This is a genomic window from Glutamicibacter sp. V16R2B1, from assembly GCF_005774635.1.
In the GTDB taxonomy this organism is placed as follows: Bacteria; Actinomycetota; Actinomycetes; order Actinomycetales; family Micrococcaceae; genus Glutamicibacter; species Glutamicibacter creatinolyticus.
Genome location: NZ_VATX01000001.1, coordinates 1 through 57,671, shown reverse-complemented (window position 1 = coordinate 57,671; position 57,671 = coordinate 1). Strand labels below are relative to the sequence as shown.

The window sequence follows — 57,671 nt, the reverse complement described above, 5'->3', positions numbered from 1 at the left end:
CACGTGCCAGTAGCCCACCGGGATCCCCTCGCGGGTGATCATCATGCGCGAAAACCCTGTCTTGGCGACCTTGGACTCGAACTCCCGCGCGGTGGTCTGCCCCCATTCCAGGGTGAACAGGTCCTCCAGCGGCACCATGCACTGGCTGGCGGTCACCGAGGTGAACTCCAACGCCTTGCTCAGCCGGAGCGCGTCCTCGTTCTCCAAGGTGCCCTCCTCGGAGGAGGACTGGATGATCGAGCGCACCTCCGCGGCCGTGTAGGCGCTGCTGACCTCGTTTTGCGGTTCGACGCCAAACATCTTCAGCACCAGGTTCGCCGAACCGTTCAGCAGCGAGATCACCGGGTGCAGCGGCTTGGAGAGCCACACCAGCGGCGGGGCCAACAGCAGCACCGCCTTGTCGGCGACGGACACCGAGATGTTCTTGGGCACCATCTCACCGAAGGTCACGTGCAGGAAGGTCACCGCCACCAGGGCGATCAGGAACGCGCTGGTGTCCGCCACGGCCACCGGCACGCCCATGGCCTGCAGCGGCACCACCAGCAGGTGGTGGATCGCCGGTTCGGAGATGTTCAGGATCAGCAGCGAGCACACGGTGATGCCCAGCTGGCAGACCGCCAGCATCACCGAGACGTGCTCCATCGCCCACAGCGCCACCTTGGCGCGCTTGTGCCCGTCGTCGGCCAGCGGTTCGATCTGCGAGCGGCGCGCGCTCATCACCGCGAACTCGCCGCCCACGAAGAACGCGTTGGCCAGCAGCAGCACCACCAGCCAGATCAGGCCCATGAAGTCACTCATTCTCGGCCTCCTGGATCGGTGCGGCCGGCACGAAGCGCACCTGGGCGATGCGCTTGCCGTCCAGTTCGGTCACGGTGAAGCTGCCGGCCTCGGTGGTGACCACGTCGGCCAGCTGGGCCAGGCGGCCAAGCTCGGAGAGCATGAAGCCGCCGATGGTTTCGTAGGAGGCGTCATCCGGGATGATGTCCGCGTCGAAGTGGTCGTTGATCTGGTCGGGGCGGAACATGCCCGGGAACAGCCAGGCGCCGTCCGGTTGGGCGATCACTTCCTCCTCGTCCTCGTCGTGCTCGTCGGAGACTTCCCCGACGATTTCCTCGATCAGGTCCTCCAGGGTCACGAACCCGGCGGTGCCGCCGTATTCGTCCATCACGATCGCCACCTGGTACTCGGCGGCACGCAGCTGCTCGAGCAGGATGTCCAGGTGGATGGTTTCGGGCACGTACAGCGCGTCCATCGCGAACTCCCCAACCTGCAGGGCGCCGCGGCGTTCGCGCGGCACCGAGACCACGCGCTTGATGTGGCACACGCCCTGGATCCGGTCGCTGGAGCCCTCGATCACCGGGAACCGGGAGAACCCGGTCTCGGCGCTGAGGCTGATCAGCTCCGATAGCGGGGCTTCGGAGTCGATCGTCGCCATGGTGGTGCGCGGGGTCATCACGTCGGCCGCGGTGCGTTCGGAGAATTCAATGGTGGATTCAACGAACTTGGCGGTCTGGTTGTCCAAGGTGCCCAGCTCGGCCGAACGGCGCACCAGCGAGGCCAGCTCCTGGGCGCTGCGGGCCGCGGAGATCTCCTCCTTGGCCTCGATGCCGAAGAACCGCTTGAGCACTTGGTTGGAGAACCCGTTCAGCGCCAGGATGGCGGGCTTGAAGATTGCGGTGAACACCAGTTGCGGGCGGGCCAGCGCCTTGCCCACGGTCATGGCCCGGGCGATCGACAGGTTCTTGGGGATCAGCTCGCCGATCAGCATCGAGAGCAGGGTGGCCAGGGTCATCGAGATCACCACGGAGATTGCGGTGGCGCTGGCGCCGGTGACCCCCAGCTGGACCAGCAGCGGGCTGAGCAGCTGGCTCATCGCCGGCTCCAGCACATAACCGGTCAGCAGCGTGGTCAGCGTGATGCCCAGCTGGCAGGAGGAAAGTTGGGTGGAAAGCGAGGTCAGGCACTGGTAGAGCGGCTTGGCACCGCGTTCGCCGGCCTCAACGGCCTGGGCGACGGTGGACTTGTCCAGCGCCACCAGCGCGAACTCGACGGCCACGAAGAACCCTGTTCCCAGGATCAGCAGCAGGCCGAGCAGGATGTATAACCATTCCATTGGGGGCTAGCTTCCCCCTAGGGCCGGTGTGGTGAAAGTAATTCCAATTGCCGCCCAGCGGCAACTAGAAGGCTCCAATCGGGAGGCGGAGCCCACCTGTTCATGTCTGGGGCTGCCGGCGCTGCGCCCTTGGGCGACCGGCCGGCACGGAGAATGACTGTCCATAGTGCGCATCAGTCTAACGAACGAAGCTTAACTTCGCATCACCGGCAGATGAAAAAGATGAACGGCACAAATCCCCCGGTGAGCGGGAGATATGTGAGCATCCGATCCTGTGATCCGTGCCGCGTCTTAGCCAACTGGCGCAAAATGTCACTAGACTGTTGGGAGGTCTAGAAATCTTGTGTGCACGGTGGCCACTCATAGCGTCCTCGGGCCACCGCCCGCCCAAGCTAGAACAGCGTAGAAAATCAGGGAGAGGCGTTGCACGTGCCAGAGCAAGCACACCATCGGCTAACGGAAGAGTTCGGTGGAAACGAGTGGCTAGTAGACGAGCTGTACCAGCAGTACCTCGTCGACAAGAACTCGGTCGATAAGAAATGGTGGGACATCTTCGAGTCCCTCACCGCAGACGAGGAAGAACCGGCGAAGAAGCCGGCTGCGGAAGCCAAGCCGGCCCAGCCCGCCGCGAAGCCGCAGAGCGCCCCGGCCAAGACCCAGGGTGCCCCGCGCGCGGCCGCTGCCGCCCGCTCCAGCGAGCCGGCGGCGGAGAAGCCGCAGGCCGCCAAGCCGGAGCCGAGCAAGCAGAACGCCGCGCCGAAAACCGCCCCGATCCCGGCGCAGGCCCCCAAACCCCAGACTTCGAACCAGTCCTATGGCGAGGAGAAGCGCACCGTGCTGCGCGGGCCGATGAAGGCCATCGCCAACAACATGGACGCCAGCCTCACCGTGCCGACCGCCACCACCGTGCGCGCCGTGCCGGCGAAGCTGATGATCGACAACCGCGTGGTCATCAACAACCACCTCAAGCGCACCCGCGGCGGGAAGATCTCCTTCACCCACCTGATCGGCTTCGCCGTGGTGCGGGCGCTGAAGCAGTTCCCGTCGATGAACGTGACCTACGACGTGGTGGACAAGAAGCCCACCGCCGTGCAGCCGGCCCACGTGAACTTCGGCATCGCCATCGACATGCCCAAGCCCGACGGCACCCGCATGCTGGCCGTGCCGAACATCAAGGCCGCCGAGACCCTGAGCTTCAACGAGTTCTGGGCCACCTATGAGGACCTGATCAAGCGCGCGCGGGGCAACAAGCTCACCGCGGACGACTACGCCGGCACCACCGTGTCGCTGACCAACCCCGGCGGCATCGGCACCGTGCACTCGGTGCCGCGCCTGTCCAAGGGCCAGGCCGCGATCATCGGCGTCGGCGCCCTGGAGTACCCGGCCGAGTACCGCGGCGCGGCGGAGAAGACCGTCGCCGCCCTGGGCATCGGCAAGCACATCACCCTGACCTCGACCTACGACCACCGCGTCATCCAGGGCGCCGGTTCTGGCGAATTCCTGAAGCTGGTCGAGTCGCTGCTGCTGGGTGAGCAGGACTTCTACGACGAGATCTTCGAGCAGCTGCGCATCCCGTACGAGCCGGTGCGCTGGGCCGTGGACAACCAGGTCGACATCGACCTGCAGGTCAACAAGGTCGCCCGGATCCAGCAGCTGATCCACTCCTACCGCGTGCGCGGGCACCTGATGGCGGACATCAACCCGCTGGAGTACGTGCAGCGCAAGCACCCGGACCTGGACATCAAGACCTACGGGCTGACCCTGTGGGACCTGGACCGCGAATGGGTCACCGGCGGGCTGGGCGGCAAGGACCGGATGCTGCTGCGCGACATCCTCGGGGTGCTGCGCGACGCCTACTGCCGCACCACCGGCATCGAGTACATGCACCTGCAGGAGCCGGTGGAGCGCGACTGGTTCCAGTCCAAGCTGGAGCGCCCGTACCGCAAGCCCAGCGCCGAGGAGCAGAAGCGGATCCTGTCCAAGCTCAACGCCGCCGAGGCGTTTGAGACCTTCCTGCAGACCAAGTTCGTCGGGCAGAAGCGCTTCAGCCTGGAAGGCGGCGAGTCGCTGATTCCGCTGCTGGATGCGATCATCTCCGACGCCGCCGACGAGCACCTGAGCGAGGTGGGCATCGGCATGGCCCACCGCGGCCGGCTGAACGTGCTGACCAACATCGCCGGCAAGACCTACGCACAGGTCTTCCGCGAGTTCGAGGGCACCGCCACCCCGGGGTCCGTGCAGGGTTCGGGCGACGTGAAGTACCACCTGGGCACCGAGGGCTCCTACACCTCGGATGCCGGCAACGAGACCAAGGTCTACCTGGCGGCGAACCCCTCGCACCTGGAGGCCGTGGACCCGGTGCTGGAGGGCATCGTGCGCGCCAAGCTGGACCGCCTGGGCTCGCGCAGCGAAGTGCTGCCGATCCTGGTGCACGGCGACGCCGCGTTCGCCGGGCAGGGTGTGGTCTCCGAGGTCCTGGCCATGAGCCAGCTGCCGGGCTACCGCACCGGCGGCACGATCCACGTGATCGTGAACAACCAGATCGGCTTCACCACCGCCCCGAGCTCCTCGCGCTCCTCGGAGTACTCCACCGACGTGGCCCGCGCCGTGCAGGCCCCGGTCTTCCACGTCAACGGGGATGACCCGGAGGACGTGGTGCGCGTGGGCCAGCTGGCCTTCGAGTACCGCCAGAAGTTCAACAAGGACGTCGTGATCGACCTGGTGTGCTACCGCCGCCGCGGGCACAACGAGGGCGATGACCCGTCGATGACCCAGCCGATGATGTACAACCTGATCGAGGCCAAGCGCTCGACCCGCAAGCTGTACACCGAGGCGCTGGTCGGCCGCGGCGACATCACCCAGGAGGAGGCCGACAACGCGTTGGCCGAGTACCGCGAGTCGCTGGAGCGGATCTTCTCCGAGACCCACGCCGCGCAGACCTCCCCGATCCCGATCGTCACCCCGGGTTCGACCATCAACGACCTGGAGAAGCCGTTCGCCCAGGCCGAGGATGAGCTGACCCGCGACGGGGCCCGCCCCAGCGCGATCTCCGCGCAGACCGTGGCCGCCATCGGCAAGGCGCACCTGGCGATCCCCGAGGGCTTCAACGTGCACAACAAGCTGCGTTCCCTGCTGGAGCGCCGCGAGAAGATGAGCCGCGAGGGCGGCATCGACTGGGGCTTCGCCGAGCTGCTGGCCCTGGGCTCGCTCTCCATGGAGGGTGTGCCGGTGCGCCTGGCCGGCCAGGACTCGCGCCGCGGCACCTTCGTGCAGCGCCACTCGATGTTCCACGACCGGATCAACGACGAGGAATGGTACCCGCTGAACCACCTCAGCGAGGACCAGGCCCCGATCTGGATCTACGATTCGCTGCTCAGCGAATACGCGGCCCTGGGCTTCGAGTACGGCTACTCGGTGGAGCGCCCGGACGCGCTGGTGATGTGGGAGGCGCAGTTCGGCGACTTCGTCAACGGCGCCCAGACGGTGATCGACGAGTTCATCTCCTCGGCCGAGCAGAAGTGGTCGCAGTCCTCCTCCCTGGTGATGCTGCTGCCGCACGGCTACGAAGGCCAGGGCCCGGACCACTCCTCCGCCCGCATCGAGCGCTTCCTGCAGCTGTGCGCGGAGAACAACATGGTCGTGGCCCAGCCCTCCACCGGCGCCAACCACTTCCACCTGCTGCGCCGCCAGGCCTACGCCCGTCCGCGCAAGCCGCTGATCGTGTTCACCCCGAAGCAGCTGCTGCGCCTGAAGGCGGCGGCCACCTCGGTGGAGGACTTCACCACCGGCGGCTTCCGCGAGGTCATCGGGGACAGCTCGATCTCCGATAACAACGCGGTGGACAAGGTGCTGCTGGTCTCCGGCCGGCTGTACTACGACCTGCTGGCCACCCGCACCAAGGCCAAGGACGAGAAGACCGCGATCATCCGCGTGGAGCAGCTCTACCCGGCCCCGACCGAGCAGATCGCCGCGGAACTGGCCAAGTACCCGAACGCGAAGGTCAGCTGGGTGCAGGACGAGCCGGCCAACCAGGGCCCGTGGCCGTTCTTCGGCCTGTACGTGGCCCCGAGCCTGGAGCAGAAGGTCACCCTGGTCTCCCGCCCGGCGTCGGCCGCCACCAGCGCCGGCACCTCCAAGCGGCACGAGGCCGAGCAGGCCGTGCTGCTGCAGCAGGCGTTCGCCCGCTAAACCGGCCCTGACCGGCGCATAGTGCCGGCACCTTCGGGCACCGCTCCCCCGCAATGGGTCGCGGTGCCCGGCAGGTGCCGGCACCATCACGTTAAACACCTCCCCAATTGCCCGGGTTCACGCCGCGTTCACTGCTAAGGTGGGGAACTAGGTATCGGCACACGAAAGGTCCCCCGTTGGAGTTACGCACCATCCGCATCACCGCAATCGGAGACGAACTGCTGGCCGGACATGGTGACCCCCGGGCCCTGGGGTGGTTTGGCCGGGTCCTGGCGCGCACCCAGGATCCCGCGCTGCGCCTGCAGTCCTTTGTGCTGGCTGCCCCGGCCGAAGGGTCCGAGGCGCTGGCCGAACGCTGGCTGGGCGAGGCGACCCGGCGCTTTGGCGACCGGGTCGAGAACCGGCTGGTGATCGCCCTGTCCGACCGGGACGTTGACCTTGAGGTCTCCACCGCCCGCAGCCGGCTGAACCTGGCCAACATCCTGGACTCCGCCAGCCAGATGTCGATCAAGGCGCTGCTGGTGGGTCCCGCCCCCGGGCTGGACGACGCCCGCAACGAACGGGTCGCCGAACTGAACCGCGTCTACTCGGATGTGGCCCTGCGGCGCAACCACCACTACATCGACACGTTCACCCCGCTGCGCGCCCACACCCAGTGGCGCGCGGACCTCACCGCCAACGGCGGGGTGCCCGGACAGGCCGGCTACGGGCTGATGGCGTGGCTGGTGCTGCACCGCGGCTGGTACAACTGGATGGAGCTTCCCGAGCCAAGCGAAGGCTAAGCCGCCCGCCCGGGATCCGGCCGTGCATCTCTTGGCGCGCTTGGTCACACCCCATGCTTGGCCACATCCCCGCGCCGCGCAGCACGGCGCTGTGCCCCGCTGCCACGACGCGCGTGTGGCACGCCACAAACGACAAAGCCCTCCCGCATGTGAAACAATGGTGGCCGGACCACCGCCTACTGGCGGCGGTATCGCAATCCCTATCTAAGGAGGCACTATGTCGAAGCGCGCACGTAAGCGTAAGGACCGCCGTAAGCGTTCAGCAAACCACGGCAAGCGCCCCAACGCATAAGCTGATATGGATGATCCCCGCAGCGCACCAGATTCTTCCGGTGCCCTGCGGGGATTTCTTTATCCTCGACCTGCCCCTGCATCCGCCGTCCCGCCCGCTCTTCGCCCGACGGCGTTCTCCGCCTGGCCCGAGGCGGCAAACCCCGGCAGGTCAAACTCCGCCCGGGTGATGCGCGTTATCTCCGCCCCGCATAGCACCAGCCGCCGACACCGGTGTGCCGGCCGATCGGCCGGAGTGCTGATGTCGACGGCTGGGTGCGTCGTGGTGGTAGGCACCGGGCAAACCGGTGGGTACCGAACCGTATGCAGTTGTGGTGTTCCCGTGGGGGCGCAAGGCCGCGGCTAGTGCCCGGATTCGACCCGGATCTGCGAGATGCGCACCATGATCTTTTCCTTCAGCTGGCTCGGGGCGTGCTCCTGGCAGCTGCGGCGCACCACCGATCGGATGATGCACTCCAGGTCGTACTGCTCGGTGCATTCCGGGCAGTGCTCCAGGTGCCGCTTGACCTCTTTGATGTCCTCCAGGGTCAGCGCGCCATCGAGATAGTTGTAGATGCGCACCAGCCGGGAATCGGCACAGTCGCCCAGTGAATAGCAATCCATTTCTACTTCTCCGCTCCCTTGGCCTTGGAGTGGGATACCGCCGCGGGCATTCCCCGATCCTTGGCGTAGTCAGCCAACAACTCGCGCAAGTTCTTCCGTCCCCGATGCAATCTTGACATCACCGTGCCGATGGGCACCCCGAGGATCTCGGCGGCTTCCTTGTAGCTGAAGCCCTCCACGTCCACGAAGTAGACGGCCAGGCGGAAATCCTCGCCGATCGCCTGCAGCGCGGCCTTCACATCGGAATCCGGCAGCCGGTCCAGCGCCTCGACCTCCGCCGAACGCAGCCCCGTGGGCGTGTGGTCCGCGGCCTGGGCCATCTGCCAGTCCTCGACGGTGTCCGTGCTGGTGCGCTGGGGTTCGCGCTGGCGCTTGCGGTACAGGTTGATGTACGTGTTGGTCAGAATCCGGTAGAGCCACGCCTTGAGGTTGGTTCCCGGTTTGTACTGGTGGAACGCGGAGAACGCCTTCGTGTAGGCCTCCTGCACCAGGTCCTCGGCGTCCGCCGGGTTGCGCGCCATGCGCAGGGCCGCCGAATACAACTGGTCGACGTATTGCATCGCGTCGCGCTCAAAACGCTCGCGGCGCTGCTCGTCGGTTTCCTGAGCGGGATCGGGCACGCCGGAACCCAAAGTATTTTCCGTCATCATCGCCCAGTCTACGCGCTCACCGGCCGGTCGGGGCAGGACCGCGACGGCCGAGGGGGCACTTGCAGTTGTTCCCATGGTTCCTTCCAGTCTCGTCACACTCATTCCAACACCCGCCCAGACCGGATAATTCCCGGTGCCCACGGTAGGATTCTGCTAGGGCCTGTCACCTGGGGACCGGGCCTGGAAACCAAGCGAAGGAAGTGCGAAGAACACGTGCCGGCTCATGTCAGCGACCACCCGATGTGGGACGCCCCGTCCGTAACCGAACCGATCAACGCGACCGTGCTGGTGCCCGCCTCCAAGTCCCTGACCAACCGCTATCTGGTGCTCGCCGCCCTGGCCGACGGGCCGTGCACGATCCACAACACGCTGATCAGCCGCGACAGCGAGCTGATGCTGGACGCGCTGGCCGCCCTGGGGGTGGGTGTTGAGCGCACGGTGCAGGATGACCGGTCCACCACGGTGCGCCTGACCCCGCCCGCCGCCGCCGGCCCGCGCCAGGGGATCGTGCACATTGACTGCGGGCTGGCCGGCACCGTGATGCGCTTCGTGCCGGCGTTGGCCGCCGCGCTGGGTGTCAGTGCCCACTTCGACGGGGATGCCGGGGCCCGGGTGCGTCCCATGCGACCGGTGCTCGATGCCCTGGCCGAGCTCGGCGCGCGCATCGAGTACGCGGGACAGCCCGGCTTCCTGCCGTTCACCGTGCACCCGCAGCAGCTGGGGCAACGCCCCGAGGTGCGCATCGACGCGTCGGGGTCCAGCCAGTTCATCTCCGCGATGCTGCTGGCCGGCCCGGCACTGCCCGGCGGGCTGCGTCTGCGGGCCGCCGACGGGGCCGTCGCCAGCCCCGAGCACATCCAGATGACCGTGCAGAGCATGAACGAGCTGGGCGCAACGGTCAGCACCGACCCCGACGCTCGCGGCTGGCAGGTGGCCGAAGGCAGGCTGCCGGCCTTCAGCGTCAGCGTCGAACCGGACCTGTCCAACGCCGGCCCGTTCCTGGCCGCCGCACTGGCCACCGCCGGCACCGTGCGCATCCCGCACTGGCCGCGGCACACCACCCAGATCGGCGGACGCTGGCGGCAGATCCTGCCGGCCATGGGCGCCCGGGTGGAGTTGGGCGCGGATGCGGTGCTCACGGTGCGCGGCACCGGCACCATCGGTGGGATCGACTACGCCGACGCCGCCGAGCTGACCCCCACGCTGGCCGCGCTGTGCACGCTGGCCGACTCCCCCAGCCGGCTGACCGGGATCGGGCACCTGCGGGGGCATGAAACCGACCGGCTCGCCGCCCTGGAACGAGAACTCACCCGGGTGGGCGCCACCGTGCAGGCCACCGAGGACACGTTGCGCATCATCCCGCCCGCCACGCGCCGCGCCGCCGACATGCTCAGCTACGAGGATCACCGGATGGCGACCGCCGCCGCCCTGATCGGGCTGGTGACCCCCGGCACGAGGGTGGAGAACATCGCGACCACCGCCAAGACCATGCCGGACTTCGCACGGATGTGGGAGGCGATGGCCGCGACCGCCGGTACCGCTGACACACCGGCCGCTGGGGCGCCGTCCAGTCACACCGCTGCGGGCGGGTCGGCGGACGCCGCGGCAGGAGGCCGCGCATGAGCCGCTATCAGGACTGGGACGAATCCGATGTGCGGGTGCGCCCGAACAAGCGCGGCTCCCGGCCACGGACCAAGGACCGTCCGGCGCACGAACGGGCGAAGATCGGGCGGGTCATCACCGTGGACCGCGGGCGCTACACCGTCATCCTGGAGGAGGACACCGCCGGGGAACGGGTCGTGGTCGCCGCCCGCGCCCGCGAGCTGCGCCGCCAGGCGATCGTGCCCGGGGACATGGTGGCGCTGGTCGGGGACACCAGCGGCAAGCCGGACACCCTGGCCCGGCTGGTGCGCATCGAGGAGCGCAGCACCCTGCTGCGCCGCAGCGCGGATGACACCGACGCCACCGAGCGGGTGGTGGTCGCCAACGTCGACCAGCTGGTGATCGTGGTGGCCGCGGCGAACCCCGAACCGCGCACCGGGTTCGTGGACCGGGCCCTGGTGGCCGCCTATGATGCGGGCATCACCCCGATCCTGTGCGTGACCAAGGCCGATGTGGCCGACCCGGCCGGGTTCCTGGCCTACTACGACGGACTGGATTTGCCGGTGGTGATTTCCCGGACCACCGCCGAGGCCGACGGGATCGATTCGCAGGCCGCCGACGGCTCCAGCGCCCGGCTGGACCCCGAGGCGCTGGCCACGCTGCGCACCATGCTCGCCGGGAAGGTCTCGGTTGTGCTGGGGCACTCCGGGGTCGGCAAGTCCACCCTGGTCAACGCGCTGACCGGCGCCCAGCGCGCCACCGGGCACGTGAACGCGGTGACAGGGCGGGGCCGGCACACCTCCTCCAACGCGCTGGCGCTGCGCCTGCCTGACGCGCCGGGCAGCTGGCTGATCGACACCCCCGGCATCCGCTCGTTCGGCCTGGGCCTGGTCGACCCGGAGCACGTGCTGGCCGCCTTCGAGGAGCTGAGCCAGATCGCCACCCGGTGCCCGCGCGGCTGCGACCACATGGCCCAGACCCCCGGCTGCGCCCTGCAGGCCTGGGCGTACTCCCCCGACGCCCCGGCCTCGGCCGCCGCCCGGCTCGAATCCTACCGCCGGCTGGTCACCACCGGGGAAACCACCCACGAAAAGGAGCTCGGTGCCCAGTAGCACCACCACGCCATGAACTACACCCTGGATGAGGACCTGTCCTTCGCCCTCGCGCTGGCCGACAAGGTCGACGCGCTGACCCTGGCGCGCTACCACTCCAACGACCTGAAGGTGGAAACGAAGCCGGACATGACCCCGGTCTCCGACGCCGACCGCGGCGCCGAACGGCTGATCCTGGCCGAGCTGGCCGCCCAGCGTCCCGGGGATGCGGTGCACGGGGAGGAATTTGGCGTGCACGGCTCCTCGGCCCGGCGTTGGGTGATCGACCCGATCGACGGGACGAAGAACTTTGTGCGCAAGGTCCCGGTGTGGGCCACGCTGATCGCCCTGCTGATCGACGATGAGCCGGTGCTGGGAGTGGTTTCGGCCCCGGCGCTGGGCCGGCGCTGGCACGCCGCGCATGGGCTGGGCGCCTGGGTGAGCGAGCCGGGCCTGCCCGAGCCGCGCCGCCTGGCCGTCTCCCGGGTCTCCAGCCTCGCCGACGCCTCGGTGTCCTACGCCTCGCTGGATGGCTGGCGTGAACTGGGCCGCCGCGAAAAGCTGATGGAACTATTCGACGCCGCCTGGCGCACCCGCGCCTACGGGGACTTCTACAGCTACATGCTGCTGGCCGAGGGCGGGGTGGACGCCGCGTTCGAGCCGGAACTGGAGCTGTACGACATGGCCGCCCTGGTCCCGGTGGTGCGTGAAGCCGGCGGACGCTTCACCTCGATCACCGGGGTGGAGGGCTGCGGCGGCGGCAACGCGCTGGCCACCAACGGCCTGCTGCACGATCAGATCCTGCCCTACCTGCGCGGCTGACGTGCCCCATTCTTCCAATCCGGGCCGGCTGACCACCAGCGAGGAGGACTACCTCAAGGCGCTCTACGCGCTGTCCGAATGGGATTCGCACCCGATCGGCACCGGTGAGCTGGCCGACCAGCTGGGCCTGTCCCCCGCCTCGGTGACCGCCATGGTGCGCAAGCTCGCGGCGAAGCACCTGGTGGATTTTGTCCCGCGCGGGGCGATCAGTCTCAGCCAGTCCGGGCGGGCGGCCGCGCTGAACGTGGTGCGCCGCCACCGGCTGCTGGAGACCTTCCTGAGCCGCGAACTGGGCTACGGATGGGATGAGGTGCACGATGAGGCCGAACGCCTGGAGCACACGGTCTCCGAACGCTTCATCAACGCCCTGGACGAGCGGCTGGGCTTTCCGCGCAGCGATCCCCACGGGGACGCGATCCCCGACGCCCACGGCGAGCACAGGCCCAGCCAGGCGACGCGCCTGGACCACTTCAGCGGCACCGAAGCGCTGATCGTGCGCATCAGCGACGAGGACCCGCACTTCCTGCGCCGCTGCCAGCAGCAGGGCCTGGTGCCCGGGGCGCGCATCGGCCTGCCGCATCGGCTGGATCCGATCGAAGCCTCCATGGTGTGGGTGCGCGCGCCCCGATCCGAGCAGGCGTGAGCCGCCGCGTCAGGCAAACACCGGCCCCCGGCGGTCGCGCACCTGCCGGCGGCAAACCCCCGGCACGGGCGATGGCCAAAAAATTTATGGTGTAGCGTCAGCGGCGCCAGTGCGACAGCACGGGCGGGGCGTTTACCGGGCGGCGCGTCGCCCGCGCGGCCGCTCGCGCAGTTCCTCGGCCTGCACCGGGGCGGGACCCCCGGGCAACGGCCGCGGGTGCGGCACGACGCGCCCGCGCGTGCTCAGCACCAGTACGATGCTCACCGCGCTCAACCCGAGCATGATCGCCGGCCAGAACAGGTACTGGGTGGCGCCGGTATGGGCGATGCTCAGCCACAGGGCGTAGCTGCCGATGAGGTAGGCCAGGTGGATGAGCATGACCCGGGTGCGCAGCCGCCAGCGGACCTTGGCCTTCGGCGAGAGCGCCAGCGCCCAGACGGCCAGCAGCGGAATCACCACCACGAGGATGGCAAGCACCGGCGGCCAGGGCAGGAAAGTCATGGCGGTAAAGCCGGCGGCAACCAGCAGTCCGACTTCGAGGATAAAGGACACCGTCGCATACGCCGCTGAAATACCAGGTGACACCCGCGAGGTCTTGCCAATACCCATCGCTCTTAATCCCACTCCACTTCGGCACTTATTACGTTTCTTCGCTCGTCCAACAGTCTATGTCCTTCGCGCCGGGTGCCGCGACTTGGACGCCTCGCCTCATGCCCGCCAGAGCCGGCGGAACGCCGTGCCTCCGCTAGCGCTCGGCCGTGTAGCTTTGGCTCCCGTCACTGGTGGAAACCGTGACCTGGTGCAGGCTTGCGTCGACCTGACGGACGCTTTGCAGAACCTCGGTGGCGATTTTCTTCAGCTGCTCGCGGTCCTCGGCCTCCTGGCTGCTGACCAGCAACTCCAGGTGGCCTTCCTCGGGGGCGAACCAGGCCTGCACCTGACGGTAGGGTGCGTTGAGCTGGGAGACTTCGGTGACACCATAATTGCCCAGCCACTGCCGGATCTTCTCCTCAGCCCAGCGTCCGCGCTGCGCGCTGGTCATGGCCGGCGCGGTGCTCTCCACGAGGGCACCTTCAGCCGGGCCGGTGGCCGGCACCGGATCGGAGGGGGCCTCGGTGCTGTGGGCACCGGCCGCACGCTGGATCACTTCCACCCCGCCGATGGCCAGCGCACCGGCGCCAATGATCGCAATCCCCAAGAACAGCAGCATCAGCAGTACCGAACCGCCAGCCTTTTTCATGTGCCCCTCCTTATGAACCCCCCAATCATCATAGACCGTCCCCGGCTTTTCGGCTGGAGGGCATGACAAAGCCCCGGATCCTGGTGGATCCGGGGCTTGCATGTGGAGATGGGGAGAATTGAACTCCCGTCCGCTGTGGTGTTGCCAGGTCTTCTCCGGGCGCAGTTTGCTGTGGATTTTCTCTGCCCCAGCCATCACGCAAACAAGTGGCTGGTCCGGGCACAGTTGCCTAAATTATGCGATCAACGCCGGCAACGTTCATTGATCGCAGTGGCTATCTAAATGACGTTAGTAACAGGGGCGATAGCATCCCCTGGCTAACGGACTGTCTGGCTGCTTAGGCAGCGAGAGCGAAGTCAGTGCGCTTAGATTCGGCACTTATTTGGTTGCAAAGAGCGTTAACGAGATAACTTTGCGTCCTCGGCCCGCTTCATCTGTCGCGACTCACACCGTCGAAACCGATCATCCCCGTATTTTGTTGTCAACCTTTGATCTCTCAAAGCCAACGACATCTTCCGATGCCCACCTTTTCGGTGCTAATCCATACTAGCGCAGCCCCGGCCAAAGCCCAAGGGGCTGAGAGCCGAATCACGCCGAGCGCCGGTTGCGCTCACGCATCGCCCGCAACGCGTCGCGGTTATCCTGCTTTTCGCGCAACGTCTGGCGCTTGTCGTACTCGCGCTTACCGCGGGCCACACCGATTTCGAGCTTTGCCCGGCCCTCCTTGAAGTACAGGCTCAGCGGGACCACGGTCAGCCCCGTTTCGGCGATCCTGCGTTCGATCTTGCTCAGCTCCTGCCGGTGCAGCAGCAGCTTGCGCCGGCGACGGGCCGCATGGTTCGTCCACGACCCGTTGAGGTACTCGGGGATGTAGATGTTCTCAATGAACAGCTCCCCCCGGTAGAACTGGCCAAACCCGTCAACCAGCGAGGCCTTGCCTTCCCGCAGGGATTTGACCTCGGTTCCGGTCAGCACCATGCCGGCCTCATAGGTATCGAGGATTTCATAGTCATGCCGCGCCTTGCGGTTGCTGGCGATGACCTTGCTTTCCTGGTTCTTCTTAGCCATGGCACTCCTTGTCTTGCACGTACGAAGAATCGCACACAGGGACCAAGTCTAGCGTTAGAGAAGTCCCAATGGGTTCACGGCCTGCCCGTTGATCACGGTTTCGAAGTGCATGTGGCACCCGGTGGAGTTGCCGGTGGTCCCCACGTAGCCGATCAGCTGGCCCTGCTTGACGTGTTGCCCGGCACGGGCCACCACCTGCGACATGTGGTGATAGTTCGTGGCCAACGCCTTGCCCTTGACCACGCCGTGGGAAATGGTCACCTTGTTGCCGGAGCTGCCGCCCCAGCCGGCCATCCACACTTCGCCGTCGGCTGCGGCATGCACCGGTGCTCCGCACTGTCCGCCGAAGCCCCAGTCCACGCCCGCGTGTACGTAGCCGCCGCGTCCGCCGTAGTCGATGGTGCCCGCGGGGGTAGGCCGCCAGCCGAAGCTGGAGGTGATCCGGCCACTGGAGACCGGCTTTACCAGACCCCAGCTGCTGGGCTCCGACACGGTCTTGGGGGCCGGAGCCACGTACTTGGGCTTCTTGTAGCTGGCCTTGCGGCCCTCGGCCTTGGCCTGGCGCTTGGCCGCCTCTTCCTTGGCGCGCTGCTCGGCCTCCCACTTCGCCTTGGCTTCGGCCTGGCGCTTGCGCTCGGCTTCTTCCTGACGCTTCTTGCGTTCGGCCGCTTCACGGATCAGACGCTCCTGGCGTTCCTTGATCTGCGCGTTCACGGCCGCGTATTCCTGCTCCTGCTTCTGCAGTTTGGCCTGAATCCGCGGCTTTTCGGCCTCCAGCTTGCTGCTTAGCGCCTCGGTGCTGGCGATCAGCTGGTCCAGTTCGCTCTTGCGCTGTTCGGCCTCATCGCGCGCGGATTCCTCCTGGGCCAGGGCACTTTCGGCCTCAGCCTTCAGGCCCTGGATCTGCTGTTCGACCGCAGCCAGGCGCACCTTGTTGTTCTCGTCGGTGGCCTGCTGCTGCGCCAGGTCGTTGTAGACGCTGTTCTGCGACTCCAGCGCCTTGCTGGCCAGGGTGATGCCGTCGGCGATCTCGGTCGCGGACTCGATGTTCAGGATCATGTCCAGGCCATCGGACATGCCGCCACGCTTGTAGGCCTCCGAGGCGATCTGCGAGATCGTGGACTCGGTTTCCTTCAGCTTGGCCGAATTCTTCTCGATCTCCGCGGCCAGTTCATCGCGGGTCTGCTGTGCGGCAATCAACCGGTCATTCAGGTCCGCCACCGCGGCCTGGGCGTTGGCGACGCGGCTGCGGGCGTCGGCCAGGGCCTGCTCGGCGCCGGGCAACTGACCCTGCTGTTCACGCAGTTTGCGATCGGTCTCCACAATGTCGGCATCCAGAACTTCCATGTCCTCCTGAATGGAGTCAATGTTCTGCTCGACCTGCTTCTTGCGGTCATCCAGTTCGTCTGCCCCTGCCAATGTGGCCGGAACCAGCATCGTCAGCGCCAGAGCGCCACCGACAGTCGCGCGGAGAAACTTACTTCGCACCGCGTGAGACAGCATAGTGCTCCTTAATGAGATTTCTAGTTCCGGTGAAGATCGGCAAAGAATTGGCTAAACCTTCAGGTAGCGCTTCAACGTTACCACTGAAGAAATTGTTGCCAAAATGATACCGATTAGCAAGAGTCCGGGCGCAATCAGCAGAACTTCGTTCGTCGAGATGAACGCGACCCCGAGGTTATCATTGGCCAGTTTCTCCTCCACGAGGAACTTCACCAGCAGCCAGAGCGTGCCCGATGCCAGCAGGCTGCCAATGACCGCCGCGATCACCCCCTCGATGATGAACGGAAGCTGAATCGAGGTCTTGGAGGCGCCAACCAGACGCATGATCGTGGTTTCCAGCCGCCGGTGCATGGCCGAGAGCTGGATCGTGGTGCCGGTCAGCAGCACCGCACAGACGATCATCACCCCGGCCACCACGGCGGCGGACGCCGAGGCCACGCGCACCAACTGGAAGACCTTCTCCAGCAGCTCTCGTTGGTCGATCACCGATTCAACGCCGGGGATGGTGGAGAACGTCTCATTGATGACCGGGTACTTCTCCGGGTCATTCAGTGCGATGCGGAAGGACTCGGGCAGCTGGCCTTCCTGGACCTGGTTCAGCAGCGGCGAATTCTCGAACTGCTCCTGGAAGTGCTTGTAGGCCTCGGACTTCGACTCGTAGGCGAACTCCTTGATGTACGGGGACAGCTCGTCGCTCTTGAGCAGCTCTTCGATATGCGAGCGCTGCTCGTCGGTGACCTGCTCACCGGCGCAGTTCAGCTCCTGGGAGTTGTCGTCGCACAGGAAGACCGCAACCTCCATGCGGTCATACCAGTAGCCCTTCATCTGGTTGATCTGCAGCTGCAGCAGCACCGAGGCGCCCACGAAGGTCAGCGACACGAAGGTCACCAGCACCACCGAGACGACCATGACGATGTTCTGCTTGAGGCTCTTTCCCGCCTCGCGGAGGATGAATCCTGGCCTCACTGCTCTCCATCTTTCGTTTCGCTCGAATCCTGTGCCGGCGCATCCTGGCCCGTTTCCTTCGCGGCAACGTCCTCGGAGGTGCCAAAGTGCAGCTCGCGCGAGCCGTCCTGCTTGATCACGGTGGTCATCGGCATGTAGCTGCCGCTGGTTTCATCGCGGATGATCTTGCCCTTGCTCAGCTCGATCACGCGGCGCTTGTAGTCGCTGACCAGCTCGTGGGCGTGGGTGGCCATCAGCACCGTGGTGCCGTTCTGGTTGATCCGGTCCAGCACGTTCATCACATCGAGGCTGTTCTTCCGGTCCAGGTTGCCGGTCGGTTCGTCGGCCAGCAGGATCGAGGGCTTGTTCACGATGGCGCGGGCGATACCCACGCGCTGCTGCTCGCCGCCGGACAGCTCGGTGGGCTTGCGACGGGCCTTGTCCTCCAGGCCCACCAGCTTCAGCGCCTCGGGCACCCGTTCACGGATCTGGGCGCGCGGCGCGCCAATGACCTCCAGCGCGAAGGCCACATTGTCAAAAACACTGCGTTCGCGCAGCAGCCGGAAGTCCTGGAACACGAATCCGATATCGCGCCGGAGCTTGGGCACACGCCAGCTGGGGATCCGGTTCAGGTTCTGTCCGGCGACGTAGACCGCGCCCTCGGTTGAACGCTTTTCGCGCAGGATCAGGCTCAGAAATGTGGACTTGCCGGAACCGGACTCACCGACAAGGAACGCGAACTCGCCTCGGTTAATCTCGATGTTCACATCGCGCAAAGCCGCATTTTGCTGCTTCGGTTCATAGATCATCGAGACATTTTCGAATTTAATCATGTCTTCAATCGCTTGCTAACGTCGGGCGCGACGCAGGCCCCGGGTCCCCACCCACCGACGGCACAGAATGCGTCATTTAATTGAAACCCTATCGGCGTACGCGGCCCTCTCCCCGAATTTGGGCGCGTGTTGCCGGTTTCTTGGCCGTTACACAGCCTACGACATGAGCGGCGTTAATGCGGTTCCCCGCGCCGTGAACCGGCGCGGTGCGGGGCCGGGCCGACCCGGTGTGGCTAAGCCGTCGCCAGGGTCCGAACCCCGGGCTGGGCGCTAGGCGACCAGCGGCGCCTCGGTGCGTTCGCGCACTTCGTCGCGGCTGACGCCCTCGGCCAGTTCGAGCACCGCAAGACCGTTTGGGGTGATGTCGAAAACCCCCAGATCGGTGATGACCCGCTGCACCACCCCGAGCCCGGTGATCGGCAGGCTGCACTGGTTGACCAGCTTGGCGCTGCCGTCGCGGGCGTTGTGCTCCATCAGCACGATGACGCGTTGGGCGCCGTGCACCAGGTCCATCGCCCCGCCCATGCCCTTGACCATCTTGCCCGGAATCATCCAGTTCGCCAGGTCCCCGGCCCCCGAAACCTGCATGGCCCCGAGGATCGCCACGTCGATCTTCCCGCCGCGGATCATTGCGAAGCTCATCGCCGAATGGAAGAAGCTGGCCCCGGGCAGCACGGTGACGGTCTCCTTGCCGGCGTTGATCAGGTCCGGGTCCACTTCCTCCTCGGTGGGATACGGCCCCACCCCCAGGATTCCGTTCTCCGACTGCAGCACCACGTCCACGTCGTCGGGCAGGTAGTTGGGCACCAGCGTTGGCATCCCGATGCCCAGGTTCACGTACGCCCCGTCGGGCAACTCCCGGGCGGCGCGGGCCGCCATCTGCTCACGAGTCCATGCCATGTTCACCACGACCTTTCACTTGGCGCGGGTGGTGCGCCGCTCGATGGGCTTCAGGTGCTGCTCGCCGACCTTCACGATCCGGTGGACGAACACGCCGGGCAGGTGCACCTGGGCCGGGTCCAGTTCACCGGGCTGCACGAGCCGTTCGACCTGGGCCACGCAGATCCGCCCGGCCATCGCCGCCGGCACGGAGAACTGCTGGGCGGCCTTGTTGAAGATCAGGTTGCCGTGGGTGTCCCCCAGCGCGGCGTGCACCAGGGCAAAGTCGGTGACGATGGAGGGTTCCAGCACGTATTGCTCCTCGCGTCCGGCAAAGTCGATGGTGCGCACTTCCTTCGGCTGGCTGGCCTTGAGCACCGCGCCGTGCGCGTCGTAGCGCTGGGGCAGCCCGCCGTCGGCCACCAGGGTTCCGACCCCGGTGCGGGTGAAGAACGCCGGGATGCCCGCGCCTCCGGCCCGCAGCTTCTCGGCCAGTGTGCCCTGCGGGGTGAGTTCCACCTCCAGCTCCCCGCTGAGGAACTGGCGTTCAAACTCCTTGTTCTCCCCCACATAGCTGGCGGTGATCTTGCGGATGCGGTGGGCCGCGAGCAGCACGCCCAGCCCCTGCCCGTCCACGCCGCAGTTGTTGGAGACCACGTGCAGGTCCTCGACCCCCGAATCCAGCACCGCGTTGATCAGTTCGGTGGGGTTGCCGGACAGCCCGAAGCCGCCCACGGCAATGGAGGCGCCGTTGCGCACATCGGCCACGGCGACTTCCGGATTGGCAAGGCTCTTGTCGAGCATGGTCTCAGAGCTCCTCGGCTGGCGGCCCGGACACGCTATGGCCCGGATCACTTGGGCTAACTGCTTAGGCTCATCGTATGACTGCCCCGGGCAGAAAGAAACCCCCGGCCTCGCCCTAGAGGCGAAACCGGGGGTCGGCTGTGCTGCGCCGGGCCGCGGCGGACGGTTAAATCAGGTCTTCGCCGTTGCGGCGCGCCTCCAGCCATTCGGCGATAAACCCGCGGGCGATGAAGAACATCACCGCGCCCACGATCACCGGCCAGACCAGCACGTACAGGGATAGTGCGAGGGTACCCATCTAGTTCTCCTTCGTGTTCGTGGTTGCGGTCTCACCCGCGGCGGATGGGGAGGCCGCCGGGGCGGCCCCCTTGGCGCTGTGCGCCAGGCGCGCCTTCTTGGCCTCGGCCGCCATCTCCGCCTCCGCATCGAAGTCGCCGGTGCGTTCGGCGATGAGCGAGAAGTCGAAGTCCATCTTGGAGCGGAAGGACATCAGGTAGCACACGATGGTGCTCACCGAGTAGGCCACCAGCGAGGCGCTGAGGGTGGTGTAGTCGCGCAGGAAGCCGAAGCAGAACGGCGCGGCCACCACCGCGGAGGCGATGCCGACGATCTTTGCGGCCCGGATCCCGAAGAAGCCGAAGCACATCAGCCCCAGCACCACCCCGATGCCCAGCACCGCAAGCAGTTCCACCAGCAGCCCGGTGAACCCGTTGATCGGGATGAGTTCGAAGCGCACCGGGATGAACACGGCCAGGGCGACCAGCACCGCGGTGGTGAACGCCTTGTTGGTGACCTTGCCCCAGTAGAAGCTGGCCAGCACCGGGAACACCAGGGCGCCCCACAGCGCGCCAACGAAGACCAGCAGGTCCAGGATGTTCAGCTGCAGGCTGGCGAAGATGACCGCCAGCGCGGTGGCGGCAACCATCGTGATCCGCCCCACCAGCAGCATGGTCTTCGGGTTGGCCTTCGCCTTGCCGGCCACGTTCTGGCCGTACACGTCGGCCATCATGATCGAGGACAGTGCGGCCAGATCCGAGTCGGCGGTTGAGGAGAGCGCGCCGATGATCATGATGAAGAACACCGCCAGCAGCACGCCGGGCAGGTAGCTCGCCGCCATTTCCGGGATCAGGTTGTTCATGTCCCCGCCGGTGGGTTCGAAGCCCAGGTACAGGGCCAGCACACCGAGCATGCCCACGCCGATGACCATCGCACCGTAGCCGACGGTGGCGGTGATGAAAGTGGGCTTGATCAGGTCCTCACGCACCGCGAAGAGTCGCTGGGCGATGGTCTGGTTGCCGATCGCGTAGGCCAGCACCGCGGCAATGTACGGCGCGCCCTGGTTCAGGAACGCCTCGGAGGAGAAGAAGTTGGACTGCTCGGCGCTCAGGTTCGCCGCACCGGTTTCAAAGGCCGCCGGGAAGTCCGCGGCGAAGAAGATGAACGGCACCAGCACCGCCACCGCCCCGAGCATCGCCATGACCTGCACGAAGTCGGTGAGCACCGAGGCCCGGAAACCGGACCACAGCGTGTACAGCAACACCCCGGCGGCCACGCACAGCACGCCCTGGATGAAGTTGAACGGTGAGAGCATCGAAATCAGCACGCCGCCGGCGATGAAGTTCGACATCAGGCTGATCAGCGAGCCGATGACGTTGGAACCGGCCAGCATCAGCTGGCTGGATCGGCCGTGGCGGGCATACATGACCTCGGCCAGGGTGTGGGCCCGCGGCGCGACCTTGCGAATCCGCTTGCCGAAGGGGTAGATGAACAGAATCATCAACGCACCCCACAAGCCGTAGTGGATGGGGCCGGAGATTCCGTAGGTGTAGCCCGAGGTCGCCGAGGCATACATCGACGACGCCCAAATCCAGGTCGCGGTCATGCTGGCCGCGGAAATTCCGAATCCGATCTTGTTGCCGGCGGTCATGTAGCCGTCGGCGTTTTCTTCTTTTTTCCCGATTCGGGTGGAAATCAAGAACGTCCCGCCGTAGAAGAACAGCAGGAGCAATACAACAACAACGGCGCTGAACTGCACCATTTCGGGATGATCCATGCGCCACCTCCTCAATAGACGATGATGAGAAACGGTGCCGGCCGTAAGACCTCACAATGCCGGCACATGGTCCTGCACGTCTGGTCCCGCGGGGCGTTTGCCGCGGGAAATAGTCCTAGCTGACGCGCACAAGCCCTGGGCCCATCAACCACTTCCCCTCTGCCAGTTTTCGTTCGGTGCTCATTCGTTGCGTTCATCCCGGGTATGGGAAGGCCAGGGGTACCCGTGACAGGGGTGCCCCTCGGCTGGTTCAGTCGCGCTTAGGTGGCGATACGACTCGCGCCGCCGGGCTTCTGCCGGCTCGCGGTCCCGGTGTGCTCCGGGCCCTGGTCGTCTTCCGGTGCCGTTTGCCATGCGGCAAGACCTTGTCGATGTGCAAGGCGGCAGCGGTGTGCAGTGCTGTGCCGGGTGCGGACCTGGTGGCCAGGGCACTGCGGCATGGGGAACGATCCTGATTCCCGATCGTTGTTACTTCCCCGTAATCCGATGGTGACGTCCATCTCTGCTGATAGATCTTAGCATGATCGCGAATATATGCGACTTGGGATCGTGGTGTGCGTCTCCTGGGCCTACCCCGCGCACGTGCCGGCCAGGGCGTCGACGGGCCGCAGACCGCACGATCACCGACGGGGTGACCGGCGGGGTCTGGAACCGGTGGGCAGGAGTTCGCCGCCTGCCGCAGCCACGGGCGATGGGTGGGGCGGCAGCCGTGGAGCGAGTGACAAACGCCCGAATTTTCGGGAAAAAATCGAGGTCCGGCCCTTCCCCGGCGCGCCATCCAACACTGGGTTCCTGGCCATCCCACCAACCCGGGCCGCCGTGGTTCGCGTCTTTCCATCCGTGGCGCGGATCGGGTCCAGGCGTTGTTCTGGCACAGTGGATCGGACCCCGAATCTCAACGTGCCGCCGTCCACGGGGAACGGGCGAACGCATAAATATACCCCCGCAGGCGCTGCCTGCGGGGGTCGGGCCCGCCGCTGCCGCATGCGGCGGGAACGTGCCGGGTTGGTGTGGCGGGTACCCGCCGCTAGTTCGCCGAGTGGCGCTGACCGGCGCGCCAGCGGATACCTGCGTCGATGAAGTCGTCGATTTCGCCGTCGAGCACGGCCTGGGTGTTGCCCACCTCGTGCTCGGTGCGCAGGTCCTTGACCATCTGATAGGGGTTGAGCACGTAGGAGCGCATCTGATCGCCCCAGGACGCCTTCACATCGCCCGCCAGTTCCTTCTTCTTCGCGTCCTCCTGCTCCTTCTTCAGCAGCAGCAGCCGGGACTGCAGCACGCGCAATGCGGCGGCACGGTTTTGGATCTGCGACTTCTCGTTCTGCATCGACACGACGATGCCGGTGGGCAGGTGGGTCATGCGCACCGCGGAGTCGGTGGTGTTCACGCTCTGCCCGCCCGGACCCGAGGAACGGAAGACATCGACCTTGATCTCGGATTCGGGGATCTCGATGCTGTCGGTGGACTCGATCAGCGGCACCACTTCCACCGCGGCGAAGGAGGTCTGGCGCCGGCCCTGGTTGTCGAACGGGGAAATGCGCACCAGGCGGTGGGTGCCGGCCTCGACCGAGAGGGTGCCAAAGGCGTAGGGCTCGTCGATTTCAAAGGTCGCGGACTTCAGCCCGGCCTCTTCGGCGTAGGAGGTGTCCATGATGCGCGCACTGTAGCCGCGCTTCTCCGCCCAGCGGGTGTACATGCGCAGCAGCATCTCGGCGAAATCCGCCGCGTCCACGCCGCCGGCACCGGCGCGGATGGTGATGACCGCGCCGCGGGAGTCGAATTCGCCGTTGAGCAGCGTGACCACTTCCAGTTCGGCCAGGGAGGCGCGGATCGCCTCCAGCTCCCGGTCCGCCTCCTGCAGGGTGTCCGCGTCGTCCTCCATTTCGGCCAACTCCACCAGCACCTCCAGGTCATCGATCCGGGTGTGCAGTTTCTGCAGCCGCTCCAGCTCGGACTGGCGGTGCGAGAGCCGGGAGGTGACCTTCTGCGCCACGGCCGGGTCGTCCCACAGGTCCGGGGCGCCGGCTTCCTCAGACAGCTGGGCGATGTCCGCCTTGATTTGCTCGACGTCGCTGACCGCCTCGATGGACCGGAAAGTGGAACGAAGCGCGCGCAGTTCAGCAGAAAAGTCTGTTTTAGCCATGATTTAACTAGCCTACGTCATCACGCCCGGCGCCGGAGTCGCTCGGCGCCTGCGCCAACGCACCGGTTTTCAGCGGCTGAGCACGGTGCGGGCGGTGGCGTCCACGTGGATGGGGATCCCGGCCGGCACCAGCCAGCCGACGATCGGCGGGGTCACCCGGGCGGTCAGCTGCACGGTGGCCCCCTGCCCGTCGGGCAGGATGCCGACCTCGCCCACCCCCAGGTCGTCGAAGCGGCCGTGGGCCTGGGTATCGGCCAGGTAGCGGCGCACCGCCTGGGACACCTGCTGCTCGTTGAGCCGGATCTCGGGTTTGGGGCCCTCGCCGACGAGCTCGAATTCGTCGACCGCGGCAATGACCGCCCCGTCCGCGGCGGCCAGCAGCTGGCGGGCCTTGAGGTTCACGGCGCTGGCCGCCAGCACGATGCTGATGGTCAACAGCGTGATCGCCACCAGCCCGATGACCAGCACCAGGCTTTGGCCCGAATCCTCGGCGCCCAGGCGACGGGCCAGTGCCCGCACCGTCCCGGGCCGTCGGGCGGGGGTTGCCGATAGGGAGGGGCCGCGGCTACCCAAAGCGGTCAACTCGCTGGGTCGCGGCCGAGTCGACCGTCAGCACCGAGGCGGTGAAGCCCTCGGGCAGCAGCGGCAGCGGAACACGCACCGTGACGCTGACGCTGACCGTGCTGCCAGGTTCCAGGCAGGCCGGGCTGCAGCTGATCGTCGTCTGGGCCTGTTGCGCCGGGATCCCGAAGTCGCGCAGCGTGCGGCCCACCACGTCGTGGGCGTACGCCTCGGCCGCGGAGGCCTCGGTACTGGCGGCGAAGACCTTGGCCGCGTGGTCGGCGGAGCCCACCGCGGCGTAGCTGGCCGCCTGAATCTGCCCGGCGGCCAGCACCAGGTAGATCATCGGGATCAGCACCAGCGTGCTGGTGAAGATGAATTCGACGATGGAACTGCCCCGGTCATCGGCCAGCGGGGCTGGAAGCGCTATCCGCCGCCGCGCAACCGGTCGGGCTGCGCGGCGGCCGCGGCGGCTATACGGGCGGCGGCAGGCCGGCTCGGCGAGCGCCCTAGCCATAGCGCACCGCCTGGCCGCTGACTTCCAGTTGCCAGCCGTTGGGCAGCAGCCCGATCAGCGGCACCCGGGTGCGCACCGTGATCTCCACCAGCTCGTGGTCCCCGACCATGCTGGTGGAGGCGCTGATGTCCTGGGCGAAACCGGGGTTCAGGCTCTGGCTGATGAGCATCGCCGTGCGCTGGCGCCCGTCCTCGACGCTGCGGTTGGCCAGCGCCCCGTAGCGGGCCCCGTTGGTGGCCGCGTCGATCAGGGTGTTGCGCACGTGCAGCGCCAGGGCCAGTTGCACGATGCTCAGCCCCACCACGATCAGCAGGGTCGCGACCATGACGAATTCGGCCACCGCCGAGCCACGCTGGGCGGTGGCCGAACTCGCTGGGCGGGCCCTGGCCGGATTGTGGTAGGTGGACATGAGGCTGCCGCGCCTACCCCATCCCGGAGACCCGGTCGATGGCCTGGTTGAACAGTTCCTGCAGCCGCGGCCCGGCCACGGCGAGCAGGGCCGCGACCAGCAACGCGGACATGAGGGTGATCATCACCCAACCGGGCACGTCGCCGCGTTCCTCACGCAGCTTCGGGCCGAGGCGTTCGCCCAGCCGGCGCAGCAGGTCAAGTGTCATCAGCACCAGGGTGTTCAGGTGGTGTTCGAGGGTTTTCATTTTCGTGTTCCTTACCGTCGGAGCGGGTCTGTGGGTTGGCAGGTGGTGCGGCGGGTCGTCGGCAGCGCGGCGGGCGGGTGGGCCCGGCGGGTCGATGACGTGGGCGGAGGTGGCAGCGTCGGTTCAATAGCTCATCTCCAATAGCGATAGTCCGGGGAAGACCGCGAAGATCACGGTCAGCGGCAGCACGCCGAAGACGATCGGCGCCAGCATGGCCACCTCCCGCTTTCCGGCCAGTTCCATCAGTTCCCGCTTCGAGGCGTCGCGCACGTCCTGGGCCTGGTCGCGCAGCACCTGGGCCAGGGGCGTGCCGCGTTCGGTGGCCACCACGATGGCGTCGACGAACCGGGTCATCGCCCCGATCTGGATGCGGTCGGACATGTTCTCCATGGCCTGAGTCATCGGCGTGCCGGAGCGGATGTCGTGGATGGTGGTGGTGAATTCCTCACCGATGGCGCCGCGGCAGATCCGCGAGATCCGCTCCAACGCCCCGGTGGTCGATTCCCCGGCGCCGACCGTCAGCGCCAGGATGTCGGCGACCGTGGGGAATTGGGTCAGGATCTTGCGCGAGCGCTGCTGCACCTGTTCGCCCAACCACCAGCCGCGCGCCATGAAGCCCAGCAGCCCGCCGCCCAGCACCACGATCAGCGCCAGGGCCGGGCCGGTGCCCCGCCCGAAGGCGAGCAGGGCGGCCAGCGTGGTGCCGGTGAGCAGCCCCAGGATGGCGCAGCTCAGCTCCTGGGTGCGGTAGTCCAAAACGCTCATCGTCAGCCCCGCGGCGGCCAGCCGCCGGCGCACCGTGTCCGAGCCGGGGCTGTGCAGCATCGCCAGGCGGCGGATCTGGTTCATCAGCGGTGCGGCCAGTTGGCCCAGGGTGCTGCGTTGGCCCTCGGAACGCCAGGCGTCCTGCAGCATGCGCGAGGAGCGCATGCCCACCCGCAGGTGGGGTGCGATGCGTTCGGCCAGGGTGGGGGCGCGGAAGTGGGGCAGCGCGCAGACGAACACCCACAGCCCGGCGCCCAGCAGCGCGCCAAGCAGGATCGCCCAGGGCAGCGGCGAGTTCACCGCCGCGATGCTCAGCCCCGCGCCGCTGCTCCCCCAGGGGCCCGGCACGGCCAGGTTCGCCACCGAGATACTCATATCAGCACCCGTTCCTCCACCGGCAGCGTGCCCAAACGCAGCATGATGCGGTAGCAGATGAAGGAGACGGCCAGGCCGCAGCCGAGCACCGCCACCCCGGCCGGGGTGGAGTACGCGGCGATCGCCGCCGGCTGGGTGCCCAGCACCAGCAGCACCACCCAGGGGGCGGCGGCCGCCAGCCGGGCCGCAGAGATGATCCAGGACTGGCGGGCCGCCAGCTCGCCGCGGGTCTTGACATCGTCGCGCAGGAACGCGGCCAGCGTGCCCAGGGTCTGGCCCAGTTCGGTGCCGCCGACCTCCCGGGTGATGCTCAGGGTGGTCAGGATCTTGTCCGCCACCGGGTCGGCCAGGCGTTCGCCCAGGTGCTCCAGCGCGGTGGAGAACCTGGCGGTGGCCCGGTAGTCCAGGGCGAAGTCGCGGAAGGCCGGGCGCAGCGTCTCGGGGCCGACCTCGGCCAGCTGGCTGAGCGACTCGGGCAGCGAAAGCCCGGCGCGCACCGCCGAGCGCAGGTGATCGACGACCTCCGGCCACTGCTCCCGCAGCGCCGCACGCCGTTTGGCCGCCTGGTAGCGCAGGTACACCCACGGGGCCAGCAGCCCGAACCCGCCAAAGAGCGCGCCGAACAGGAAGGAGCCGGTCAACGCCAGAATCAGCAGCCCGGCACAGAACCCGGTGCACAGGCACACGAGCACGAACCGGGAGGGGCGCACGGTCGCGATCCCGGCCTGCAGCAGCGCGCCCTGGATGCGGGCACGCGGTTTGCGCCGGCGCACCCACGGCTCGTAGAGCAGCCAGTCGAGAATCAGCGCCGCGCCCACGCCCAGCAGCGCCCCCAGAAGCAGGCTCATAGCCGCTCCCCCATCAGTTCGGCCATGTTGACCCCGGCGATCTGGAACTTCTGGTGCGCCCAGTCCGCCCCGGCGGCCGCGCGCAGCTGGCCCGAGGTGCGCTCAAAGAGCGTGGAGGTTTCGATCTGCCCGTCCTCCACCCGCCCGGGCACCGCCAGGATCTCCTCCACGAAGCGCTGGCCCTGCCCGTCGCGGGTGCAGTGCACCACCACGTCCACGCAGGTCGCCACGGTTTTCACCACGAAGTCGCTGGTGATGTTCGGCCCGGCCAGCAGCGGCAGCGTGCACATTTTGATGATCGCGTCGCGCGCCGAGTTGGCATGCAGGGTGCACAGGCCCGCGATGCCCGAGTTCAACGCGATCAGCAGATCCAGCGCCTCGGCCTCGCGCACCTCCCCGACGATGATGCGCTCGGGGCGCATGCGCAGCGCCTCCTTGACCAGTCGGCGCATGGTGATCTCCCCGGTGCCCTCCAGGTTCGGCAGGCGGGTCTGCATCGCCACCTGGTCACGCAGCGCGAAGTTCAGTTCGAAGATCTCCTCAATGGTGATGACCCGTTCGCGCGGGCCGATCGCCGAGGAGAGGCAGTTGAGCATGGTGGTCTTCCCGGCCTGGGTGGGGCCGGTGACGATCACGTTCATGCCCGCCCCGATCGCGCAGGAAAGGTAGAACGCCGCGTCTTCACTCAGTGAACCCAGTTCGACCAGGTCATCGAGCCGCGCGGCGCGGGCGATGAACTTGCGGATGTTCACCGCCCAGTGCTCTCGGGTGATGTCCGGGATCACCACGTGCAGCCGCGACCCATCCGGCAGCTGGCAGTCGACGAACGGCTGCGACAGGTCCAGGCGCCGCCCGGATGCCTTGAGCATCCGTTCGACCAGTGCGGCGATCTGCCCGGCGTCCAGCCGGATTCCGGTCAGCTCGCTGCGCCCGCCGCGGGCGCAGAACACCTGGTGCGGGGCGTTGACCCAGATTTCCTCGATGCCGGGGTCATCCAGCAGCGGCTGCAGCGGGCCGAACCCGGCCACATTGTCAAAAACGCTGCGCTTGGCCGCCTCCAGCTCCCCCAGCTGCGGCACCGCCCCGAGCAGGGCCCGCTCATCGTAATCCCGCACCACCTCATCGATCAGGGCGCGGATGCGGTGCGGCTCGGTGGCCGGGTCCAGGCCCTGGCGGCGCACCAGCTCACGGACCTCGTCCTCAACGACTGACAGGGCTTCCACGGCCGGGTCCTTTCGCCCAACGGTACTCTTGCGCCTCCCGTGGCCGGGGTACCGTCGGCCGCCTGGCACCGATGCCGGGCTGCAGCCAACGCAGCAAGGTGTCGGCCAGCCCCAGCACAGCCCCACCTGTGATCCATTGATCACGCATGCTATCGGCGCCGCGCACGGCTTTCAAGGGGTGCGCCAAAGAGTGTGGACAAACCCGTGGTGCCCCGCGCTGTCCACATTCGCGCGCACCGCGCCAAGCGCACAGCTCAGCGCGTGGGTTGATGGGCGTGCCGGCGGCACGCCCGGCGGTGAAAGATCAGGGGAAGTAGGGGAAGGCGGTGGGCCGGTGGAGCTGTTGTTGTGCGCCGCGGCGTTCGCCAGGCCGCGGCAGTTCATGCTGCAGGCGGAGGGCGCCCTGGACGGGGCGGGGGTGCAGGAGGTGCTGGACACCCAGTTCGATGTGCCGCGCTGGTACTGCGGGGCGCGGGCGCTGGAGGAGCTCGGGCCGCTGCCGCGCGATGCCCGGCTGCTGCTCAGCGACCTGCCCGGCGATGGTGCGTTGGCGGATCCCGGGCGCCGGGCCGGCGGCGGGCTGCAGCTCTACGTGCCGCAGGGGCCGAACGCCGGGGCCCGGCTGCTGCTGCGCCCCGGGCGGCATCAGGTGGGGCGCTGCGCCCCGCTGTGGCTCGATGACCCGGCCGTCTCACGCCGCCACGCCAGCGTGCAGGTCGATGCCCAGCGCATCATGCTGCACGCTGAGAACGGGGCGCGGCTGGAGGTGTTCGAGCACGGCGCGTTTCACCCCGTGCGCCGGATCCAGCTGCGCCGCGGGATGCGGCTGCGCCTGGGCGGCACCGAGCTGCGGGTTGATGACCCGCTGGCGCAGCTGCCCGCCGCGGGGCTGGACTGGCCGCGGACGGTGCCGGTGCTGCCGGGCCGGCCGGAGCTGGGCCGGCTGCTGACGCTGCTGGGCGCCGCACTGGTGCCGCTGGCGATCGGGCTGGTGCTGCTGGCGGCGACCGGCTCGAAAATCTTCCTGCTCATCTCCGGGGTGTCGGCCGGGTTCGGACTGATTCCCGCCCTGGGGCTGCTGCGCCAGCGTCGGCGGTGGATCGGCCAGGCCCGGCAGCACACCTCCGACCTGCTGCGGCTGCGCCGCCAGCTGGCTCCGCCCCTGGGGGCCGTGATTGCGGCCGGGGCCGGCCCCGAATACCGGTGGCTGGGCGCCACCAGCCCACCACCGCTGCTCTTCGGCGACGGGGTGTGGGATCCGGGGGCCGGCGCCCCGGGCGGGGCACCGGGTGGGGGTGCCGGGAGCACGGGTGAGCACCGGTTCCTTGAGCCCGGCCGGCGCGGCAGCCTGGCCTCCGCCAGCCCGGTGTTCGCGCTGCGTCCCACCGGGGCCTGGCAGCTGCGGGCGAGCCGCCCCGCGCAGGCGGTGCCGGTATTGCTGGCGCTGCTCGCCCAGCTGCTGCCCTCGGTGGTGTGCGGGACCCGGCAGCTGGTGCTCGATCCGCACCTGCCGGATTTGCCCAGCACGCTGCTGCTGTTGCCCGGCGTGCGCCTCGGGGTGCCGCCGGGCCATGGGGCGCAAGCGCTGCCGTTGGCCGGGCCGTTGCCCCCGGCCAATACCGGTGCCGGGATTACCCGAGGCGGTGAGGTGGGCCGGAATCCGCCGGTCTACGTGCTCGCCGGAGCCGCCGCTGCGGTGCCCGGCGCCCTGGTGCTGGGTCTGGGGCCGGGGCCGGTGAGCGAGAACGTGCAGTGGATCGACGTGCACACCCTGGCGTGCCAGCTGGATGATCCACAGGCACGCTTGGACAGTCTGCACCGGCTGGCGCCCGAACATTTCGCCCGGCTGGTCGAATCGCTGCTGCTGCAGCACCGGGCAACCCAACCCCTGCTGCCCGGGCCTCATCGGGCCCCGGCGCACGCCGCTGGCCCGGCGGAGACCACTGGCGCGGCGGAGACCCTGACCTGCACGCTGGGCGTGGATGACCAGGGCGCCGCCGTGCAGCTGGACGTGCTGCGCGACGGGCCGCACCTGCTGCTGGCCGGGACCACCGGGTCGGGCAAGTCCGAGGCGCTGCGCCGGATGATCACCGAGCTGAGCGCCCGGTACGCTCCGGGGGACCTGGCGCTGGCGCTGGTGGATTTCAAGGGCGGGGCCAGCCTGTCCGTCTTCGCCGCGCTGGCCCACACCCAGCTGTTCGCCAGCGACCTGGACACGGCCGGTGCCTTGCGGATGCTGCAGCAGCTGGAGCTGGAGATCGGGCGGCGCGAGCGGCTGCTGCACGCGCACGGATGCAGCGACATCGCCCATTACCGCCAACACCGCGGCCACCAGGATCCGCCGCTGCCGCGGCTGCTGGTCATCGTCGACGAGTTCCGGGTGTTCCTGGACGATGCGCCCGGCGCCGCGCAGCGCATCGACCGGATCGCCACGGTGGGCCGGGCGCTGGGCATCCACCTGCTGCTGTCCACGCAAAAACCCGGCGGCACCCTCAGCGGGCAGACCCGGGCAAACATCAACACGGTGATCGCCCTGCGGGTCAGGGATCCGGCCGAATCCAGCGACCTGGTCGGCACCCCGCAGGCCGCCCACTTCACGCTGCCGGGCCAGGCGGTGCTCACCTCGCCCACCATCGGGCGCCGGGTGCTGCGCTTTGCGCTGGCCGCCCCGACCGCGCCGTACGGGATGCTCGTCGAACGGCACCGCCGGGGTTTTGGCGTCACCTCCCCCAAGCCCTTCGGGCGGGCGCCCACGGCGGCGGAGGCGATGGGATTGCTGGATGCCCACGTCACCGCGCTGGCCACACGCTGGGCGGACAGCGCCCCGGTGCCCAGCCCCTTTGCCCCGTCGCTGCCGACCGGGCTCGGTGCGCCAGCGCTGCCGCCTGGGATGGCACCGGCCGCCCTGGAACCCGGGCAGAGCGCGTGCGGCTGGGTGGATGAGCTCGCCGCGGGGACGTGGGGTCCGCTGCTACCCGCCACGGCCGCGGCAGGTGCCCTGCTGGTGCACGGGCTGCCCGAATCCGGCACCGCCTACCTGGCCGGGCAGCTGGCCCGGATTCCGCGGCGGATCCTGTACTTTGATGCTGCCCCGCTGCCCGAAATCCGGGCCGCGGCCGCCCCGTCCCCGCCCGGGCACGCACCGCACCTGCTGCTGTTCACCGGCCAGGACGCCTATCGCGTGGCCGACGCCCTGGATTTTTTGGCCGCGGGCCGCGCACTGGATGACGTGCTGGTGGTGGTGCGCAACATGGGCGCGCTGGCCGCCGCCCTGCCCCCGGCCCTCTTCGCCCGCCTTGACGACGTGTTGGGCACGGTGATTCGCCAGGCCGCGGGCAGCGGGGCGAACGTGGTGCTCATCGGCGATCGGGACACCTCGGCGCTCAAGTGCGCGCAGCTGTGCGCCGCCCGGTGGTATTTCCCGCTGGGCGCCCCGCAGTCGCTGCAGATGATGTGGCCGAAGCTGCCGGTCGTCTCCGCGCTGGAGGGGCGCGGGGTGGCGGTGGACGCCGCTGGCGGCACCCGCACCATCCAGCTGACGCAGATCGCCGCACCGCCGCCTAACCGGCCGCGCTTCACCACGCTGCAATCATCTGGTGCGGTCAACGCCGCGCCGGCGCGCGACTATCCGCGGGAATATCCGCGGGGGTATCCGCTGGGGGTCGGCGGGCTGCTGGGTGAGCCGGTCACCTTCTTCCCGCAGCGGATCGGCTTCGTGCTGGTTGCGGACCCCGGGTTGCGCCGCACTGTCGCCGAAGTCCTGTGCTCGCGCTGGGCAATGACGCTGCACCGGAAAACCGCAGCGGACGGGGAGCACCCGCCGCCACCCGCCGCAGACCCGGGCCCCCGCCGGGCCGGCTTCCTGCTGGAAACTGCGGTCGGGCCCGGGCAGCTGGGTCTGATCAACGAGCTGGCACAGCAGGGCTGCGCGCCGGTGGTGTTCTGCGCCCCCTCGATGCGGCTGGCCTACGAATTCGGGCTGCCCGGACTGCAGATCGATGAACGCGAGGTGGTGGTGATTGAGCCGCGCCATCCCCTGGACCTGCAGCCGCTGGCCTGGGGCCCGCTGGCGGCCGCGGAAGCGGAGCGAACCGATGGATCGTGGCGGGCGGTATGCAGCATTGCCGGCCAGCCGCGGCAGGTGCTGATCCCCCACCCCTGAAACGCCCACTCGTCGAGGCGCGACGCCGCCACACCGGCCGCAATCATCTTGAGGTGACGGTGGCGGGGTGGGCGGCTAGTGGGTCTTGCGGTCGCCGAGGAACGCGGTGGTCTGCGGGGCGAAGAGCAGCACCAGGGCGATGGCGGCCACGAAGAACGCGGCCACGGCCGCGCCAATCAGCTCGGTCTGGAAATAGGTGGTCGCCAGGATCACCTGGAACAGCTGCCAGGCCACGATCGCGGCCCGGGTCCAGGCCCGGCCCTTGAAGAAGCTGAAAGCCACCCAACCCTGCCAGACGCCGGCGGCCAGGCAGAGGACCACCATGAAGATTCGCCCGGACATGTTCAGCACGCCCGGGTCGTTGATGTGCATCAGGTAGTTGATGCCATAGGCCAGCACGGCCACCGCTTCGAGCAGCACCAGTGCCGCCACGGTCTTCACGCTGGCGGGACGGGCACCGGAAAGTTCGTTGTTGCTCACGGGTTTAAATCTATCGTTTCCGCGCGGGATCTGGCCAAACAGCGCTGCTTGGACCGAAATGTGATTCAGGAACCCATTGTCAAATTCGGGCCGCTGCGGTACGCAATGATTCGTAGTGCGGTTTGTGACTAAGCACTCAGGGTTTACCGCTGATTTCCCTAAAACGACCCTTGTTTACTTACCTGTAACATGAAAACCTTATGAAGTTGGTTCCGGAAGTCAGTGCTTGCCGGACACTATGAAGATTTCGGTTCGTCTCGCACACAGCGACACGAGTTCCACTCCCCCGGCCGTTGCAGCATTGCCAGCCGATCCCTGCGGACGTGGAACCCGGATGGACCTCCCGGCAATTTCAAGGAGCATCAATAAGCATGGATTGGCGTAGCCGCGCGGCGTGTCTGGACAAGGACCCGGAGCTGTTCTTCCCCGTGGGGAACACAGGACCGGCTTTGTTGCAGATCGAAGAGGCCAAGAGCGTCTGCCGCCGTTGCGAAGTCGTGGAAACCTGCCTGCAGTGGGCCATCGAGTCCGGCCAGGATGCCGGCGTGTGGGGCGGCATGAGTGAGGACGAGCGTCGGGCCCTCAAGCGCCGCGCCGCCCGGGCCCGCCGCGCCTCCTAGGCACCTGCCGCTGGGGCGGTGCCTGGGTCATCGCCCGCGCAAGCCTTCACCCGATCCGCCAGAACCGCACCGGTTCTGGCGGATCGGCTCGTTAACCGGCAGTTGCGCGCAGCGGGCAATTGTTGCCATATCGATGCCGTCACCGGGTGGTTAACTAGCTAAATTCCCAGCTGCGCTAGGTAGATTGAACCTAGTGCCAACGTATGAAAGGAGCCGCCCGTGACGCACAGCACCGGTACCCGCCCGATGATCGCGCGTGCGGGCAGACCATGAGCGCGCCATTGCACGACCATTTGACCGGCCAGCTGCTCGATGACCGCTACCGGCTCGATGAGCTGATCGGGTACGGCGGCATGTCGCGGATCTACCGCGCCGTTGACGGGCGGCTGCACCGTCCGGTGGCCGTGAAGATCCTGAACGACAACTACGCGCGTGATCCCCAGGTGCGGGAGCGTTTTGCCTCCGAGGCGGTGATCGCGGCGAACATCAACCACCCGAACGTGGTCTCCACCCGCGACCACAACGCCTCGGGCAGCCTGGTCTACCTGGTGATGGAGTTCGTGCGCGGCCAGAACCTGCACGAGCTGATCAGCCGGCGCGGGCGGTTGACCCCGCGCCAGACGCTGAACGTGCTGGAGAGCATCTGCCGCGGGCTGGCCGCCGCGCACCGCGAAGGCATCGTGCACCGGGACATGAAGCCGGGCAACGTGCTGATGGCCGACAACGGCGAAGTGAAGATCACCGACTTCGGCCTGGCCCGGGTCGCCACCGCGCACACCCAGTCCAGCACGCTGCTGGCAACCCTGCAGTACGCCTCACCGGAGCTGGTCTCCGGCCAGCCGGCGGATTCGCGCAGTGACATCTATGCGGTGGGCGTGATGATCTTCCAGATGCTCACCGGCCAGCTGCCCTACCCGGATGCGACCGTGCCGGCGCTGATGCGCCACCACCTGGAATCCGAAACCCCGCTGCCCTCCACCCGTGTGCCGGGCCTGGCCCAGGACCTGGACGAGCTGGTGCGCTTCTGCACCGAGAAGGACCCGGAGAACCGGCCACAGGACGCCGGGTTCCTGCTTGACGAGGTGATCCAGATCGGCACCACGCTCAGCGACGAGCAGCTGGATCTGGGAGCGGACACCTACGGCGGGATCGGTGATCTCATCCCGGAGGCGGTGCAGCACCCCACCACCGTGCAGCAGCGCCTGGATCATTGGCAGCGCGAACGCGAGGCGCAGCGCGACCCGTGGTGGGTGCGGCCCAACGCCGCCGCAGCCGCAGCCGGCGCCGGGCAGGACGGGCACGATGAGCCGCAGGCCGCGCAGGATCCGACCACGGTGCTCGATGCCGCGGGCCAGCCGACCCAGGCGCTGGGCGCCGACACGCCGGCCACCGAGGCCCACGGGAGCGAGCCGCAGGCGGCCGGGGACCGGGAGCAGCGGACCGGTACCGAGGATGCCGCTGCGGACGCGGGCGGGGATCCGCGCGAAGCGCACACCACCGCCTACCGGCAGGCCAGCGAGCCGGCGACCGTCGCCCACGAGCGTTCCGGGCAGCACCACGCCCCGGCCACCATGGCCATGCCCCGCGAGGAACGTTCCGGGGCCACCGCCATGGCGGAGGAGTCCGCCGACGAGCCGCCCTCAAAGCGGGAGCTGAAGCGGGCGCAGCGCCAGTGGCGCAGGCAGGCGCAGGTGCCCACCCACCGGCTGGGCAAGCCCAGGAGCCCGGCGCAGAAGGTGCTGGTCTCGGTGCTGCTGCTGGCCGTGGTGGCCCTGGTCGCGGCCGGGGCGTGGTTCTTCGGGCGCGGGCCGGGCAGCGTGGTGAACATCCCCTCGCTCAGCGGCCTGGTGCAGGCCCAGGCGGTGCAGCGCCTGGAATCCGCCGGGGTGCCGGTGCGGGTGAACAACGCCTATGACGACGAGGTCGCCCCCGGGCGGGTGATCGACTCGAACCCCGCCGAGGGTGAGAACATCATGCGCTTCCAGGGGGTGGAGCTGGTGATCTCCCGGGGCCCGGAACTGTTCCAGATGCCCGATGTGACCGGGATGGACACCTCCGCCGCCCGCCAGCGGCTGCAGCAGATGCAGCTGTCGGCCCCGAGCGTGGGCCAGGAGTACTCACAGAGCGTGGACGAGGGGCAGGTGATCTCCAGCAAGCCGGCCGCCGGGGAGCAGCTGACCCGCAAGACCGCGACCTCCCTGGTGGTTTCCGCCGGCCCGGCGCCGGTGAACGTGCCCTCCCTGGTGGGGCTGGATGAGCAGGCCGCCCGGGGGGCCGTTGAGGAACTGGGCCTGAGCCTGCAGGTCGGCGAGCCGGTGTATTCCAGCGACGTCCCGCGCGGCCAGGTGGCCGTCCAGGACCCGGCCGAGGGCACGGTTCCGGCCGGGGGCAGCATCAGCGTACAGCTTTCCCAGGGCCCGGAGTACGTGCAGATCCCCTCGGTGATCGGCCAGGAGGTGGAGCAGGCGGTGTCCGCCCTGGAGCAGGCCGGGTTCCAGGTCGAGACCCGTGACATGCTCGGCGGGCACTCCAGCACGGTGCGCCTGCAGACGCCGCTGAACCAACAGGCCGAGCGCGGCGCAACGATCACGCTGTACGTGTTCTAACCGGCCGGCTTCCCGTCCGGTTCGGATCGCTTCCACCTGGCCCGGTTCGGTTCCGTCCGGCCCGAACCGGTTCCGGACGATCCGTTCTCCTTGTTTCGGTGGATCCGGCTTAACGCAGAACATCCCCGAGCGGTGCTCGGGGATGTTCTGGCTTAACCCGGTGGGCCGGGAGGGCACACGGGGTGATCGCCTAGCGGCGGCGTCCGCGCTTCTTCAGCGCCGCGGAGACCAGGAACGCCATCTCCAGGGACTGGCGGTGGTTCAGCCGCGGGTCGCAGACCGACTCGTAGAGGTTGTCGAAGTCCTCCTCGCGGATCGGGTCCGCGCCGCCGAGGCATTCGGCGACGTCGTCGCCGGTCATCTCCACGTGCAGGCCGCCGGGGAAGGTGCCCAGTTCGTCGTGCACCTCGAAGAAGCCGCGCACCTCGTCCATCACGTCGTCGAAGTTGCGGGTCTTGTACCCGTTCTGGCTGGTCACGGTGTTCCCGTGCATCGGGTCGGTCACCCACAGCACCTGGGCGCCGGAGTCGGTGACCTTCTCCACCAGGTTCGGCAGCTTCTCGCGGATGTTCTTCGCCCCCATCCGGGTGATGAACGTCAACCGGCCCGGCTCGCGGGTCGGGTCCAGCTTCTCGATCAGCGCCAGGGTGTCCTCCACCGAGGTGTTCGGCCCCAGCTTCACGCCGATCGGGTTGCGCACCCGGGAGAGGAAGTCCACGTGGGCGTGGTCCAGCTGGCGGGTGCGCTCCCCGATCCACAGGAAGTGCCCGCTGGTGTCGTACGGCAGGCCAGTACGCGAGTCGGTGCGGGTCAGCGCCCGCTCGTAGTCCAGCAGCAGGGCCTCGTGGGAGGCGAAGAACTCGGTGCGCTTGAGCGCCTCGAAGTCCGCACCGCAGGCGTCCATGAAGCGGATCGCCGAATCGATCTCCCCGGCCAGCTGCTCGTAGGCGGAGTGCGCCGGGTTGGCCATGAACCCCTGGTTCCAGGAGTGCACGCTGCGCAGGTCCGCGAACCCGCCCTGGGTGAACGCGCGGATCAGGTTCAGCGTCGCCGCGGAGGTGTTGTACGCGGTGACCATGCGCTTGGGGTCGTGGGCGCGGGATTCGGGGGTGAAGTCAAACCCGTTGACGATCTCCCCGCGGAAAGCCGGCAGCGTCACCCCGTCGCGGGTTTCATCGTTCGAGGAGCGCGGCTTGGCGAACTGCCCGGCCATGCGGCCCATCTTGATGACCGGCATCGACGAGCCGTAGGTGAGCACGACGGCCATCTGCAAGATGGTGCGCACCCGGGCCGAGATCTTATCGGCCGTGGCCCCGTCGAAGGTTTCGGCGCAGTCCCCGCCCTGGAGCAGGAACGCCTTGCCCTGGGCGGCGGCGGCCAGGCGGGCGCGCAGGATGTCGACCTCGCCGGCGAAGACCAATGGTGGTCGCGAACCCAGCTCGGCAATCGAGGCGCTATAGTCCGCGTGCTCGCTCCAGGTCGGCTGCTGGGCGATCGGCAGGTTGCGCCAAAGGTCCAGGTCTGGGTCGGTTGCGGGGCCGGCTACGGAGGAGCCTGGCAGTGGGGTTCGGAATACTTCAGTCACCCTTCCAAGTCTACGGGCCGGGCACCAAAAGCACTGCGGCGAATGTAACATCGGCCCGTAACACTGGCCATCCCCGGGCCCGCCGGACGCAGCCGCGCCGCCGCTGGACGCAGCCGCCAGACCGCGCACCCGGCCGCGGTCTGGCGGCTCAGCGTTTGCGCGGGGCGTAGACGTCGACGTACTGCTGCCCGGAGAGCTGCCCGATCGCCTCGCGGATCTCGTCGGCCACCTGGCGCAAGACCTGCGAATCCTGCGCCTGCCCGCGCCGGTCGGAGAAGTCCAGGGGCTGGCCGATGCGGATGCCGATCCGCCCCGGGCGCGGGATGCGCCGCCCGATGGGCTGGACCTTGTGGGTGTCGATCATCGCCACCGGGATCACCTGCGCCCCGCTTTCCAGGGCCAGCTTCGCCACCCCGAGCTTGGCCCGGTACAGCCGGCCGTCCGGGGAGCGGGTGCCCTCCGGGTAGATGCCCAGCAGCTTGCCCTCGGCCAGCGCCCCGGCGGCGCTGGCCAGTGACTGGGCCGACTTCGCTCCCCCGGAGCGGTCCATCGGCAGCTGGTTGATCGAGCGGAAGAACCAGGCCGTGAAGCGCCCCTTCAACCCGGTGCCGTTGAAGTACTCGTCCTTGGCCAGGAACACCACGGGCCGTTCCAGGCTGGCGGGCAGGAACACCGAGTCGGAGACCGACAGGTGGTTGGAGGCCAGGATCGCCGCGCCGGTGGGCGGCACGTGCTCGGTGCCGGTCAGGTCGATGCGGAAGAAGATCTTCAGCAGGGGGCGGACCGCGAACCGCTTGAGGAAGTCATACAGCACGTTTCTTGGGTTCCTTCGGGTGTCGGTGATGAATCGCAGGTTACCGCAGGGCCGGGGGCGGTGTTCGCCGACCGCGTGGCTCCCTGTAACCAATTGTGCACTAGTCTCGAGGTGTGAGGCGGCAGAAAGGCAGGCTGATGCACCCCCAACCACACCCCAACAACAGCGACGCGGCCACCACCGCGGACGCGCACGTCCCAGCGCAAGCGCAACTGTCCGCGGATGCCCAGCAGGCACCCGCTCCGCGCAAGGACGAGGTCGCGGTGCTGCTGATCCACGGGTTCACCGGCGCGCGCACCGCCATGCGCCCCTGGGCCCAGGCCCTTGAGCAGGCCGGCTACCACACCCAGATGGTGCTGCTGCCCGGGCATGAGACCCGTTGGCAGGACATGGTCAAAGTGCCCTACGCGCACTGGATCCACGCCACCGAGCAGGCGTTTGACGAACTGGCGGCCAGGTACCGCACGGTGTTCGTCGCCGGGCTGTCGATGGGCGGGGCGCTGGCGCTGCACCTGGCGACCCGGCGCGAGGTGGCCGGGCTGCTGCTGACCAACCCGGGGCTGGTCGTGGACTCCCCGCTGGCGCCGTACACGAAGTACCTGCGCTGGGTGGTGCGCTCCACCTCCCCGATCAGCAACGACATCGCCCTGCCCGGGGCCGACGAGCAGGCCTACACGCGCACCCCGGTCGCCGCCGTCGCCCAGCTGCACCGGTTATTCGAGCAGACCCGCCGGCGCCTGCCGCTGGTCACTTGCCCGATCATCCTGTTCCGCTCGGCCAGCGACAACGTGGTCTCCGACGCCTCGGTGCGCGCCCTGTTCGACGGGCTGGCGCCGAACTCGAAGATCCAGCGGGTGGACCTGCCGCACAGTCTGCACGTGGCCACCCTGGACTACGACGCGCCGCTGATCTTCGAGCGCTCCGCCCAGTTCATCGCCACCCACACCCCGGCCCGGACCTAGGCAGCGGCGCGGTGGACCCGAAGGACCAACGACCCTCCAGCACCCCGGACCCGCAGTGGGATGAGCTGGTCGCCCGGCTGCAGGCGGCCGGCCCGCTGCCGCGTCGACCCCGGACCGGGTCCGACGGGGACCAACCCGGGGACCAGGCCGGGGAACAGACCGGGAACCCGGCGCAGAGCGGGAGCCCAGATCCCGGCGCCGCGGAGACGAAGCGTTCGAACGACGATCCCACCCGGGAAGCGGACCAACATACGTCCGGGAAGCACGACCCCGCAGGCACCGACACCGGGTCCGGCGGCCAGTCCGCTCCCGGCACCCCGGGCACCCCCGGCAACTCCGTCTTCCCCGGCCACTCCGTCACCCCGGGCCCTGCCGGCAAGGCGGGCAACACGGGGCCCGAATCCCACGATGAGCGCTTGCGCCGGCTGTTCACCACCGGCCCCGGGGCCAGCGGCCCGCGCGATTACGCGCTTCAGGAGGAACCGGACGGGGAATTCGTGCCGGAGGACCCGGTGGCGATCGGGTCCGGCGACCCGGTACTGACCCTGGCCTGGCTGGCCGCGGCCGGCGGCCCGCTGGCGCTGCTGCTGGGCGTGATCTTCTTCCGCGGCGCGCCCACGGCCCTGTTCATCGCGCTGGGGCTGATCACCCTGGCCGGGGTGGGCCTGCTGCTCTACCGGCTACCCAACGACCGCGATCCGGGAGATGATGGGGCTAGGGTATAGCCAACTTGGCCACAGGTCGCAGCTAGGTTACTATCAAGTAATATCCTGTGACGTAGCTTACTCGCTGCGATTACCCCGGTCACATACGTCAGGAGTGAGACACCGATGATCGAGTTCAGCACCCCGATTCGCATCAAGAGCCCCGAACAGTCCAACATCACCGATCTGCTGTTGCGGCACGCGAATTCCGCGGCGAATCCGGCGCTGTTCTCCAAACCCCGCCCCGACGGCAGCTGGCAGGACATCACCGCCTCGCAGTTCGCCGCCGACGCGGCCGCGATCGCCAAGGGCTTCATCGCCCAGGGCATCGAACCGGGCAGCCGCATCGGGCTGATGTCGCGCACCAAGTACGAGTGGACGCTGGTGGACTTCGCCATCTGGTTCGCCGGGTGCATCACCGTGCCCGTATACGAAACCTCCTCCCCCTCCCAGGTCGCCTGGATCCTGGGCGACTCCGGGTCGGTGGCGATCGTGGTGGAGACCCCGAACCACGAGAACGTGGTGCGCCAGGCCGCCCACCAGGAGCAGCTGGAGGCGCTGGAACACGTCTGGCAGTACGAGGGCGGGCTCGATGAGCTGCGCCAGGCCGGCCAACAGGTCTCCGACGAGCAGCTGGAGGCGCGCCGCAGCGCACCGGGGCTGCGCGACACCGCCACGCTGATCTACACCTCGGGCACCACCGGGCGGCCCAAGGGCTGCGAACTGACCCACGGCAACTTCGTGGAGCTGGCCGACAACGCGGTCGCCGAGCTGCCCGAGGCGGTCTACCCGGGCGCGGCCACCATCATGTTCCTGCCGCTGGCCCACGTCTTCGCCCGCTTCATCTCCATCGTCGCGGTCGCCGCCGGCTGCCGCGTCGGGCACACCCCGGACGTCAAGCACCTGCTGGAGGACCTGCAGTCCTTCAAGCCCAACTTCATCCTGGCCGTGCCGCGGGTGTTCGAAAAGGTGTACAACTCGGCGATGCTCAAGGCCGAGGACGGCGGGAAGGGCAAGATCTTCCACACCGCCGCCCGCGCCGCGGTGGCCTACTCCCGCGCCCAGCAGGAGGGCAAGATCCCGCTGGGCCTGAAGCTGAAGCACAAGCTGTTCGACGTGCTGGTCTACTCCAAGCTGCGCGAGGCCATGGGCGGGAACGTGCGCCACGCCGTCTCCGGCGGCGGCCCGCTGGGCGAGCGCCTGGGCCACTTCTTCAACGGCGTGGGGGTCACCGTGTTGGAGGGCTACGGCCTGACCGAGACCACCGCCCCGATCACCGTGAACACGCTCAAGCAAATCAAGATCGGCACCGTGGGCCGCCCGCTGCCGGGCAACGCGGTGAAGATCGCCGCGGACGGGGAAATTTTGGCCCGCGGCATCTGCGTGATGCCGCGCTACTACAACCGCCCCGACCTGCAGCGCGAGGCCTTCACCGATGGCTGGTTCCACACCGGGGACATCGGGGAGCTGGATGAGGACGGGTTCTTGAAGATCACCGGGCGCAAGAAGGAAATCATCGTCACCGCCAGCGGCAAGAACGTGGTCCCGGCGCTGCTGGAGGACCAGGTCCGCGCCGACGCGCTGGTCTCCCAGTGCCTGGTGGTGGGCGACAACCGCCCGTTCATCGCCGCACTGGTCACCCTGGACCCGGAGGCGCTGCCCGGCTGGCTGGAACGCCACCAGCTCTCCCGCGACCTGCCGATGGCCGAGGTCGTCCAGCAGCCGCAGGTGCGCACCGCCCTGCAGAAGGTGATCGACAAGGCCAACGAGTCGGTCTCCCGCGCCGAGCAGATCAAGGAGTTCCGCGTGGTGGCCGAGGACTTCACCGAGGAATCCGGGCACCTGACCCCTTCGCTGAAGATCAAGCGCGCCAAGGTGCTCAGCGACTACCAGGACGTGGTGGAGGCGATCTACTCCAAGCCCAAGGCCTGATCCAGCACCGCATCACGCAGCTGGTCGATCCCCGCAGCGGCGGCACGCCTTCGCAACGGCGTGCCGCCGCTGGCGTGTTCCAGCACCTGGGCGCCCAGCGGCACATGCGCGAACGCGAAGGATCCGGCCAGCTGGCGGCGCTGGCCCACCGGGGCGAAGACCAGGTGCTCAGCCAGCTGCTGGCGCCCGTTGGCCAGCAGCCATTCGACCAGGTCCATCAGCCGGTCCTGTGCCCCGTCATCGCTGGTGGTCACCACGACCAGCACGGCCTGGGCCGGCAGCTGGCCATCGAGCACCGCCTGCACCCGGCCCGGGCCGCCCAGGGTGAAGCTGGTGCTCACCGACGCCTCGGCCAGGGCGGAGGCCAGCTTCAGCCGCAGCGGCTGCAGCGCAACCTCGGGCTCAAGCCGGAACAGCGCCACCGGCAGCTTCGGGTGCTTCGCCGCGACCTGCGCACCCACCTGCGCCAGGGGCCGCACACCCCCGGCCGCCGCGGCACCGGAGGCCGGGCCCTTGCCGGGGGCGGTGCCGGCTGCGGAGCCGGGATTGGAACGGGAACCGGGAATCCAGCGCATGTACGGGCCTTCCTGATCGTCACACTGATAACTCTGCACGCGCACCACGTCTCCGGCAACAAAATGCCCGGGCACGGCGGCGGGCCGCTGCGGCCCCATCCACTCTAGCCGCTGTGGTCGGTGGGCGCCGGTGACATGGCCCGGGCCGGCCGACGCTAAACGCCGACCGGCCCGGTGCGCGGCGGGAAGGGGGTACGTCCCGGCCCGCGGCGGGTGCTACTCCGGCTTGATCACCAGCAGCAGGTCCCCGCCCTGCACCTGGCTCGTGCCGTTGAGCGTGATCTCGTTGACGGTGCCCGAGACGTTGGCGGTGATCCCCGCCTCCATCTTCATCGCCTCGATGGTGGCCACGGCCTGCCCGGCCTCCACCCAGTCGCCCTCCTGCACCCCGACGGTGACCGCCCCGGCGAACGGGGCGGCGACGTGGGCGCGGTTGTTCGGGTCGGCCTTCGGCGCGGTCTTGACCGTGGATTCTACGGACTCGTCGCGGGCCTGCAGCTGGCGCTGCTGGCCGTTGAGGGTGACCACCACGGTGCGCATGCCCTTCTCATCGGGCTCGGAGACGGAGACCAGCTTGACCAGCAGGCGCACCCCCTTGCCCAGCGAGACCACGTGCTCCCCGTCGGAGCTCAGCCCGTAGAGGTAGTCGCGGGTGTGCAGCACCGACAGGTCGCCGTAGTTCTCGACGCTGGCCTCGAAGTCGCGGGTCGGTCCGGCGAACAGCAGCCGGTTCAGGGTCGAGCGCACGGTGTCCGAGTCGCCCTGCAGCGCCTTGGCGTCCTGCGGTTCCAGGTCCTCCACGCGCGGGCGCACGGTGCGCCCCTGCAGGGCCTTGGTGCGGAACGGTTCGGGCCAGCCGCCCGGAGGGTCCCCCAGCTCCCCGGAGAGGAACTGGATCACCGAGTCGGGGATGTCGTAGTTCTGCGGGTTGGCCTCGAACTCGTCGGCCGCCACCCCGGAGCCGACCAGCTGCAGGGCCAGGTCGCCGACCACCTTGGAGGAGGGGGTGACCTTCACCAGGTTGCCGAGCATCGCGTTGACCGAGGCGTACATCGACTCGATCGCCTCGAAGCGCTCCCCCAGGCCCAGGGCGATCGCCTGCTGGCGCAGGTTGGACAGCTGCCCGCCGGGGATCTCGTGCTGGTAGACGCGCCCGGTCGGGGCCGGCAGCCCGGACTCGAACGGCTTGTACATCGCGCGCACCGCTTCCCAGTACGGTTCCAGGGAGGCGACCGCGTCCAGCGAGAGGCCGGTGTCGCGTTCGGTGTTCTCCAGCGCGGCGACCAGGGCGGAGGCCGAGGGCTGGGAGGTGGTGCCGGCCATCGCGGCGCTGGCCACGTCGACCGCGTCCACCCCGGCGTCCACCGCGGCCATCAAGGTGGCCAGCTGCCCGCCGGAGGTGTCGTGGGTGTGCAGGTGCACCGGCAGGTCGAAGCGCTCACGCAGCGCGGAGACCAGCAGCTTCGCCGCGGCCGGGCGCAGCAGCCCGGCCATGTCCTTGATCGCCAGGATGTGGGCCCCGGCGTCGACGATCTTCTGCGCCAGCTCCAGGTAGTACTCCAGAGTGTAGAGCTTCTCGTTGGCGTCCAGCAGGTTGCCGGTGTAGCAAAGGGCCACCTCGGCCACCGCGGTCCCGGTGGCGCGCACGGCCTTGATGGCCGGGGTCATCTGGTCGATGTCGTTCAGCGCGTCGAAGATGCGGAAGATGTCGATCCCGCTCTTGGCGGCCTCGGCGACGAATGCGTCGGTCACCTGGGTGGGGTACGGGGTGTAGCCCACGGTGTTGCGTCCGCGCAGCAGCATCTGCAGCGGGATGTTGGGCAGCTCGGCGCGCAGCAGCTCCAGGCGCTTCCACGGGTCCTCGCCCAGGAAGCGCAGCGAGACGTCGTAGGTCGCCCCGCCCCAGACCTCCATGGAGAACAGCTGCGGGACCACGTGGGCGTAGGCCGGGGCGGCGTGCAGCAGGTCGCGGGTGCGCACCCGGGTGGCCAGCAGCGACTGGTGCGCGTCGCGGAAGGTGGTGTCGGTGACCCCCACCGCGTTGGACTCGCGCAGCGCCTTGGCAAAGCCCTGCGGGCCCTTCTCCAGCAGTACCTGGCGCCAGCCGGCCGGCGGCTGCACGGTCTGCGAGGGCCCGTCAAAGGGTGAACGCTCCGGCTCGCTGGCCTTGTCCCCCGGGAACGCCGGAAGCTTCTTGCGCGGGTCGATGCCCTCGATGCGCGGGCCGTTGGGCTGGTTCACGGTCACCGCGGCCAGGTAGTTCAGCGCCTTGGTGCCGCGGTCCTGCGACTGGTTGGCGGTGAGCAGCTCGGGGCGCTTGTCGATGAAGTCGGTGGCCACGTTGCCGGCCAGGAACTGCGGATCGGCCAGCACGTTCTGGATGAAGGAGATGTTGGTGGCCACCCCGCGGATGCGGAACTCGGCCAGGGCGCGGCGGGCGCGGGCCACCGCGGTGGCGAAGTCCCGGCCGCGGCAGGTCAGCTTGACCAGCATCGAGTCGAAGTGCGGGGAAATTTCCGCGCCGGTGTAGACGGTGCCGCCATCCAGGCGCACCCCGGAGCCGCCGGCCGAACGGTACACGGTGATGGTGCCCACATCCGGACGGAAACCGTTGGCCGGGTCCTCGGTGGTGATGCGCGACTGCAGCGCCCAGCCGCGGACCTTGATCTCCTCCTGGCGGATGCCCAGCTCCTCCAGGGTGGCCCCGGCGGCGATGCGCATCTGCGCCTGCACCAGGTCGATGTCGGTGACTTCCTCGGTGACCGTGTGCTCGACCTGGATGCGCGGGTTCATCTCGATGAACACGTGCTGCCCGGCGCGCTCGCCCACGGTGTCGACCAGGAATTCGACGGTGCCGGCGTTCTGGTAGCCCAGGGCGGTGGCGAACTTGACCGCGTCGCGGTACAGCGCCTGGCGGATCGAATCGTCCAGGTTCGGGGCCGGGGCGATCTCCACGACCTTCTGGTGGCGGCGCTGCAGCGAGCAGTCGCGCTCGTGCAGGTGCACGACGTTGCCGTGCTCATCGGCCAGGATCTGCACCTCGATGTGCCGCGGGCGCAGCACGGCCTGTTCCAGGAACACGGTCGGGTCCCCGAATGCGGTGCCGGCCTCGCGCATGGCCGCGTTCAGCGCGTCGTTCAGGTCCTCGCGCTGGTCCACCCGGCGCATGCCGCGTCCGCCGCCGCCGGCCACGGCCTTGACGAACAGCGGGAAGCCGATCTTCTCCGCCTGACCGGTCAGCCAGTCCACGTCGTCGCTCGGCTCGGTGGAGGCCAGCACCGGGATGCCGGCCTCGCGGGCGGCCTTCAGCGCGGCGACCTTGTTGCCGGCCAGCTCCAGCACGTCGGCGGAGGGGCCGATGAACTTGATGCCATTTTCCTTCGCAGCGCGGGAGAGCTCGGGATTTTCACTCATGAACCCGTAACCCGGGTAGATCGCGTCCGCACCGGCTTCCTTGGCGACGCGGATCACCTCGTCTACATCCAGGTAGGCACGGACCGGGTGGCCTTCTTCGCCAATCCGGTAGGACTCATCGGCCTTCTGCCGGTGGATCGAGTTGCGGTCCTCGTAGGGGTAGACTGCAACGGTTTTTGCCTCGAGTTCATTGGCGGCGCGGAACGCGCGGATGGCGATCTCGCCGCGGTTGGCAACCAAGATTTTTTCAAACATGGTGTTCCTACATCGATTCGTCGCGTCGCAGACGGTACGGGAGCAGGCAGCTGGGTACAGCAAGACCTACCCGGCATCGTCGTCGGCGCAGGGCGTCGGAAGTGGCTCGTTGTCGAGCACCTAATTCCACACCCTACAGTGACGGCAGGCACGTTGGCCAAAAATTTCGTCTTGTGGTCTGACCACAGCGTCATGTTGCTATCAGTGGTTATAAAGCGGGGTATCGTGATAAAGAGCAAAAACCGACGTTGCGAACTCGGGGATTTCGACTCGAGCCGACTATGATAATTAGAGATTAAGTCCCGCGGTACCTTCAATCGGCGAACAGTGAAAGGCGTGGTCTGTTCCGTGCACGTAGTGAGCATCAGCAGCCTCAAGGGTGGCGTAGGAAAGACCTCGGTGACCCTCGGTCTTGCCTCGGCCGCCCTCGCCGCCGGCATCCCCACCCTCGTCATCGACCTGGACCCGCATGCCGATGCCAGCACCGGTTTGGGCGTTCGGGCCGAGGACAAGCAGACCATCGGGCAGATGCTGAAGAACGTGCGCCGCGCCCGCCTGCAGGACAATGTCGCCGCCAGCTCCTGGCAGTCCAAGGCCGCCGAGAAGAAGTCCCGCACCCGCATCCCCGTACTCGATGTGGCCGTGGGCGATGCCTACACCGGCATCTACGACCGTCCGGACCTGCGCACCCGCGACCTGCGCCGCCTGACCCAGCTGCTCAGCCGCACTTCGGGTTACCAGTTGGTGCTCATCGACTGCCCGCCCTCGCTCAACGGGCTGACCCGCATGGCCTGGAGCGCCTCGGACCAGCTGCTGCTGGTGGCCGAGCCCAGCCTGTTCTCCGTGGCCGGCACCGAACGCACCCAGCGTGCCCTGGAGCTGTTCCGCAAGGAATTCGCCCCCACCCTGGGACCGATCAAGGTCGTGGCCAACCGCGTGCGCAAGGATTCGGCCGAGCACACCTTCCGGCTGAACGAGATGCGCCAGATGTTCGGCGACTCGATGCTCACCCCGGAGATTCCCGAACACCCCGAATGGCAGCAGATCCAGGGCGCGGCCTACTCGGTACATCAGTGGCCGAGCAAGTCCACCGGGCCGATCGTGTCCCAGTTCGATGGGCTGCTGAAGGAAATCATGGCCACCGACAAGGCAGCCCAGCCCGCCTAGACTCACCACGCGCACGCCCAGGGAACAACAGGCAGCCACGGCCCAGGCAGCCATGCCACCGGAGGCCACCGGCAGCGCAGACTGAAAAAGGACCACCGAATGGTGGTCCTTTTTCAGTATCTGAAGTTTTGTTCGCCCCGGCCCCCGGGGTTTTAGCGCCAGTCCTACAGCGCACGATGCGACGGCTTCCAGGGCCCCGGCACGCCCGGGACCGGCCGAGCCGCCTGGGCCGTTTAGCCGGCGTTGAGCTTGGCGGCCTTGGCTGCGCGCCGCGCGGCGAGTTCATCGTGCGGGTGGGCTTCGGCGGAGTTTTCGCTGGGCAGCTGGGCGAGCGATCCCTCGACCTCGCGCCACACCCGGCCCACGGCAATCCCGAAGACTCCCTGCCCGGCCTGGACCAGGTCGATGACCTCATCGGCGCTGGTGCATTCGTACACCGAGGCTCCATCACTCATCAGGGTGATCTGCGCCAGGTCCTCCACCCCGCGTTCACGCAGGTGGGAGACGGCGGTGCGGATCTGCTGCAGCGATACCCCGGTGTCCAGCAGGCGCTTGACGACCTTGAGCACCAGGATGTCGCGGAAGGAGTACAGCCGCTGCGAGCCCGAGCCCTTGGCCCCGCGCACGCCGGGTTCAACCAGGCCGGTGCGGGCCCAGTAGTCGAGCTGGCGGTAGGTGATCCCCGCAGCCTTGCAGACGATCGGGCCGCGGTAGCCGGCGTGTTCATCCAGCTGCGGCAGATCGTCGGTGAACAGCAATCCCTGGGTTGTGGAGCGTTGCACTTCACCAGGAGCCCGTTGTTGTGGGCCGGTATCCCGAGAGTCCATCCAATTACTCCTTGCATCTAGCGCATTCACATTCGGCAGGGACGGTATCGCTGGTTGCAACGCGCGAGTGATGATAGCCCGTTTCCAGAATCGAATGGCAAATCCCTATGATTTGACGGTACGGCGATATCGGGGTTAGGTCAAAGACCTTCAACTATTACTTGAGGGCGTGTCGCCCTGCACATTTGCCCACCGGCGGCTCCTAGCTGAAGTCTTCGGGATCGATGTTGTCCAAGAACTCCCGGAACTCGCGCATCTGCTCCTCCGGGGGCTCCTCCTCGGTGGAGGTTTCGATCACGACGCCGGCGGTCTGCAGCACTTCCTCGGTGCACATGATCGGGCACTGGGCGCGCACCGCCAGCGCCACCGCATCGGAGGAACGCGAGTCGACCCGCACTCCGTTGGACAGCACCAGATCCGCGGTGAAGATGGCGTTGTCAACCGAGACGATTTCCACCCGGTCCAGCTGCACCTTCAGCGCCTCGAAGACGTTGATCATCAGGTCGTGGGTCATGGGCCGCGGCGGGGTGAGCCCCTGTTCGGACATGGCGATGGCCGAGGCCTCGGGCGCGCCGATCCACAGCGGAAGATAGAGGTTGCGTTCGGGATGCTTCAACAGCAGCAGGGGCTGGTTGGAGGGCAACTGGATCCGGATCCCGGCGAATTCTAGTTCCAACATTCACGTTCCCCCTTTGCATGTTGGGTGCGAAACGCTTGTGACCAGACTAGCGATCCAAATGGGAAATAGCACGCTGCACCAAGGCATCATGCAGTTTCAGGCACTGCTCGGCAATGTTGCGCGCCTCCTCGGCGGCGCGGGCCCGGGCGGAGACTTCCTGGCGCTTGGCGTCGGCCCCCACGATCGTGTCGATCAGCGAGTATTCGCGTTCGGCTGCGAGCCGGAACTGGCGCAGGTGGCGCGGCTCGACCCCATGGCTGGCCAGGTTGACCGCGGACTGGGTGACCTGCACGCTGTGCGCGTCGAACAGCCCGCCCTCGGCCTCGATCAGCCCAAAACTGATCAGCTGCTTGACCAGGTCCGCGCTCGCCCCGGTCATGCCCTGCAGTTCGGCCATCGACACCGGGCGGGTGCGGTTCTCGACCTGCTCGCCCATCTGGTTGCTCACCAGCTGCGGCGCGTTCGGGGCGCCGCCGGGCAGGGTGTCCGGGGCTTCCCCGCGGTCCATCGCATCCAGGTGGTCCTTGATCACCTTCAGCGGCAGGTACTGGTCGCGCTGGACGGACAGGATGAAACGCAGCCGGTTCACGTCAGCCGCGGTGTACTTGCGGTACCCTGCCGCGGTGCGCTGCGGGATGATCAGTCCCTTGTCCTCCAGGAAGCGGATCTTGGACGCGGTGACCTGCGGGAATTCCCGCTTCAGCTCGGCGAGCACCTCGCCGATGTTTAACGCCGCAGCCCGGGGTGACTCGGGGCGTACCGCCTCGATCCGCTGGCTTCGTGCTGCATCAAACATCGGCAAAGGGTCCACACCTCGGTTACGTCGCTGGATTCCGGCCGCGGCCGGATCCGTGAAGTCTTACTGCTGTTTCGATTTTACGCCGGAACGCTCTGGTAGAAGTTCAGCCGGAACTTTCCGATCTGCACCTGCACGCCGTTGGCCAGCAGGACGCTGTCCACCCGGTCCCCGTTGATGTAGGTGCCGTTCAGCGAGCCGATGTCGTTCAGCCGGTAGCCGCTGCCCTCGCGCTCGAAGGCCGCATGGCGGCGGGAGACGGTGACGTCGTCCAGGAAGATGTCCGCGTTCGGGTGCCGCCCGGCCACGTTCTTGTCCTTGTCCAGCAGGAAGCGGGCCCCCTGGTTCGGGCCGGTGTGGGCGATCAGCAGCGCCGACCCCTCGGGCAGGGCCGCCACGGCGCGACGTTCATCTTCGCTGAGCGTGTAGATCACCGAGGGTTCGGAAGGCCGGCTCTGGGTGGGCAGCGCAATGCTCGTGGTCTCCGAGGCAGACTCGGAGTGCGAGTGGGTCGGCCCTTTGTCAGACATGAGATGTCCTCCCGAATACTGTGCGCCTGCGGCTGGGACGCCGAAGACAAGGTGGTTCAACGTCAGCTGGTGGCAACTCCCCCAACTCCTTACAGATTAGCCTACTCAACATGCAATCGATAACAAACAAGGCGATATTTGTCCTACGCTGAGGCACCGATCCGTGCGAGGATTCGAATATGTCAGATCTGACCGAACCGACACCAAATCCTGAACGTCACCCCGGCCCGGACAGCGCCGGCGGCAACGGCTGGAAGCGGCGCGCCATCCTGATTGCGGTCGGGGTCGCGGTGGCGTTCCTGCTCTACCTGTTCGCGACCCTGTTCCTGCCGGTGTGGTGGGCGACGCGCATCGTTTCGCAAAACGACGGGACCGCCAGTGGCGGATGGATCGCCGGGCTTTCACTGGGCTTCATCTTCACCTTGGTGCCGCTGGTGGTCGCCTGGCAGATGCGGATCCGCAAACTGCATTGGAGGGGGCGCCTGGCGATCCTGGTGGTCGCGATCCTGCTGGCCGCCCCGAACTGGCTGACGCTGGGGATCTTTTTGAATTCCTCCGACGCGGCGCTCAAGGCCCGCCGGATCCTGGATACCGGGGCGACCTGGTTTGGCGGAGCGTCACTGACCGGGGCGATCGCCGCGGCGGTGATTTTTGTGGCCGGGGTGATCGGCTGGACGCTGTACCGCGGCCGCGGCCGCCGGCTGAAGCAGCTCAAGGGCCAGCTCGCGGCGAACCCGTCCGGTGCGACGAGCATCGACCCGGACCCGATGCCCGGGGACTCTGATTCCACCGGTGTCCGCGAACGCACTGCCGAGCCGGAGGATCCCGCCGACGGGCGGCCATAGGCACGCAGCACGAAAGGAGCACAGGCATGAGCGAACTGCAGGTTAAGAGGATTTACGAGGCACCCGCCGATTCCGACGGCTACCGGGTGCTGGTGGACCGGCTCTGGCCGCGCGGGATGACAAAGGTCGACGCGCACATCGACCAGTGGGCGAAGTCCCTGGCCCCCTCCAGTGACCTGCGCAAGGGCTGGAACCACGACCCGCAGCATTTTGCCGAGTTCGCCGAGCACTACCGGCAGGAATTGGATCAAAACCCCCGGGTTGACGAGTTCTTGGAGACCTTCGCTGCCCAGGAGAAGGTCACGTTGCTGTATGCGGCGAAGAATGAAGAGGCCAACCACGCGCTGGTGCTGCGCGATTACCTCTCCTCCCAGCTGGACTAGGAGTCGCTGCTCCCGGACTGCGGCTTTTGCCCGTCGCCGTCCTGACCGGCGGGTTGGGCCGGCGGCACGAAACAGACCCCGTCCACGCACACCTCATCGCCCTGGCTGACCTGCTGCAGGTTAAATTCGAACTTCTCCACGCGCATCTCCTCGTAATTCTATCCGGCCAGCTTTCGCCAGGTCCCTTCGCCCACCATGGGCACCGGGCGCCGCTGGTGCGAAAGACTGCCTGCGTCCTAGGCATAACCCCCGGGCCCGTCCCGGAATTCCCGCGGACCGGGCCCCAACAGCCAGGAATGGTCGGGGAAGGCCAACGGGGCCGGACCTTGCCGCTAACTGGCAGGTTCCGGCCCCGTGGGCAGCGCACCGAGACCGTGCGCGGGTGAGCGCTACGCCGTGGCGACCGCGTCGGTCGCCTTCAGCAGCGGCTCAAAGTAGGCGGCCAGTTCATCGGTGGCCGTCAGCGGCAGCACGTGCGAGACGTACTGGTCCGGGCGAACTACCACGATGGCGCCATCGCGGCTGATCTGCCGGGTCTCGAAGATGTCGTCATCGGCCTTCGCGGCATAGACCTTCTCGTAGTCGGTCAAACCGAACTTGCCGTTGTTCGGCAGGAAGATCTTCGGGGCGTCGGTGATTTCGAAGGCACGGTAGGACTGCTGGTAGACGACCTTGATGTCGAACAGCGAGTCGATGTCCGCGCCGGCCGGGGTGTACTTCACCACCGGGGAGTCGGGCGACTCGCGCAGCCACTGCGCCAGCGAGGTGGTCGGCGAGTCGGCGCCCGGGGCGGCGGCGTCGGCGAACACGTAGATGCGCCATCGCCCGTCGGCCCGGTGGTGGTGTCCCAGGTGCACCGGGTTGGTGTCCCCGCAGCGCATGACCATCGCGGACTTGAAGCGCTTGCCGATCGGGTAGCCCGCGGCCAGCTGCTGGTGCTCGGCCTCTCCGGTGAGGATTGAGGGCTGGTATTCGGTCATGAAGCCGGCCGGGAACTCGGCGGTGCGCACGTAGAAGTCCGAGAGGAACTTCGGGTCCTCGAACTCCTCGGGCTTTTTGGCCATCAGGGTCGACCATTCCTTGTCGAAGTCGATGAGGTTCTTCGCGATCACCTGGCGCTCGGCGGAGTAGGTGCGCAGCAGCTCCTCCGGGGCGAGCCCCGAGAGCACGTGCCCCAGCTTCCAGGCCAGGTTGAAGCCGTCCTGCATCGACACGTTCATGCCCTGACCGGCCTTGGCCGAGTGGGTGTGGCAGGCATCGCCGGTAATGAACACGCGTGGCTCCCGGGTGCCGATCTCATCGACCAGCACGTCGTCGAAGCGGTCGGTGAGCCGGTGGCCGACCTCGTACACGCTGTGCCAAGCCACGTCCTTCACATCCAGGGTGTAGGGGTGCAGGATCTGCTGTGCGTGGTCGATGATCTCCTCCAGGCTGGTCTGGCGGATCTTGCCGTTGTCATCGTGCGGCACCTCGCCCAGGTCCACGTAGAGCCGGAAGAGGTTCCCGCCCTCACGCGGGATCAGCAGGATCGAGCCGGCCTTGGACTGGATGGCGCACTTGATGCGGATGTCCGGGAAGTCCGTCACGGCCAGGGTGTCCATCACGCCCCAGGCGTGGAAGGCCTGGTCCCCGGAGAGGCTGGCGCCGATGGAGCGGCGCACCTTCGAGCGGGCGCCGTCGGAGCCGACAACGTACTTGGCGCGCACCACGCGTTCGGCGCCCTGCTTCGGCCCATCGGTGTACTCCAGCACGGCGCGCACCGGGTACTCCTGGCCCTCCTCGACGGTCAGCGACTTGAAGTCGTAGCCGTAGTCCGGGGTGATGCGCCCCGGGGAGTTCTTCGCGTACTCGGCGAAGTAGTCCAGCACGCGCGCCTGATTCACGATCAGGTGCTTGAACTCGCTGATGCCGTGCGGGTCATCCATGGTGCGGTCGGTGCGCACGATGTTCTTCGGGTTCTGCGGATCCGGGGACCAGAAGTTCATCTCCGTAATCCAGTAGGCCTCGGCGGTGATCCGCTCGGCGAAGCCGAAGGCCTGGAAGGTCTCCACGCTGCGGGCCTGGATGCCGTCGGCCTGCCCGATCGCCAGGCGTCCGGGACGGCGGTCGATGATGCGGGTGCTGACGTTCGGGAACTGGGCCAGCTGCGCGGCGGTGATCATGCCGGCGGGACCGGAACCGACGATCAGCACGTCCATCTGGTCCGGCAGCTCCTCGGGCCGGTTCAGGCCCAGCCCGGCGGCCGGCTGGACGCGCGGATCGGTCGATACGTATCCGTTGTGGTGAAACTGCACAGTTCTTCCTCACTGCTTTGTGAAAGCAAAACCTAAGATCAGAGTTGTTCGATTATCGAACGTCATATTCGCATATCGCACAACCACTATAAGTGCCTGTGAGTGCTGACACAAGCCCAGGAGGCGCAGACAACACCTCAAGCTTTGCTGTGCGCCACCGGCTTCGTTGCCCTCTTCGAAACTCTCGCTTTGCCACCCCTACCGCGCGGGAGGCCACCAACGTGCCCTCCGGGGCTGCGGATAGGTTCGCGCGGCATTCGGTGGAACAGTCCTCGCGGTGCGGGGCAATCACCATCGCGGTGCTCGGCGAGCGCCTGCGCGAACTGGGCAGGGCCGCGGTGAGACATGGTTGGTCAATGCGTCGCGCAGCAACAGGTTCTTCGACCAGCCCAGGAGCCCCGTCCGGTTCCGCCGTAGGTTCTGGCCACCCACCGTCAAGGACGGTTGCCGAAGGGAGATAAGGGACGCAGTACCGTCATGGCCGCTATAGCAACCGGAGGCGCAGCCACCGGGACGGCCACTGAGGGCAGTGCCGGCGCTCCCCTTGTGCCCCCGCGGCCGCAGCCGGGACGCGCCGCGCCAAAGCCGCGCCGCGTTACCGGGGAATCCGCTGGAGGTTGCCGGACGCTAACGGGTGTCGACCCCGCTGTCTAGGAGTTGAACCGCTCGATGATGCGCGCCAGCTCGCGGGCCTTGGTGAGCATCGGCAGGTGGCCGGTCTCCAGCTGGTAAATGGTCGCATCAAAACGCTTGGCCACCCGCGACTGCATTCCCGCCGGCATCGCGGTGTCCTGGGTGGTGAGCACGTAGCCGCGGCGGGCGGGCCAGTGCGGTTCGCCGGTCGCGTCGGCCAGCAGCTGCCCGGAGAACGCGCCCATCTCACGCAGCAGCTTGTCGATCACGACCTCGGCCACGCCGGGCAACATCGCCCGAATTCTGCGCTCACTGAGTTTCAGCCCGCTCTTCACCAGCTGTGGCGCAACGAGCTTGGGTCCGACCAGCGGCAGCACATCGACCAGGGACTTTCCGCGCGGGGGCAGCAGCGAGGAAATCAGCAGCACCCCGTCCAGGCGCCGCGGCACCATGGACGCGACCTGGGCGGCCACGGTCGCCGACACCGAGTGGGCCACCAACGTCACCTGCTCCTCCCCCGGAGGCATGGCCTCGATGACCAGCTGGGCATGCTCCTTTAGGGTCCCGGTGCCGTCGGGAAACTGCACCACCTCGGTGCCTTCGCGCACATAGGCGCGCACCTGGTCCCAAATCCATCCCGGCAGCCCGCCTCCAGTGAGAAACAACGTGGTCATTGCGCATCACTCCTTCACTGCCCGGCGGCGCATCGTGCCGTTGGCCCCAGCCTAGAACAAATCACCCCGCCACGTGGCGGATCGGCAGAAATTCCCGGCGCGCACGTAGCTGGCCGACCGGCCCGTCCGCGGTTTTTCCTGGTGCCGGTCAAACCGTGGTGGCAGAATGTCCCCACCGGCGCAGAGCAGACGGTGGGGGTGCGAAATGGACGACGCGAGGAGCTTGGGCCCCTTTGGGCAGCTGCCGCAGGCGCACTTCACCGATGCCGACCTGCGTCGGGCCAGGTTCACCCGCTGCGACCTGGGCGAGGTGCGGATGCGCGCCGTTGAACTGGGCGGCGCACGCATCGACGGCACCTGGTTCCGTGCCGGGAGTCAGGGCGTGTTCCTCAACGACGTGGGGTCACCGGGTTCGTGGAGCAGCAACTGAACCGCCGGTTCCCGGGGCGAGAGCTGCGCGGCTCGCACCACGGCGCAGAACTGCTCCAGTCCTGGGATGCGGTCAGCGCCCATTGGGCGGCCGCCTGCCGTACCCTGGATGAGCTGCCCGCCGGGACGCAGGATCTGAGCGTGGACGGGGAATGGTCCTTCGCCCAGACGCTGCGCCACCTGGTGATGGCCACCAACACCTGGTTGCGCGGCCGCATCTTCGGTGAGGAGCATCCCTACCATCCGATCGGGGTGCCGAACCACGAGTACGCGCTGGATGGCTACGACGAGTCGGTGTTCAGCGAATCGAATCCGGACTTCTCGCGGGTGCTGCAGGTGCGCGCCGAACGCCAGCAGCAGGTGCGCGATTTCCTGCTGGTCCAGGACGCGCAGTCGCTGCAGGCAGCACGCCGCCACCCCTGGGACGCAGAGCACAGCGTCATGCTCAGCGTTGGGGCGGCACTGCGGGTGCTCCTGGATGAGGAATACGAACACCTGCGCTACGCGGTGCGGGACCTGAAGTCCCTGGCGGTCCGCGGTGAGGGGCAACGCCGGCAGGGCCAACCCGCCGACGAAAACCCCGGCCCGGAATAATGTGGGGCCTATAGGCAATAAAGTGTGTCTGAAAACCTGGTCCTGCCCCGGAAAGCCGGGACAGGATCAAGGTTCACATGGGTATTCAATCCATAAGTGTGAAGCTTACTGGACAATCCCATACTTGTATTATCTGCCATTCACCCATGAAAAAGAACGGCACGACATCCAAAGGAACCCAACGCTGGCGATGCAAGAACTGCAATTCGAGCACCACTTTCCAGCGAGCTGACACCACAGCTCGCAACCAACTCACTGGCTTCGTCGGTTGGCTCATGAGCAAGCTTTCTCAAGCCGAATTCGGCGGAGGCACTGGCCGGACTTTCCGCTACCAGACCGCTTGGTGCTGGAACGTCGAACCCTATTTACCGCGAACTGGTGAAGTTTTCAATGAAGTCCAAGTCGACGGTATCTATATCCGTCCAGGCTGGTGCCTGCTGATCGCTATCGCTAACGGAAGCGTTATCGGATGGCAGTGGTGCGACCGTGAAAAAGCCGTGGCATGGATCGCTT

Annotated in this window: 51 protein-coding genes, 1 other RNA gene and 1 pseudogene (1 of these 53 running past the window's edge); 18 read left to right on the top strand and 35 right to left on the bottom strand. The window is 67.7% G+C overall.

Annotated features, from left to right (window positions below; all coding sequences use genetic code 11):
* Together FDN03_RS00255 and FDN03_RS00250 are read right to left on the bottom strand one after the other, a co-directional pair.
* Positions 1-798 carry the 5' portion of a hemolysin family protein gene (locus FDN03_RS00255; protein WP_054821503.1) on the bottom strand. The gene continues 297 nt to the left of window position 1, outside the view, so only the first 798 of its 1,095 coding nucleotides appear in the window; the start codon lies at positions 796-798; its stop codon lies beyond the left edge, outside the window.
* Positions 791-2,113 (bottom strand): hemolysin family protein, encoded by a 1,323-nt coding sequence (locus FDN03_RS00250; protein ID WP_138172972.1) that lies wholly within the window; start codon positions 2,111-2,113, stop codon positions 791-793. Before FDN03_RS00250 ends, FDN03_RS00255 begins: the two co-directional genes overlap by 8 nt.
* Positions 2,114-2,542: 429 nt before the next feature.
* On the opposite strand from FDN03_RS00250, the gene FDN03_RS00245 reads away from it, so the two are divergent.
* A complete protein-coding gene (locus FDN03_RS00245; protein ID WP_138172970.1) occupies positions 2,543-6,301 on the top strand; it encodes a multifunctional oxoglutarate decarboxylase/oxoglutarate dehydrogenase thiamine pyrophosphate-binding subunit/dihydrolipoyllysine-residue succinyltransferase subunit in 3,759 nt (1,252 codons plus the stop codon).
* 176 nt (positions 6,302-6,477) lie between these two features.
* Positions 6,478-7,083: a GDSL-type esterase/lipase family protein gene (locus tag FDN03_RS00240; RefSeq protein ID WP_138172968.1), complete on the top strand. Its 606-nt coding sequence runs from the start codon at positions 6,478-6,480 to the stop codon at positions 7,081-7,083.
* Between the two features lie 633 nt (positions 7,084-7,716).
* Here FDN03_RS00240 and rsrA read toward each other — a convergent pair.
* On the bottom strand, positions 7,717-7,977 hold the full coding sequence (gene rsrA, locus FDN03_RS00235) for a mycothiol system anti-sigma-R factor (protein ID WP_054821692.1): 261 nt from the start codon (positions 7,975-7,977) through the stop codon (positions 7,717-7,719).
* A gap of 2 nt (positions 7,978-7,979) precedes the next feature.
* Positions 7,980-8,624: a sigma-70 family RNA polymerase sigma factor gene (locus FDN03_RS00230; protein ID WP_249354135.1), complete on the bottom strand. Its 645-nt coding sequence runs from the start codon at positions 8,622-8,624 to the stop codon at positions 7,980-7,982.
* A gap of 216 nt (positions 8,625-8,840) precedes the next feature.
* Here FDN03_RS00230 and aroA point away from each other — a divergent pair, with 216 nt between their 5' ends.
* Genes aroA through FDN03_RS00210 form a run of 4 tightly spaced genes read left to right on the top strand, consistent with a single transcriptional unit; the run spans position 8,841 to position 12,785 of the window.
* Complete coding sequence (gene aroA, locus FDN03_RS00225; RefSeq protein WP_246049785.1) at positions 8,841-10,250, top strand: 3-phosphoshikimate 1-carboxyvinyltransferase; 1,410 nt, start codon at positions 8,841-8,843, stop codon at positions 10,248-10,250.
* Positions 10,247-11,341, top strand: coding sequence for a ribosome small subunit-dependent GTPase A (locus FDN03_RS00220; RefSeq protein ID WP_138172964.1), 1,095 nt, complete (start codon positions 10,247-10,249; stop codon positions 11,339-11,341). Before aroA ends, FDN03_RS00220 begins: the two co-directional genes overlap by 4 nt.
* A 12-nt stretch (positions 11,342-11,353) precedes the next feature.
* Positions 11,354-12,142, top strand: coding sequence for an inositol monophosphatase family protein (locus FDN03_RS00215; protein WP_138172962.1), 789 nt, complete (start codon positions 11,354-11,356; stop codon positions 12,140-12,142).
* Between the two features lies 1 nt (position 12,143).
* On the top strand, positions 12,144-12,785 hold the full coding sequence (locus FDN03_RS00210; protein ID WP_138172960.1) for a metal-dependent transcriptional regulator: 642 nt from the start codon (positions 12,144-12,146) through the stop codon (positions 12,783-12,785).
* A 132-nt stretch (positions 12,786-12,917) separates the two neighbouring features.
* Here FDN03_RS00210 and FDN03_RS00205 read toward each other — a convergent pair whose 3' ends face one another.
* The 19 genes from FDN03_RS00205 to FDN03_RS00120 form a co-directional block, all read right to left on the bottom strand.
* The gene (locus tag FDN03_RS00205) at positions 12,918-13,394 is read right to left on the bottom strand and encodes a DUF2568 domain-containing protein (protein ID WP_138172958.1); all 477 of its coding nucleotides are present in this window, start codon (positions 13,392-13,394) and stop codon (positions 12,918-12,920) included.
* Positions 13,395-13,530: 136 nt separating this feature from the next.
* Complete coding sequence (locus FDN03_RS00200) at positions 13,531-14,025, bottom strand: hypothetical protein (protein WP_138172956.1); 495 nt, start codon at positions 14,023-14,025, stop codon at positions 13,531-13,533.
* 100 nt (positions 14,026-14,125) lie between these two features.
* Positions 14,126-14,495, bottom strand: a transfer-messenger RNA (tmRNA) gene (ssrA, locus tag FDN03_RS00195).
* Between the two features lie 118 nt (positions 14,496-14,613).
* The gene (smpB, locus tag FDN03_RS00190; protein ID WP_054821108.1) at positions 14,614-15,093 is read right to left on the bottom strand and encodes an SsrA-binding protein SmpB; all 480 of its coding nucleotides are present in this window, start codon (positions 15,091-15,093) and stop codon (positions 14,614-14,616) included.
* 54 nt (positions 15,094-15,147) lie between these two features.
* Positions 15,148-16,512, bottom strand: a complete 1,365-nt coding sequence (locus FDN03_RS00185) for a M23 family metallopeptidase (protein WP_246049784.1) — start codon at positions 16,510-16,512, stop codon at positions 15,148-15,150.
* Positions 16,513-16,647: 135 nt separating this feature from the next.
* Complete coding sequence (gene ftsX, locus FDN03_RS00180; protein ID WP_054821112.1) at positions 16,648-17,562, bottom strand: permease-like cell division protein FtsX; 915 nt, start codon at positions 17,560-17,562, stop codon at positions 16,648-16,650.
* A complete protein-coding gene (gene ftsE, locus FDN03_RS00175) occupies positions 17,559-18,374 on the bottom strand; it encodes a cell division ATP-binding protein FtsE (RefSeq protein ID WP_138172952.1) in 816 nt (271 codons plus the stop codon). The genes ftsX and ftsE overlap by 4 nt, the downstream gene beginning before the upstream one ends.
* Positions 18,375-18,644: 270 nt before the next feature.
* Entirely contained in the window at positions 18,645-19,274 is a 630-nt protein-coding gene (locus tag FDN03_RS00170; protein ID WP_138172950.1) for a CoA transferase subunit B, read from the bottom strand.
* A 15-nt stretch (positions 19,275-19,289) separates the two neighbouring features.
* On the bottom strand, positions 19,290-20,057 hold the full coding sequence (locus tag FDN03_RS00165) for a CoA transferase subunit A (RefSeq protein ID WP_138172948.1): 768 nt from the start codon (positions 20,055-20,057) through the stop codon (positions 19,290-19,292).
* Positions 20,058-20,223: 166 nt separating this feature from the next.
* The gene (locus tag FDN03_RS16560) at positions 20,224-20,355 is read right to left on the bottom strand and encodes a putative transporter small subunit (RefSeq protein WP_212743845.1); all 132 of its coding nucleotides are present in this window, start codon (positions 20,353-20,355) and stop codon (positions 20,224-20,226) included.
* Positions 20,356-22,110, bottom strand: coding sequence for a sodium:solute symporter family protein (locus FDN03_RS00160; RefSeq protein WP_138172946.1), 1,755 nt, complete (start codon positions 22,108-22,110; stop codon positions 20,356-20,358). It lies immediately after the preceding gene.
* 1,027 nt (positions 22,111-23,137) lie between these two features.
* Positions 23,138-24,253, bottom strand: coding sequence for a peptide chain release factor 2 (gene prfB, locus FDN03_RS00155; protein ID WP_138172944.1), 1,116 nt, complete (start codon positions 24,251-24,253; stop codon positions 23,138-23,140).
* A gap of 69 nt (positions 24,254-24,322) precedes the next feature.
* Entirely contained in the window at positions 24,323-24,835 is a 513-nt protein-coding gene (locus tag FDN03_RS00150; RefSeq protein WP_171021073.1) for a hypothetical protein, read from the bottom strand.
* Entirely contained in the window at positions 24,819-25,331 is a 513-nt protein-coding gene (locus FDN03_RS00145; RefSeq protein WP_138172940.1) for a hypothetical protein, read from the bottom strand. Before FDN03_RS00145 ends, FDN03_RS00150 begins: the two co-directional genes overlap by 17 nt.
* Entirely contained in the window at positions 25,324-25,740 is a 417-nt protein-coding gene (locus FDN03_RS00140; RefSeq protein WP_138172938.1) for a TadE family protein, read from the bottom strand. The genes FDN03_RS00145 and FDN03_RS00140 overlap by 8 nt, the downstream gene beginning before the upstream one ends.
* A 13-nt stretch (positions 25,741-25,753) precedes the next feature.
* The gene (locus tag FDN03_RS00135; protein ID WP_138173078.1) at positions 25,754-25,948 is read right to left on the bottom strand and encodes a hypothetical protein; all 195 of its coding nucleotides are present in this window, start codon (positions 25,946-25,948) and stop codon (positions 25,754-25,756) included.
* Between the two features lie 162 nt (positions 25,949-26,110).
* On the bottom strand, positions 26,111-27,127 hold the full coding sequence (locus FDN03_RS00130; protein WP_246049782.1) for a type II secretion system F family protein: 1,017 nt from the start codon (positions 27,125-27,127) through the stop codon (positions 26,111-26,113).
* Entirely contained in the window at positions 27,124-27,975 is an 852-nt protein-coding gene (locus tag FDN03_RS00125; RefSeq protein ID WP_138172936.1) for a type II secretion system F family protein, read from the bottom strand. Before FDN03_RS00125 ends, FDN03_RS00130 begins: the two co-directional genes overlap by 4 nt.
* On the bottom strand, positions 27,972-29,198 hold the full coding sequence (locus tag FDN03_RS00120) for an ATPase, T2SS/T4P/T4SS family (protein ID WP_138172934.1): 1,227 nt from the start codon (positions 29,196-29,198) through the stop codon (positions 27,972-27,974). Before FDN03_RS00120 ends, FDN03_RS00125 begins: the two co-directional genes overlap by 4 nt.
* Before the next feature lie 334 nt (positions 29,199-29,532).
* Here FDN03_RS00120 and FDN03_RS00115 point away from each other — a divergent pair, with 334 nt between their 5' ends.
* A complete protein-coding gene (locus FDN03_RS00115) occupies positions 29,533-33,360 on the top strand; it encodes an FtsK/SpoIIIE domain-containing protein (RefSeq protein WP_171021072.1) in 3,828 nt (1,275 codons plus the stop codon).
* Between the two features lie 75 nt (positions 33,361-33,435).
* Here the strand turns inward: FDN03_RS00115 and FDN03_RS00110 are convergent, their stop codons facing one another.
* On the bottom strand, positions 33,436-33,840 hold the full coding sequence (locus FDN03_RS00110) for a hypothetical protein (RefSeq protein WP_138172930.1): 405 nt from the start codon (positions 33,838-33,840) through the stop codon (positions 33,436-33,438).
* Between the two features lie 371 nt (positions 33,841-34,211).
* Between FDN03_RS00110 and FDN03_RS00105 the strand changes: the two genes are divergently transcribed.
* On the top strand, positions 34,212-34,460 hold the full coding sequence (locus FDN03_RS00105) for a WhiB family transcriptional regulator (protein ID WP_138172928.1): 249 nt from the start codon (positions 34,212-34,214) through the stop codon (positions 34,458-34,460).
* A 269-nt stretch (positions 34,461-34,729) separates the two neighbouring features.
* Positions 34,730-37,066: a Stk1 family PASTA domain-containing Ser/Thr kinase gene (locus tag FDN03_RS00100; RefSeq protein ID WP_171021071.1), complete on the top strand. Its 2,337-nt coding sequence runs from the start codon at positions 34,730-34,732 to the stop codon at positions 37,064-37,066.
* Between the two features lie 190 nt (positions 37,067-37,256).
* Here the strand turns inward: FDN03_RS00100 and FDN03_RS00095 are convergent, their stop codons facing one another.
* The gene (locus FDN03_RS00095; protein ID WP_138172924.1) at positions 37,257-38,651 is read right to left on the bottom strand and encodes a class II 3-deoxy-7-phosphoheptulonate synthase; all 1,395 of its coding nucleotides are present in this window, start codon (positions 38,649-38,651) and stop codon (positions 37,257-37,259) included.
* Positions 38,652-38,799: 148 nt separating this feature from the next.
* Positions 38,800-39,465, bottom strand: coding sequence for a lysophospholipid acyltransferase family protein (locus FDN03_RS00090; RefSeq protein WP_138172922.1), 666 nt, complete (start codon positions 39,463-39,465; stop codon positions 38,800-38,802).
* Positions 39,466-39,602: 137 nt separating this feature from the next.
* On the opposite strand from FDN03_RS00090, the gene FDN03_RS00085 reads away from it, so the two are divergent.
* From FDN03_RS00085 to FDN03_RS00075, 3 genes are all read left to right on the top strand, one after another.
* Positions 39,603-40,427, top strand: coding sequence for an alpha/beta fold hydrolase (locus FDN03_RS00085; RefSeq protein WP_138172921.1), 825 nt, complete (start codon positions 39,603-39,605; stop codon positions 40,425-40,427).
* 11 nt (positions 40,428-40,438) lie between these two features.
* Positions 40,439-41,152, top strand: coding sequence for a hypothetical protein (locus FDN03_RS00080; RefSeq protein ID WP_138172919.1), 714 nt, complete (start codon positions 40,439-40,441; stop codon positions 41,150-41,152).
* 105 nt (positions 41,153-41,257) lie between these two features.
* On the top strand, positions 41,258-43,063 hold the full coding sequence (locus FDN03_RS00075; protein WP_138172917.1) for an AMP-dependent synthetase/ligase: 1,806 nt from the start codon (positions 41,258-41,260) through the stop codon (positions 43,061-43,063).
* Here FDN03_RS00075 and FDN03_RS00070 read toward each other — a convergent pair.
* Together FDN03_RS00070 and FDN03_RS00065 are read right to left on the bottom strand one after the other, a co-directional pair.
* A complete protein-coding gene (locus tag FDN03_RS00070; RefSeq protein ID WP_138172915.1) occupies positions 43,042-43,737 on the bottom strand; it encodes a hypothetical protein in 696 nt (231 codons plus the stop codon). The genes FDN03_RS00075 and FDN03_RS00070 overlap by 22 nt on opposite strands.
* A 117-nt stretch (positions 43,738-43,854) precedes the next feature.
* Positions 43,855-47,307: a pyruvate carboxylase gene (locus tag FDN03_RS00065; RefSeq protein ID WP_138172913.1), complete on the bottom strand. Its 3,453-nt coding sequence runs from the start codon at positions 47,305-47,307 to the stop codon at positions 43,855-43,857.
* A 348-nt stretch (positions 47,308-47,655) separates the two neighbouring features.
* On the opposite strand from FDN03_RS00065, the gene FDN03_RS00060 reads away from it, so the two are divergent.
* On the top strand, positions 47,656-48,474 hold the full coding sequence (locus FDN03_RS00060) for a ParA family protein (RefSeq protein ID WP_138172911.1): 819 nt from the start codon (positions 47,656-47,658) through the stop codon (positions 48,472-48,474).
* A 233-nt stretch (positions 48,475-48,707) separates the two neighbouring features.
* Here FDN03_RS00060 and FDN03_RS00055 read toward each other — a convergent pair whose 3' ends face one another.
* The 4 genes from FDN03_RS00055 to FDN03_RS00040 all read right to left on the bottom strand — a co-directional run bounded on the left by FDN03_RS00055 (position 48,708) and on the right by FDN03_RS00040 (position 51,306).
* A complete protein-coding gene (locus tag FDN03_RS00055) occupies positions 48,708-49,301 on the bottom strand; it encodes a MerR family transcriptional regulator (RefSeq protein WP_138172909.1) in 594 nt (197 codons plus the stop codon).
* Between the two features lie 202 nt (positions 49,302-49,503).
* The gene (locus FDN03_RS00050) at positions 49,504-49,980 is read right to left on the bottom strand and encodes a bifunctional nuclease family protein (RefSeq protein ID WP_054821365.1); all 477 of its coding nucleotides are present in this window, start codon (positions 49,978-49,980) and stop codon (positions 49,504-49,506) included.
* 46 nt (positions 49,981-50,026) lie between these two features.
* Positions 50,027-50,776, bottom strand: coding sequence for a MerR family transcriptional regulator (locus FDN03_RS00045; RefSeq protein ID WP_138172907.1), 750 nt, complete (start codon positions 50,774-50,776; stop codon positions 50,027-50,029).
* Between the two features lie 80 nt (positions 50,777-50,856).
* A complete protein-coding gene (locus FDN03_RS00040; protein WP_138172905.1) occupies positions 50,857-51,306 on the bottom strand; it encodes an FHA domain-containing protein in 450 nt (149 codons plus the stop codon).
* A 179-nt stretch (positions 51,307-51,485) separates the two neighbouring features.
* Here FDN03_RS00040 and FDN03_RS00035 point away from each other — a divergent pair, with 179 nt between their 5' ends.
* Positions 51,486-52,151, top strand: a complete 666-nt coding sequence (locus tag FDN03_RS00035; RefSeq protein ID WP_138172903.1) for a hypothetical protein — start codon at positions 51,486-51,488, stop codon at positions 52,149-52,151.
* 26 nt (positions 52,152-52,177) lie between these two features.
* On the top strand, positions 52,178-52,534 hold the full coding sequence (locus tag FDN03_RS00030; RefSeq protein ID WP_138172901.1) for a DUF488 family protein: 357 nt from the start codon (positions 52,178-52,180) through the stop codon (positions 52,532-52,534).
* On the opposite strand, the gene FDN03_RS16340 is transcribed toward FDN03_RS00030, so the two are convergent.
* From FDN03_RS16340 to FDN03_RS00020, 3 genes are all read right to left on the bottom strand, one after another.
* Entirely contained in the window at positions 52,531-52,674 is a 144-nt protein-coding gene (locus FDN03_RS16340) for a hypothetical protein (RefSeq protein WP_171021070.1), read from the bottom strand. The genes FDN03_RS00030 and FDN03_RS16340 overlap by 4 nt on opposite strands.
* A gap of 249 nt (positions 52,675-52,923) precedes the next feature.
* The gene (locus FDN03_RS00025; RefSeq protein ID WP_138172899.1) at positions 52,924-54,828 is read right to left on the bottom strand and encodes an FAD-binding monooxygenase; all 1,905 of its coding nucleotides are present in this window, start codon (positions 54,826-54,828) and stop codon (positions 52,924-52,926) included.
* A gap of 650 nt (positions 54,829-55,478) precedes the next feature.
* A complete protein-coding gene (locus FDN03_RS00020) occupies positions 55,479-56,135 on the bottom strand; it encodes an alpha/beta hydrolase (protein WP_138172897.1) in 657 nt (218 codons plus the stop codon).
* Positions 56,136-56,358: 223 nt separating this feature from the next.
* Between FDN03_RS00020 and FDN03_RS00015 the strand changes: the two genes are divergently transcribed.
* The 3 genes and pseudogenes from FDN03_RS00015 to FDN03_RS00005 form a co-directional block, all read left to right on the top strand.
* Positions 56,359-56,565 carry a pentapeptide repeat-containing protein gene (locus FDN03_RS00015; protein WP_171021069.1) on the top strand — a complete coding sequence of 69 codons (207 nt, stop codon included), beginning with the start codon at positions 56,359-56,361 and terminating at the stop codon, positions 56,563-56,565.
* The gene (locus tag FDN03_RS00010) at positions 56,550-57,158 is read left to right on the top strand and encodes a DinB family protein (RefSeq protein ID WP_171021068.1); all 609 of its coding nucleotides are present in this window, start codon (positions 56,550-56,552) and stop codon (positions 57,156-57,158) included. Before FDN03_RS00015 ends, FDN03_RS00010 begins: the two co-directional genes overlap by 16 nt.
* Positions 57,159-57,235: 77 nt before the next feature.
* Positions 57,236-57,671: pseudogene (locus FDN03_RS00005) on the top strand (IS256 family transposase); the annotation flags it as partial.

What these genes read in the sequence shown, in the direction of transcription:
- FDN03_RS00070 (WP_138172915.1), bottom strand. Translation starts at nt 43,737, where the DNA reads ATGGGGCCGCAGCGGCCCGCCGCCGTGCCCGGGCATTTTGTTGCCGGA.
- FDN03_RS00165 (WP_138172948.1), bottom strand. Translation starts at nt 20,057, where the DNA reads ATGCTCGACAAGAGCCTTGCCAATCCGGAAGTCGCCGTGGCCGATGTG.
- FDN03_RS00170 (WP_138172950.1), bottom strand. Translation starts at nt 19,274, where the DNA reads ATGGCATGGACTCGTGAGCAGATGGCGGCCCGCGCCGCCCGGGAGTTG.
- FDN03_RS00035 (WP_138172903.1), top strand. Translation starts at nt 51,486, where the DNA reads ATGTCAGATCTGACCGAACCGACACCAAATCCTGAACGTCACCCCGGC.
- FDN03_RS00065 (WP_138172913.1), bottom strand. Translation starts at nt 47,307, where the DNA reads ATGTTTGAAAAAATCTTGGTTGCCAACCGCGGCGAGATCGCCATCCGC.
- FDN03_RS00105 (WP_138172928.1), top strand. Translation starts at nt 34,212, where the DNA reads ATGGATTGGCGTAGCCGCGCGGCGTGTCTGGACAAGGACCCGGAGCTG.
- FDN03_RS00055 (WP_138172909.1), bottom strand. Translation starts at nt 49,301, where the DNA reads ATGGACTCTCGGGATACCGGCCCACAACAACGGGCTCCTGGTGAAGTG.
- FDN03_RS00085 (WP_138172921.1), top strand. Translation starts at nt 39,603, where the DNA reads ATGCACCCCCAACCACACCCCAACAACAGCGACGCGGCCACCACCGCG.
- FDN03_RS00200 (WP_138172956.1), bottom strand. Translation starts at nt 14,025, where the DNA reads ATGAAAAAGGCTGGCGGTTCGGTACTGCTGATGCTGCTGTTCTTGGGG.
- FDN03_RS00205 (WP_138172958.1), bottom strand. Translation starts at nt 13,394, where the DNA reads ATGGGTATTGGCAAGACCTCGCGGGTGTCACCTGGTATTTCAGCGGCG.
- FDN03_RS00145 (WP_138172940.1), bottom strand. Translation starts at nt 25,331, where the DNA reads ATGGCTAGGGCGCTCGCCGAGCCGGCCTGCCGCCGCCCGTATAGCCGC.
- FDN03_RS00030 (WP_138172901.1), top strand. Translation starts at nt 52,178, where the DNA reads ATGAGCGAACTGCAGGTTAAGAGGATTTACGAGGCACCCGCCGATTCC.
- rsrA (WP_054821692.1), bottom strand. Translation starts at nt 7,977, where the DNA reads ATGGATTGCTATTCACTGGGCGACTGTGCCGATTCCCGGCTGGTGCGC.
- FDN03_RS00040 (WP_138172905.1), bottom strand. Translation starts at nt 51,306, where the DNA reads ATGTCTGACAAAGGGCCGACCCACTCGCACTCCGAGTCTGCCTCGGAG.
- FDN03_RS00020 (WP_138172897.1), bottom strand. Translation starts at nt 56,135, where the DNA reads ATGACCACGTTGTTTCTCACTGGAGGCGGGCTGCCGGGATGGATTTGG.
- FDN03_RS16560 (WP_212743845.1), bottom strand. Translation starts at nt 20,355, where the DNA reads ATGGGTACCCTCGCACTATCCCTGTACGTGCTGGTCTGGCCGGTGATC.
- FDN03_RS00100 (WP_171021071.1), top strand. Translation starts at nt 34,730, where the DNA reads ATGAGCGCGCCATTGCACGACCATTTGACCGGCCAGCTGCTCGATGAC.
- FDN03_RS00075 (WP_138172917.1), top strand. Translation starts at nt 41,258, where the DNA reads ATGATCGAGTTCAGCACCCCGATTCGCATCAAGAGCCCCGAACAGTCC.
- FDN03_RS00160 (WP_138172946.1), bottom strand. Translation starts at nt 22,110, where the DNA reads ATGGATCATCCCGAAATGGTGCAGTTCAGCGCCGTTGTTGTTGTATTG.
- prfB (WP_138172944.1), bottom strand. Translation starts at nt 24,253, where the DNA reads ATGGCTAAAACAGACTTTTCTGCTGAACTGCGCGCGCTTCGTTCCACT.
- FDN03_RS00140 (WP_138172938.1), bottom strand. Translation starts at nt 25,740, where the DNA reads ATGTCCACCTACCACAATCCGGCCAGGGCCCGCCCAGCGAGTTCGGCC.
- FDN03_RS00130 (WP_246049782.1), bottom strand. Translation starts at nt 27,127, where the DNA reads ATGAGTATCTCGGTGGCGAACCTGGCCGTGCCGGGCCCCTGGGGGAGC.
- ftsE (WP_138172952.1), bottom strand. Translation starts at nt 18,374, where the DNA reads ATGATTAAATTCGAAAATGTCTCGATGATCTATGAACCGAAGCAGCAA.
- FDN03_RS00230 (WP_249354135.1), bottom strand. Translation starts at nt 8,624, where the DNA reads ATGACGGAAAATACTTTGGGTTCCGGCGTGCCCGATCCCGCTCAGGAA.
- FDN03_RS00135 (WP_138173078.1), bottom strand. Translation starts at nt 25,948, where the DNA reads ATGACACTTGACCTGCTGCGCCGGCTGGGCGAACGCCTCGGCCCGAAG.
- FDN03_RS00045 (WP_138172907.1), bottom strand. Translation starts at nt 50,776, where the DNA reads ATGTTTGATGCAGCACGAAGCCAGCGGATCGAGGCGGTACGCCCCGAG.
- FDN03_RS00050 (WP_054821365.1), bottom strand. Translation starts at nt 49,980, where the DNA reads ATGTTGGAACTAGAATTCGCCGGGATCCGGATCCAGTTGCCCTCCAAC.
- smpB (WP_054821108.1), bottom strand. Translation starts at nt 15,093, where the DNA reads ATGGCTAAGAAGAACCAGGAAAGCAAGGTCATCGCCAGCAACCGCAAG.
- FDN03_RS00250 (WP_138172972.1), bottom strand. Translation starts at nt 2,113, where the DNA reads ATGGAATGGTTATACATCCTGCTCGGCCTGCTGCTGATCCTGGGAACA.
- FDN03_RS00125 (WP_138172936.1), bottom strand. Translation starts at nt 27,975, where the DNA reads ATGAGCCTGCTTCTGGGGGCGCTGCTGGGCGTGGGCGCGGCGCTGATT.
- FDN03_RS00215 (WP_138172962.1), top strand. Translation starts at nt 11,354, where the DNA reads ATGAACTACACCCTGGATGAGGACCTGTCCTTCGCCCTCGCGCTGGCC.
- FDN03_RS00220 (WP_138172964.1), top strand. Translation starts at nt 10,247, where the DNA reads ATGAGCCGCTATCAGGACTGGGACGAATCCGATGTGCGGGTGCGCCCG.